Annotated in this window: 43 protein-coding genes (1 of these 43 running past the window's edge); 20 read left to right on the forward strand and 23 right to left on the reverse strand. The window is 41.9% G+C overall.

Annotation, left to right across the window (positions count from 1 at the left end):
- Positions 1 to 264: hypothetical protein (locus tag BM090_RS18290; protein WP_177199829.1), on the forward strand; the 264-nt coding region annotated here is incomplete at its 5' end.
- Between the two features lie 78 nt (positions 265 to 342).
- Here the strand turns inward: BM090_RS18290 and BM090_RS03975 are convergent.
- The 4 genes from BM090_RS03975 to BM090_RS03990 form a co-directional block, all read right to left on the reverse strand.
- Complete coding sequence (locus BM090_RS03975) at positions 343 to 774, reverse strand: hypothetical protein (protein ID WP_143083857.1); 432 nt, start codon at positions 772 to 774, stop codon at positions 343 to 345.
- Positions 775 to 832: 58 nt separating this feature from the next.
- Positions 833 to 1,030 carry a hypothetical protein gene (locus tag BM090_RS03980; protein WP_091507872.1) on the reverse strand — a complete coding sequence of 66 codons (198 nt, stop codon included), beginning with the start codon at positions 1,028 to 1,030 and terminating at the stop codon, positions 833 to 835.
- Positions 1,031 to 1,306: 276 nt separating this feature from the next.
- Positions 1,307 to 2,524, reverse strand: a complete 1,218-nt coding sequence (locus BM090_RS03985) for a tyrosine-type recombinase/integrase (RefSeq protein WP_091507875.1) — start codon at positions 2,522 to 2,524, stop codon at positions 1,307 to 1,309.
- A 267-nt stretch (positions 2,525 to 2,791) separates the two neighbouring features.
- Positions 2,792 to 2,998, reverse strand: coding sequence for a YkvA family protein (locus tag BM090_RS03990; RefSeq protein WP_091507878.1), 207 nt, complete (start codon positions 2,996 to 2,998; stop codon positions 2,792 to 2,794).
- Between the two features lie 291 nt (positions 2,999 to 3,289).
- Between BM090_RS03990 and BM090_RS03995 the strand changes: the two genes are divergently transcribed.
- Positions 3,290 to 3,802, forward strand: a complete 513-nt coding sequence (locus BM090_RS03995) for a GNAT family N-acetyltransferase (protein ID WP_091507880.1) — start codon at positions 3,290 to 3,292, stop codon at positions 3,800 to 3,802.
- A gap of 218 nt (positions 3,803 to 4,020) precedes the next feature.
- On the opposite strand, the gene BM090_RS04000 is transcribed toward BM090_RS03995, so the two are convergent.
- Complete coding sequence (locus BM090_RS04000; RefSeq protein WP_091507883.1) at positions 4,021 to 5,298, reverse strand: 3-deoxy-D-manno-octulosonic acid transferase; 1,278 nt, start codon at positions 5,296 to 5,298, stop codon at positions 4,021 to 4,023.
- A 158-nt stretch (positions 5,299 to 5,456) separates the two neighbouring features.
- Here BM090_RS04000 and accD point away from each other — a divergent pair, with 158 nt between their 5' ends.
- From accD to BM090_RS04015, 3 genes are all read left to right on the forward strand, one after another.
- Positions 5,457 to 6,299 (forward strand): acetyl-CoA carboxylase, carboxyltransferase subunit beta, encoded by an 843-nt coding sequence (gene accD, locus BM090_RS04005; protein WP_091507887.1) that lies wholly within the window; start codon positions 5,457 to 5,459, stop codon positions 6,297 to 6,299.
- A gap of 370 nt (positions 6,300 to 6,669) precedes the next feature.
- Positions 6,670 to 7,821: a TolB family protein gene (locus tag BM090_RS04010; protein WP_177199830.1), complete on the forward strand. Its 1,152-nt coding sequence runs from the start codon at positions 6,670 to 6,672 to the stop codon at positions 7,819 to 7,821.
- A 72-nt stretch (positions 7,822 to 7,893) separates the two neighbouring features.
- Entirely contained in the window at positions 7,894 to 10,920 is a 3,027-nt protein-coding gene (locus tag BM090_RS04015; protein ID WP_091507893.1) for a PAS domain S-box protein, read from the forward strand.
- A 46-nt stretch (positions 10,921 to 10,966) separates the two neighbouring features.
- Here the strand turns inward: BM090_RS04015 and BM090_RS04020 are convergent, their stop codons facing one another.
- The 9 genes from BM090_RS04020 to BM090_RS04060 form a co-directional block, all read right to left on the reverse strand.
- Positions 10,967 to 11,449 carry an Lrp/AsnC family transcriptional regulator gene (locus tag BM090_RS04020; protein WP_091507896.1) on the reverse strand — a complete coding sequence of 161 codons (483 nt, stop codon included), beginning with the start codon at positions 11,447 to 11,449 and terminating at the stop codon, positions 10,967 to 10,969.
- Between the two features lie 118 nt (positions 11,450 to 11,567).
- Positions 11,568 to 12,884 (reverse strand): argininosuccinate lyase, encoded by a 1,317-nt coding sequence (gene argH, locus BM090_RS04025; protein WP_091507900.1) that lies wholly within the window; start codon positions 12,882 to 12,884, stop codon positions 11,568 to 11,570.
- A gap of 6 nt (positions 12,885 to 12,890) precedes the next feature.
- Positions 12,891 to 13,970, reverse strand: a complete 1,080-nt coding sequence (locus BM090_RS04030) for a M20 family metallo-hydrolase (RefSeq protein ID WP_091507903.1) — start codon at positions 13,968 to 13,970, stop codon at positions 12,891 to 12,893.
- Positions 13,948 to 14,748: an acetylglutamate kinase gene (gene argB, locus BM090_RS04035; protein ID WP_091507906.1), complete on the reverse strand. Its 801-nt coding sequence runs from the start codon at positions 14,746 to 14,748 to the stop codon at positions 13,948 to 13,950. The genes BM090_RS04030 and argB overlap by 23 nt, the downstream gene beginning before the upstream one ends.
- Before the next feature lie 10 nt (positions 14,749 to 14,758).
- Positions 14,759 to 15,715: a Rossmann-fold NAD(P)-binding domain-containing protein gene (locus BM090_RS04040; RefSeq protein ID WP_091507910.1), complete on the reverse strand. Its 957-nt coding sequence runs from the start codon at positions 15,713 to 15,715 to the stop codon at positions 14,759 to 14,761.
- 27 nt (positions 15,716 to 15,742) lie between these two features.
- A complete protein-coding gene (locus BM090_RS04045; protein WP_091507914.1) occupies positions 15,743 to 16,882 on the reverse strand; it encodes an aspartate aminotransferase family protein in 1,140 nt (379 codons plus the stop codon).
- Between the two features lie 12 nt (positions 16,883 to 16,894).
- Positions 16,895 to 17,863: an N-acetyl-gamma-glutamyl-phosphate reductase gene (argC, locus tag BM090_RS04050; protein ID WP_091507918.1), complete on the reverse strand. Its 969-nt coding sequence runs from the start codon at positions 17,861 to 17,863 to the stop codon at positions 16,895 to 16,897.
- Positions 17,864 to 19,063 (reverse strand): argininosuccinate synthase, encoded by a 1,200-nt coding sequence (locus BM090_RS04055; protein WP_177199831.1) that lies wholly within the window; start codon positions 19,061 to 19,063, stop codon positions 17,864 to 17,866. It lies immediately after the preceding gene.
- A gap of 9 nt (positions 19,064 to 19,072) precedes the next feature.
- The gene (locus BM090_RS04060) at positions 19,073 to 19,705 is read right to left on the reverse strand and encodes a GNAT family N-acetyltransferase (RefSeq protein WP_091507925.1); all 633 of its coding nucleotides are present in this window, start codon (positions 19,703 to 19,705) and stop codon (positions 19,073 to 19,075) included.
- A gap of 193 nt (positions 19,706 to 19,898) precedes the next feature.
- Here BM090_RS04060 and BM090_RS04065 point away from each other — a divergent pair, with 193 nt between their 5' ends.
- Complete coding sequence (locus tag BM090_RS04065; protein WP_143083858.1) at positions 19,899 to 21,995, forward strand: hypothetical protein; 2,097 nt, start codon at positions 19,899 to 19,901, stop codon at positions 21,993 to 21,995.
- Between the two features lie 186 nt (positions 21,996 to 22,181).
- Entirely contained in the window at positions 22,182 to 22,793 is a 612-nt protein-coding gene (locus BM090_RS04070; RefSeq protein WP_091507932.1) for a DUF1684 domain-containing protein, read from the forward strand.
- Here the strand turns inward: BM090_RS04070 and BM090_RS04075 are convergent.
- On the reverse strand, positions 22,783 to 23,934 hold the full coding sequence (locus BM090_RS04075) for an o-succinylbenzoate synthase (protein WP_245756676.1): 1,152 nt from the start codon (positions 23,932 to 23,934) through the stop codon (positions 22,783 to 22,785). The two genes, BM090_RS04070 and BM090_RS04075, sit on opposite strands and share 11 nt — an antisense overlap.
- Before the next feature lie 194 nt (positions 23,935 to 24,128).
- Here BM090_RS04075 and BM090_RS04080 point away from each other — a divergent pair, with 194 nt between their 5' ends.
- Positions 24,129 to 26,534 carry a DUF5686 family protein gene (locus BM090_RS04080; RefSeq protein ID WP_091507935.1) on the forward strand — a complete coding sequence of 802 codons (2,406 nt, stop codon included), beginning with the start codon at positions 24,129 to 24,131 and terminating at the stop codon, positions 26,532 to 26,534.
- A 133-nt stretch (positions 26,535 to 26,667) separates the two neighbouring features.
- Complete coding sequence (locus tag BM090_RS04085) at positions 26,668 to 27,159, forward strand: PaaI family thioesterase (protein WP_091507938.1); 492 nt, start codon at positions 26,668 to 26,670, stop codon at positions 27,157 to 27,159.
- Positions 27,160 to 27,217: 58 nt separating this feature from the next.
- Here BM090_RS04085 and BM090_RS04090 read toward each other — a convergent pair whose 3' ends face one another.
- Positions 27,218 to 30,364 (reverse strand): CHAT domain-containing protein, encoded by a 3,147-nt coding sequence (locus BM090_RS04090; protein ID WP_143083859.1) that lies wholly within the window; start codon positions 30,362 to 30,364, stop codon positions 27,218 to 27,220.
- Between the two features lie 135 nt (positions 30,365 to 30,499).
- On the opposite strand from BM090_RS04090, the gene BM090_RS04095 reads away from it, so the two are divergent.
- Positions 30,500 to 32,083 carry an OmpP1/FadL family transporter gene (locus tag BM090_RS04095; protein ID WP_091507944.1) on the forward strand — a complete coding sequence of 528 codons (1,584 nt, stop codon included), beginning with the start codon at positions 30,500 to 30,502 and terminating at the stop codon, positions 32,081 to 32,083.
- Positions 32,084 to 32,181: 98 nt separating this feature from the next.
- Here the strand turns inward: BM090_RS04095 and BM090_RS04100 are convergent, their stop codons facing one another.
- A complete protein-coding gene (locus BM090_RS04100) occupies positions 32,182 to 32,784 on the reverse strand; it encodes a hypothetical protein (protein ID WP_091507947.1) in 603 nt (200 codons plus the stop codon).
- A 93-nt stretch (positions 32,785 to 32,877) separates the two neighbouring features.
- The gene (locus BM090_RS04105) at positions 32,878 to 33,381 is read right to left on the reverse strand and encodes a PH domain-containing protein (protein ID WP_091507950.1); all 504 of its coding nucleotides are present in this window, start codon (positions 33,379 to 33,381) and stop codon (positions 32,878 to 32,880) included.
- 273 nt (positions 33,382 to 33,654) lie between these two features.
- On the opposite strand from BM090_RS04105, the gene BM090_RS04110 reads away from it, so the two are divergent.
- From BM090_RS04110 to BM090_RS04135, 6 genes are all read left to right on the forward strand, one after another.
- Positions 33,655 to 34,551, forward strand: coding sequence for a helix-turn-helix domain-containing protein (locus BM090_RS04110; protein WP_091507953.1), 897 nt, complete (start codon positions 33,655 to 33,657; stop codon positions 34,549 to 34,551).
- A gap of 194 nt (positions 34,552 to 34,745) precedes the next feature.
- The gene (locus tag BM090_RS04115; RefSeq protein WP_177199832.1) at positions 34,746 to 35,729 is read left to right on the forward strand and encodes an efflux RND transporter periplasmic adaptor subunit; all 984 of its coding nucleotides are present in this window, start codon (positions 34,746 to 34,748) and stop codon (positions 35,727 to 35,729) included.
- A 90-nt stretch (positions 35,730 to 35,819) separates the two neighbouring features.
- A complete protein-coding gene (locus BM090_RS04120; RefSeq protein ID WP_221405336.1) occupies positions 35,820 to 38,948 on the forward strand; it encodes an efflux RND transporter permease subunit in 3,129 nt (1,042 codons plus the stop codon).
- Positions 38,949 to 38,990: 42 nt separating this feature from the next.
- The gene (locus BM090_RS04125; protein WP_177199833.1) at positions 38,991 to 40,298 is read left to right on the forward strand and encodes a TolC family protein; all 1,308 of its coding nucleotides are present in this window, start codon (positions 38,991 to 38,993) and stop codon (positions 40,296 to 40,298) included.
- Between the two features lie 266 nt (positions 40,299 to 40,564).
- Positions 40,565 to 40,738, forward strand: coding sequence for a hypothetical protein (locus tag BM090_RS18295; RefSeq protein WP_177199834.1), 174 nt, complete (start codon positions 40,565 to 40,567; stop codon positions 40,736 to 40,738).
- Positions 40,735 to 42,045: a TolC family protein gene (locus BM090_RS04135; RefSeq protein ID WP_091507966.1), complete on the forward strand. Its 1,311-nt coding sequence runs from the start codon at positions 40,735 to 40,737 to the stop codon at positions 42,043 to 42,045. Before BM090_RS18295 ends, BM090_RS04135 begins: the two co-directional genes overlap by 4 nt.
- Here BM090_RS04135 and BM090_RS04140 read toward each other — a convergent pair.
- Positions 42,038 to 43,306, reverse strand: a complete 1,269-nt coding sequence (locus tag BM090_RS04140) for a polysaccharide deacetylase family protein (RefSeq protein ID WP_177199835.1) — start codon at positions 43,304 to 43,306, stop codon at positions 42,038 to 42,040. The genes BM090_RS04135 and BM090_RS04140 overlap by 8 nt on opposite strands.
- A gap of 284 nt (positions 43,307 to 43,590) precedes the next feature.
- Here BM090_RS04140 and BM090_RS04145 point away from each other — a divergent pair, with 284 nt between their 5' ends.
- The 3 genes from BM090_RS04145 (at position 43,591) to BM090_RS04155 (ending at position 49,135) form a co-directional block, all read left to right on the forward strand.
- Complete coding sequence (locus tag BM090_RS04145) at positions 43,591 to 46,638, forward strand: tail fiber domain-containing protein (RefSeq protein WP_091507973.1); 3,048 nt, start codon at positions 43,591 to 43,593, stop codon at positions 46,636 to 46,638.
- A gap of 158 nt (positions 46,639 to 46,796) precedes the next feature.
- Entirely contained in the window at positions 46,797 to 48,203 is a 1,407-nt protein-coding gene (locus BM090_RS04150; RefSeq protein WP_091507976.1) for an FAD-binding oxidoreductase, read from the forward strand.
- Positions 48,204 to 48,370: 167 nt separating this feature from the next.
- Positions 48,371 to 49,135 (forward strand): hypothetical protein, encoded by a 765-nt coding sequence (locus BM090_RS04155; protein ID WP_091507981.1) that lies wholly within the window; start codon positions 48,371 to 48,373, stop codon positions 49,133 to 49,135.
- A 78-nt stretch (positions 49,136 to 49,213) separates the two neighbouring features.
- Here BM090_RS04155 and BM090_RS04160 read toward each other — a convergent pair whose 3' ends face one another.
- Entirely contained in the window at positions 49,214 to 51,997 is a 2,784-nt protein-coding gene (locus tag BM090_RS04160) for a TonB-dependent receptor (RefSeq protein WP_091507985.1), read from the reverse strand.
- Between the two features lie 813 nt (positions 51,998 to 52,810).
- On the opposite strand from BM090_RS04160, the gene BM090_RS04165 reads away from it, so the two are divergent.
- Positions 52,811 to 54,982, forward strand: coding sequence for a TonB-dependent receptor plug domain-containing protein (locus tag BM090_RS04165; protein ID WP_091507989.1), 2,172 nt, complete (start codon positions 52,811 to 52,813; stop codon positions 54,980 to 54,982).
- 67 nt (positions 54,983 to 55,049) lie between these two features.
- Here the strand turns inward: BM090_RS04165 and BM090_RS04170 are convergent, their stop codons facing one another.
- From BM090_RS04170 to pruA, 3 genes are all read right to left on the reverse strand, one after another.
- A complete protein-coding gene (locus BM090_RS04170; protein ID WP_091507994.1) occupies positions 55,050 to 55,754 on the reverse strand; it encodes an ABC transporter ATP-binding protein in 705 nt (234 codons plus the stop codon).
- 30 nt (positions 55,755 to 55,784) lie between these two features.
- Complete coding sequence (locus tag BM090_RS04175) at positions 55,785 to 57,278, reverse strand: DUF5687 family protein (protein ID WP_143083860.1); 1,494 nt, start codon at positions 57,276 to 57,278, stop codon at positions 55,785 to 55,787.
- A gap of 330 nt (positions 57,279 to 57,608) precedes the next feature.
- Positions 57,609 to 57,671 carry the end of an L-glutamate gamma-semialdehyde dehydrogenase gene (pruA, locus tag BM090_RS04180; RefSeq protein ID WP_091508001.1) on the reverse strand. 1,569 nt of this gene lie beyond the right edge of the window, so only the last 63 of its 1,632 coding nucleotides appear in the window; its start codon lies beyond the right edge, outside the window; its stop codon occupies positions 57,609 to 57,611.

Raw genomic sequence — 57,671 nt, forward strand, 5'->3', positions numbered from 1 at the left:
GATTATCATAACAATATCATTGGACGCAATTCGCTCTACTGGACAGGAGAGCATGGTTTGTATGAAAAGATGTACAAGGAATGGTTAGGCTTTCGAGCCACCACCAAGCCCGTTACTTTTCAGGCACGCATCGAACCCTATCATTTGGCAAGATTGCAGTTTGGCAAAGCTATACGGATTAGAGGTGTGCGTTACCTTATCGGGCAGGTACGAATTACTTTGCCCATCAAGAAGACAGCCGAAATAAAACTATATAAACTGTAAATCAATTGTTTATCTCTTACTTAAACTAATACTTTAAGTCCGCAATTGCGGATTTTTGCGGACAATTGCGGACTTTTTTTATTGGTCGGGAGAATGTAAGCGCAGTTGTGCAATATCTTCCTCGTCTTTTTTTCGTGCTGTAACTTCTTTGCTTTTAATCAGGTCGTCTTTAGACAAAATATGAATTTCTATCTCCCTTACTATCGTTGTAATTCGGTGGGGGTAACTGCTATAAAATCGTTCAAGACCCAAGACTTCAGGCAAAAAATCAATTTTGAAGTAATCAAACTCATGCGTAAAAAATGACTTTTTGGGATTGATTACTTTTTCTTTTCGGAATCGGGCTACATTTAATCCCAATGCCTCCAGTGCTTGCAGCAGTCTAAAATAATTTTCAAAGGTGGGATTATACCAAAAATCAAAATCATGTTTATCTGATGGTTGGCCATCGGGGAGCGTTGTTGGGCGATAATGCCCGTGAAAGGCCAATGCTGTACCTCCGACAATCATATATTCAACCTTATGTGTTTGCAAAATCTGACAAACGCGAAGAATATTCTCTACAAAATTACCTTGCATTTTTAATTGGATTCACGGCTGAAAGGTTGCGGCTGGGTATCGCCGTAGATGGTTGCGTAGGAACAACGGAGGCTTTCAATAAGTCTATAAAATTGATAACATCTGTGTCTTTGGCAGAAACGGAGCTAACTGGCTCAACCGAAGTAGAACGCTCTTTTAATTTGGAAAAGCTATTGTATCGTTCCATATACGCATTTTTTACGTGATTATTACGCAAAGGTACAGATTTCCGAACATACACAATAGCTCTTTTTTTCTTTCTTGGGCGTTGCCACCCGAAAAAGGGTGGCCGCTCCCTTGCAGACTCCGCTTACGCTTCGGCCTCTTCGCGGCTGCTTCGCATCTTTCAGGCAGCTAACGCATTAAAAAAATAAAAGGCCGCCCCCATATTGGGACGGCCTTTTGCTTTAAAGGAACAGATACTTAAATAATCGCACCGATGGCAACGACGACCAGTAGTGTTTTATAGAATATCTGTATCCATTTGAGAGGTATTCTTCTGCGGTTTTTCATAAATGTCTGGAGATAATTTATCCATTAATTGCAATTGCTTATCCAGTGCGGCTAAATCAAATTCGGCATAGTGTTTTCGCGAAGTAGTTTCGTTGTTGCCAAGTGCCGCAGCGACTACCTGCATTGAGCCGCCCCGAATATTCAGCAGCTCATACGCTTTAGTATGTCTGGCTTTGTGGAATGTGATATGCTTGTTGATGCCAGTTTGCATTAAGGCTTTTTTTAAAACTTGGTCAGCTACCTGAGGATATTTTGTCAAGCCCGAGAAATCATAATTATATTTAGCCCAAATACTTTCAGCTAAAGGCAATAATTCCGTGAAAATATTTTGGTTTGTTTTGCCTCGTTTCATAACGATATAACGTCTGCCATTAAATTCTTTAATATTCTGCTGTTTTACGGTCCTATTGTCATTATAGGTTAGTCCCGTCAGGCAAGCAAAGACAAACATATCCAAATACTTTTTTTCGGCTTTATTATAAGTGCCGTTATGTATTGCCATTACTTCCTCTGGTGTTAAATACGTGATAGGTAGTTTTTCTACAACAGGCTTAGCCACTCGTTTCAACGCATTTTTTGCGACGTAGCCTTCCTCAAGACTAAATCTAATGACCGACTTAAGGCCAGTGTAATAATTTAATGCTGTTGATGTTTTTGTAATCGACCGTAGCCATACTTTGAGGAGTTCTGTGCAGGTGTTGGCCGAAATGCTCAAAGTGGGATTTAAGTTGCTGACTTTTTTTAGGCTTTTTTCAGCGTACTTGACACTGTTGTAGCCAAATTCCGATTCAAGTCTATATTTTTCAAACAGGTCGAATATGGTTAATTCTTGCACCTGATTTATTTGCTTAGACTCAATGGTTTTGACTTCCCTGATTACTGTTTTTTTGCCTTTTTTTCGCTTGATATACTCGTTTTTTACATCGTTGGCAGTTATTCCCCTAACTCCATGAGCCATGCACAAATACGTGTAGATTTGATGTAGCGTTTGCTCTATCAAGGCTTTTTGCCCAGCAATAATTGGACTTGTGGCTAATGCTTCTTGCGTGCAGATAAGCCCCGCAGCAAAATCACCGCTTTTAGTATCTCCGACTCTGATATACACCCAGATAGGAGATTCTCCGTTTTTGTTCGTTTGGTTTAAACGATGCCAAAAATGAATTGTCATTTTTTAGGGATTCGATATACATACTATATTGTGTTATAATGATTAATTATTTAAAACGCAATAGTAAGTAATATTAGCAAGTAAAACAAAATAGACTGGTTATCAGTTAGTTATACAGTGATGCAATGTTTTGAATTACTGTCAATAGCTTGATTATCAACTGTTTAATTTTTCCTTGCTTTTTTTGCAGGCCACAAAGGTATAAATATAATTAAAAAGCACCAGCCTTGCGGACTGATGCTTGTATATTTTGTGGAATAAAAACGTTTATTTTTTGAGCCGTCGGCCAAACGGATTGGGCAGATTGAAGCCAAAATAATTGAGGCTCTCGATCAGAAAAAATGCGGCAGTGGCCTCGTCCAGATTGCCCACAAAGGGAATATTATCGGGGATTAGCTCAAAAATGCCCGCCGTAGGGTTGATGAGATACAACGTAGAAAGCAAACCCGCCACAAAAACAAAAATGGATTTCATAGAGAAAATATAAGTAATCAATTGGCACCTAATTTCTGTATAATTTCTTAAAACATCAATTATTTATTCCTAAAGTTGTTTAGCGTTATGGAGCAATATGGGTATAATAATTTGGGGGATATTTTAAATTGCCACTCAATTATGAGTTTGCTAAATATCAAAGCATCATTTTCAGATAGATTTTATCTTATCGGATCAAAACATATCACTCCATATCCCAACTAATAACAATAATCTTTCGTTTATTGCTCAGAGCAATTTTTACACAATAATTACACAACCCATCATCTTATGACACAAATAATATCTAACCTCGAATTTAAACAAGTCAGCAACCCCGAAGATTTGGCCGTAATACACCAACTCGCCGCCCAAACTTGGCCAGCCACTTACGCCAACATTATCAGCCAAGCGCAAATAGATTTTATGTTTGAGAAAATGTATGCGTTGCCTGCACTGGCCGCGCAACTGACCGAAGGGCATACATTTTGGATTGTGTGGCGCGATGGCCAAGCCGTTGGCTTTGTGTCATATATCCTCTCCAATGCGGCGGCGCAAGTCTGGAAAATACAGAAGTTGTATTGTTTGCCACAAAAACAAAAGTCAGGGCTTGGCCGTGCCACCATTGATTTTGTACGCGAACAAATCCGCCAGCAAGGCGCAAAAACCTTGATTTTGAACGTAAATCGCTACAATTCTGCACTACATTTTTACCAAAAATACGGCTTTGAAATTGCCCAAACCGTTGATATTCCGTACTACGATTATGTGCTAAACGATTATGTGATGCAGATTGCCGTGTAAATAACAATGTAGATGCCACACCTACGGCGTTAGATATTATTTAGATTTCTTTTTCTACAAAGAGGCCAAGCCTAAAGGCTTTTTTTATTGGCAAATGGCCTAAACCCGTTAGGGTTTAAACATTGATAGAAAATTGATATTCAGTTATTTAAAACGCCGTAGGCGTGACATCTGGGGCTTAAACCTTATGGTTTTAAAAATCTATAAGGTTTGGGGTATTACTTTTTTTCGGCCAAATAATCGTGATACCAATGCAACACTTTGGCTGTCGCACCAACTTTACTTTTTACATAATTCCGCGATTTTGCGGCGATAGCCTCGCGCGTAGTTGTGTCGGTAAGCAATGTTTTTAGCTTGGTTTCAAACGCCGCGGCATCGGCGGCCACAGGCGCAGCGATTCCTTCAGCCACAAGGTCGAGGGCTTCTTGGAATTTTGTATAATTTTTATTTCCAAAAAAAATCGGCATGCCAAAAGTGGCCGCTTCCAGTGTGTTATGTAAACCTTTGCCATACGCGCCACCAATCCACGCTATTTCCGCGTACTGATACAATGCCGAAAGCATTCCTACATTGTCAATAATAAGCATATCATATTCACTTACAACCACTTGATCCGACACTTGAGAATATCGTATGCTTTTGCCTTGATAGATTTGCTCCCAATTTTTCATATTTTGGGCTTCAATTTCGTGCGGTGCTACCATTACTTTCAGACGGATATTTTCGGCTTGCAACTTATTCAAAACGGGCAAAATAATGTCCATATCTTGCGGCCACGCGCTGCCCACAATCAACAATAATTCATTGTTTTTGAACAACTTAGCCATTTGTATTTCGGGGGCTGTATCTGGCAAAACTGCCACGCGGTCGAAGCGCGTATCTCCGCCGAGTTGCTGACGTGTAATGCCTATGCCTTCCAATAACTTAGCCGAACTTTCATTTTGTACAAAAATCATATTCAGGCGGCGCAAAATTTGCCGATGAAATTCGCCGTAAGGCTTAAAAAAAATCTGGTTTGGGCGAAAAATGGCAGAAAAAGACACGACAGGCACATTATTTTCTTCCATCACCTGAATGTAATGATGCCAGAACTCGTATTTGACAAAAAAAGCTACCGACGGTTCTACGGTCAGAAACCACTGTTCGGCGTTTTGACGCGTGTCGGCGGGCAAATAAAAAATATAGTCCGCCCCAGCGTAATTTTTGCGGATTTCGTAACCCGACGGCGAGAAAAACGTTAGCAAAATTTTATGTTCGGGAAAAGCAATCCGAAAAGCCTCTATCACAGGGCGGCCTTGCTCAAACTCACCCAACGAAGCACAATGAAACCACGCCAGCGGCTGGCCTTTGTGCGTATTGAGCAAATCTTGTAGGCGTGGCCGCCAATCTTTTCGCCCATTTACCCAGTGTTTGGCTTTGGTACTACGCCATGCGGCCAAGTGAACGGCAGCCGTGTAAAGAGAAATCCCCGCATCATAAAAAAATCGGCCTAACATATTTTGTATTGTGTTTTTAAAAAATAAAACGAAACCTCTGCAAATACCCAAAACAGTATGGCGGTGCGAAAATAAATGATAAAGTCGGAATCATAATTTAATATTAGCACTATATTTGCGACCTTAAAAATGCTTTACCAACACCAATCATTTGCAAAATGGCATGGTTTAACAGACAACAAAAGGGGATTGTAACGCCCACAGAACTAAAACGCGAAGCTCCAGACGGTCTTTGGTACAAGTGTCCCGAATGTAAAACGGTAACACTTTCCAGAGCACACCGCGACAATGCTTATACGTGTGTTTCTTGTAACTATCATACAAAAATTGGTTCTGCCGAATACTTTGAAATTGTATTTGATAACAATACGTTTACGGAGATGGACGAGAACATGATTTCTGCCGATCCTCTCAATTTCGTGGACACCAAGGCTTACCCAGACCGCACCAAAGCCACTATCAGCAAAACAGGCCTGAAAGATGCAGTTCGCACAGCGCACGGCAAAATAAATGGCTTGGACATCGTGGTAGCTTGTATGGATTTTGAATTTATCGGCGGCTCGATGGGCTCGGTGGTAGGCGAAAAAATCGCGCGTGCCATTGACTATGCCCTCAAAAACCGTGTTCCGTTCCTGATGGTTTCCAAATCTGGCGGTGCGCGTATGATGGAGGCAGGCTTTTCGCTGATGCAAATGGCCAAAACATCGGCCAAATTAGCATTGCTAGCCGAAGCCAAAGTACCTTACGTTTCGTTGCTAACCGACCCGACTACGGGTGGCGTAACAGCTTCGTTTGCGATGCTTGGCGACTTTAATATTTCTGAACCAAAAGCACTCATTGGCTTTGCTGGCCCTCGCGTTATTCGCGAAACGATTGGCAAGGACTTGCCAGCAGGTTTCCAAAGCGCAGAGTTTTTGCAGGAACATGGTTTCTTGGATTTTATCGTGGATAGAAAAAGCCTTAAACCAATGCTTACAGATTTATTGCATTTGATAAAATAGCATAAATTTGCCATAATCACTATTTAGCCCACACACCTAATGCGTGTTGTGGGCTTTATTTTTATAAACTTTATCATAAAAACTAACAAGGCATTCGCTTTGCTTAGTCTTGTATATTAAATGAATTATATGCAAATTTGTACACATTTTTCATACAAGCAACATGACTTATACGAGAATTATCAGAACTATATTTATAATCCTTTCCATTGGGTGGGGTTCTGATAATTATTGTTTTGGGCAAAAAAATGCAAAAACGGTACAATCAATACAAAAGCCATCTTCTGGTACAAAAAAAACAATCAAAACCAGTATAAGAAATACAACATTAGCCAAAAAGGCTCCCAATAAATTGGTCAAACCAAAAGTTTTGCACAGTTACCAAACTTATACAATCAAAAACAAAGGGCAAGGAAAAATACAACCACTCAAAATAATAAAAAAAACACCGCCTCCCCCACCGCCAGCACCCGAACCAACAACACCACACACCCCAGGAGAAGTGCAGCTTGATCCCTTAGAACAAACCCAAATTAACGTACCACCTACCGTACCGACAGCCAAAATCGACCCCAAAGCCCTGAAAGACGAGAGCATCTCTATTTTGCCAGATGCCATTGCAGGTGCTACCAGCGTAACAGGAAAGGGACTTATTAAGGTTTTTCATCACCTCAATACTTCTTATCACGAAACGCACCCCGTTTTTTCGCCCGACGGGCAAACATTATTTTTTGCACGTGGCCATTGCCCCGAAAATACTGGCGGCAACGACGACCCTCAAGACATTTATTTTTCCAAACAAAATCCTGATGGCTCTTGGGCTTTGCCTCAAAATATGGAGGAACTGAACAATAATGGGGCAAATGGTGTTGCTTGTATTTCGGCAGATAGCAAGCAAATGCTTCTGATACATTCGTATGGTGGAATGTATGGCTTTCATTCGGAAATTGCTTTTACCGAAAAAAAAGACGATGGTACATGGAAAAAGCCCAAACCTTTACGCATGATAAACTATTACAATTTAAGTAGTTATGCGGATTTTATTTGGACGCCAGACCAAAAAGCCATTATCATGGCCTTGCACCGCGACGACTCGGTAGGTGGCATGGACTTGTTTGTGAGCGAAAAAATGCCCAACGGAATGTGGGGGATTCCTAAAAATCTGGGGACGCGCGTCAATACGACAGAAGATGAGTTTGCACCCTATATGTCTGCCGATGGCCGAACACTCTACTTTTCGTCTGAAGGACACAAAGGCTATGGGCAATCTGATATTTTTAAGGTTACTCGGCTGTCGGATACGAGTTGGACACAATGGTCTGCCCCCGAAAACTTAGGCAGCCACATCAATACAGACAAATGGGAGGCTTATTTTACCGTTTCCACGAGTACTGGCAATATTTGTTTTGTTAGAGCGGAAGACCCCGCCAAACAACGAAACTCTGATCTTATTCAAATTTCATTTACCAACCAAGAACTCAATGAAGTCTTCAAAGAAGCCAATACAAATTTACCTAAGTAACACACAAACTAATTGAGACGTTTCTTATTACACACGTAAAAAAACAAAAACGCGCATTGCAAATCTTTAGCTATGTTTAAAAATCCATTTTCGTTAGATGGCCGTATCCGTCGAAAAGAATACGGTATTACGCTGCTATTCAGCATAATATCCGCCTGTATTCTTCACTTGATTTTATCAAAATACAGCCTACCTTTTGTAGAAATTATTCTTATGCTTCCGCTGGTTTGGCTCGCACTTACGCAAGGCTCAAAACGTTGCCATGATTTGGGGGTGAGTGGCTGGTTTCAATTTATTCCGTTTTACCCTTTTGTCATGCTTTATGTGGACGGGCAAAAACGTGAAAATGATTATGGCCTTTCTCCCAAATACGAAAACGTAGCCGAAGCCAACATTAAAGAAGAAACGCAAGCCCGCATTGAAATCATGACGGCATTTGCGGAAAATATCGGTACAGGTAACTTTGATGTGGAACTAACCAGTACCAATGACGACGACAAACTTACGTTGGCATTGGTGGGAATGCGCGACAAACTGCGTGATGTAAATATGCGCGACCAACAACGCCGCTATGTGAATGATGGCCTCGCCCAATTGGTAGAGATTATGCGTTCGGGAGAAGAATCCGAACAACTGTATCACCATGTATTATCGTTCATTATCAAATATTTAGATGCTAATCAAGGCGGTCTTTTCTTGCTCGAAACCGATAGTTCAGGCAAAGAATATCTGGAAATGGTGGCGTGCTATGCTTTCAACAAACGAAAACATTTGCACAAAAGATTAGAAAAAAATGAAGGCTTAGTGGGCCAGTGTATTATCGAAAAAGATATTATTTACATGACCAAAGTGCCGCAAAATTATGTGCAAATTCGTTCGGGACTCGGCGGCAGTACGCCAAGTTGTTTGCTTATCGTACCGCTCAAATACAACGACAAAATTTATGGCGCATTAGAAATTGCAGCTTTTAAGCCTTTTGAGCAATATCGTATTCATTTTGTGGAGCGTTTGGCCGAAAGTTTGGCCTCTACGGTGTCTGGTCGCAAAACCAATGAGCAAACGCTGAATTTATTAAATGATGCGCAAATGCAAGCCGAGCAAATGCGTGCGCAAGAAGAAGAAATGCGCCAAAATATGGAAGAGTTGCAGGCCACACAAGAAGAAATGGAACGCAAAGAACGCGAGCATTTGCAAGAAATAGAACGCCTTCAACAACTCCACGAAGACAACATGACGCAAGTACAGGCGCAAAATGACCGCATAGCCGAAAGCGAAAAACAACTCAAAAAAATGAGTGCGGAAATGCAAAGCCAGTTGGAGGCTATCGAAAATTCGATGCTTGTGGTGGAATTTGACATGAACCGTACATTCGTACGTGCCAATGACCAATTCCTAAAACTTTTTGGCTATACCCCAACCGAAATGCATGGTATGTACCACAAAAATTTACTCCCAGCACAGGGAACAGATTTTGGTGAATATGAAAAGCTTTGGGAAACGCTTTGGGAAGGCAAATCCGTACGCAATACCTTCCGCCGCAGGGCCAAAGACGGCAGCGACGTTTGGCTGGAAGGGGTTTACACGCCTATCAAAGACGAACAAGGCCGCATAATAAAAATATTGAAGTTGGCTGTAGATGTTACCAAAAATAAACAATTGGAGGCCGCCGAACGCGAACATATCGAAGAGTTGCGTGCGCATGAAGAAGAGTTACGCCAAAATATGGAGGAAATGAAAGCCATTCAGGAAAATCTGAACAAGAAAAACATTGAATCCCTGCAACTCATGGCCGAGCTTAATGCTCGTATTGAAATAGTAAGCAAAGCTGCTATCCTTTCGGAGTCAGATACTTACGGAAACATCACACTCGTCAACGAAAAAATGCTGCAAATAACAGGCTATACACGTGAAGAACTGATAGGCAAACCACACAGCATTTTGCGCCACCCCGAAACGCCCAAAGAAGTGTTTAAGGAAATGTGGGCAACCATCAAAGCAGGCAAAGTATTCCAAGGAATTTACCGTAATCGTCGCAAAGATGGCTCTACTTATTGGGTAGATGCCACTATCGCGCCTGTAATGGGCTTAGACGGCAAACCAGAGAAGTATATTAGCGTACGATTCGATATTACGCAAGCCAAAGAAGCCGAAATCGCTATGACGGAACTACTCAACGATGCGCAAGAACGTACGATCCAAATAATGAAAAGCGAAGCCGAACTCGAAGCACGTATAGCCGCCCTCAACGAAACGGCTATTCTTTCGGAAGCTGATATTTACGGCAATATTACATTTGTCAATAAAAAACTCTTAGAAATTACTGGCTATACAGAAGAAGAGCTAATCGGCAAACCGCACAACATTTTGCGCCACCCCGAAACACCAAAAGAAGTGTTTAAGGAAATGTGGGCGACCATCAAAGCAGGCAAAATATTTAGGGGAAAATATGCGAATCGCAAAAAAGACGGTTCGGCTTATTGGGTAGATGCTACCATCGCGCCAGTGCTTGACATGGGCGGCAATCCAGAAAAATACATTGGTATTCGCTTCGACATGACCGAGTCTGTAAAAGCAAACCAAGAAATACGACAGCTTTTTGAAGAGTCGCAGCAAAAAACGGAAGAATTGTTGGCCACCGAAGAAGAAATCCGCCAAAACATGGAGGAAATGAAAGCGATTCAGGAATCAGTAGCCAATAGCGAAGCAAAACTCAAAAGTGTGCTGGATTCAGCCAATTTCATTATCATGACCGTACAGCTCGACGGAATTATTAGCTACCTGAACCCTGTTGCGGAAAAAGCCTTAGGCTACAAGGCCAGCGAATTGGTAGGCAAACAAACCCCTGCCATCTTCCACGACCCAGCAGAAGTAATTCAAGCGGCCAAAGAAATGAGTAAAGAATTAGGTCGCGAAATAACTCCAATGGAACTGTTTGTTATCAAACCTTCACAAGGTCAGGTTTTTGAAAAAGATTGGACTTTTATAAGTAAAAACAAAAAGAAATTCCCTGTACATTTGAGCCTTTCGGGCATCAAAGATGGGAAAGGTAACTTTGTTGGTTTTGTAGGAATTGGGTCGCTACTTAAATCAAAAAAATAAAAGCGTAAAAAAGCGTTCGGATGTCAATATCTGAACGCTTTTTTATTTATAAAACTACTTTATAAGCCGTAGCACGTTTTACTTCTTTCATTACAAAATTACTGTGATATTGCCCTACATTCGGGATATTTGCAATCACATTTACAATAAAATCATTGTAATCAGAAATATTTTTGGCCACAATTTTGAGCATATAATCATACGTTCCCGAAATACTAATTACTTCCAATATTTCAGGGCGTGCCGCTACTGCTGCTTCAAAATTCATTAGCGAAGTTTTTGACTGCTCTTTCAGAACAATATTACAATAAACAGCCAATTCTAAACCCACCAATTCACGGTCTATAATGGCCACATAACTCTGAATTATTTTATTTTCTTCCATGTATTTAATACGCTCATACGTTGGCGTAAAAGATAGCTTAATGCGGGAAGCAATTTCTTTGACCGAAATCGTAGAATCTTCTTGCAAAATATTGATTATATCAACGTCTATTTGGTCGAGTTCAATGCCTTTTTTGTTCTTCATTTGGTGTATCAATTTTAGTTTGTATAAAAAACTAATGGGACAAAAATATACTAAAATTCCCCTCCAAAAGTTGAGAGGGGAATCTGGTTATTAGGTGTGCCCACAGACAAATATACACTTATTTTCGTACAATTTGCTCAAAAACCTGTGCAAAAGCCTTTCCAATAGCCTCATTTTGTAAGTTCCCGATGCTGCCCGCGTGTGTGTGATGCACGTTTCGGTCAGCTACAAACGTTTTATTTTCGATTTGTTTTCCAATTTTTTGGTAAGCGTCCCGAAACGGCAAACCTTTTAGCACTTCCGCATTGACGGCTTCCACGCTAAACAAATCGTTGTATTTATCATCAGCTAAAATATTGTCTTTCACACGGATATGTTCCAACATGAAAGCCGTAATTTGCAAACAACTTTGCAGTGTTTCGATGGCTGGGAACAAACATTCTTTCGTAAGTTGGCCGTCGCGGTGATAGCCCGAAGGCAAATTATTCGTAAGCAATGTTAGTTCGTTGGGCACGGCCTGAATGCGGTTACATTTGGCACGCACCAACTCAAAAACATCTGGATTTTTTTTGTGGGGCATAATGCTACTGCCCGTCGTCAGCTCGTCAGGAAATGAGATAAATCCAAAATTCTGATTCATATACAAACATACGTCGTAGGCAAATTTGGAAAGCGTAGCGGCAATATTAGCCAGAGCCTGCGCCACTATTTTTTCGGTTTTGCCGCGCGTCATTTGCGCATAAACTACGTTGTAATTCAAGCTATCAAAACCCAATAATTCGGTTGTAAATTCTCTGTCCAGTGGGAACGAAGAACCATAACCAGCACCCGAACCAAGCGGGTTTTTATTACACACTTTATAGGCTGCCAAAAGCGTTTCCAAATCGTCGGTAAGCGACTCGGCATAAGCCCCAAACCAAAGCCCAAAAGAAGACGGCATCGCAATTTGAAAATGCGTATAACCCGCCAATAATTTATCTTGATGCGCCTGACTTAATTCTAATAATTTAGCAAAAAGAACGCGTGTATCTTCGGCTATTTCCTGAATTTTGGCACGCAAAAAAAGTTTAATATCCAACAAAACTTGGTCGTTGCGAGAGCGGCCTGTATGTATTTTTTTTCCAGCATCACCAATCTTTTGGGTAAGCATAAATTCTACTTGCGAATGTACATCTTCTACCCCATCGGCAATGCTAAAATTTCCCGCACGAATTTGCGCCAAAATATGATTTAATTCTTGCTCAACTAATGTCCATTCTTCGGCAGAAAGAATATTGATTTTGTGTAACATTTGCGCGTGCGCCAACGAGCCAATTACATCGTATTCGGCCAACAAAATATCAAAATCTTTGTCATTTCCTACCGTAAATTTCTCCACGATTTGCTGATAATTATTCGACGAACCAGCCTCTTTTTGCCAAAGTTTTGTAATCATTTTTTTTTATAAAATAGAAGATAATAATTTGCAATAAATTTCGATTCCTTCGCGGATTTCATCCACAAAAATAAATTCGTCGCTGCTGTGCGAGCGCAACGAGTTGCCCGGCCCAAGTTTCACGGTCGGGAAGTTCATGAGTGCTTGGTCGGAGGTGGTCGGCGAGCCATAAATTTTTCTGCCCAAAGCCAAACCCGCCTTTACAAATGGGTGTTCGGGACTAATCGCCGACGAGTTGAGACGCAACGAACGCGCCGTTACTTCACTGCTAACATGCTGTTTTACAACCGCTAACACATCTGCATTGCGGTATTTATCATTGGTTCGGATGTCCACCGTAAACTCGCATTTATCCGAAATAACATTGTGTTGCGAACCCGCCTTAATGATAGTAACCGTCATTTTCACATCGCCCAAAATCTCTGATTTTTCGGGAAAATGATACGTTCTGAACCATTCAATATCGGCCAACGCCTTGTAAAGTGCATTGTTGTTGTTTTCGTGTGCCGCGTGCGAAGCCGTGCCATGCGAAACACAATCAAGTACCAAAAGTCCCTTCTCGGCAATAGCCAAGTGCATTTCGGTTGGCTCGCCCACGATGCCCAAATATATTTCACCCAACTCATTGGCTATAAGCTCAATACCGCCAGTTCCCGAAACTTCTTCTTCGGCAGTTGCCGCAAAAATTACGTTATAATTGAGCGAAGGCTTATCGTAATAATACAAAAAAGCGGCCATCAGACTAACCAATGCACCGCCCGCGTCATTGCTTCCCAAACCATATAATTTACCATCTTTTTCTATCGCCTCAAACGGATTCAGCGTGTAACCTTTGTTAGGTTTTACCGTATCGTGGTGCGAGTTGAGCAGAACGGAAGGCTTGGCCGCATCGAAATACAAATTTTTAGCCCAAACATTATTGCCTTTTCGCTCAAAAGCAATGCCCAATGAGGCGAGCGTATTTTGTAGCAAATCAGCGGTTTTGTCTTCTTGTCGGCTAAACGATTCTATTTCAATTAGTTGCTTGAGCGTACTGAGTGCCAAATCGGCTAATTGCGTGGTGCTATTTTGTAAGTGTAGTTCCATAATCGGGAGCGTTTTCGAGTATTTCTACAATGTCGTTATCGTTGCAAATCGTGACGGCCTGCACGCCTTTGGCTATGGCCGCAAATGCGTTTTCGAGCTTGGGAATCATGCCGTCGGCTACGATGCCATCGGCCAAAAGTTGCGTATATTTTTCGGGATTAATGCTGGTAATAAGCGAGTTATCGTCGTTTATATCCGCCAAAACGCCTTTTTTCTCAAAGCAATAAACCAAGCGTACAGGCTGCGTGGCAGCCAATGCCGTCGCTACCGTCGAGGCGATAGTGTCCGCGTTGGTATTGAGCAACTGGCCTTGCGCGTTGTGCGTAATTGAGCAAAACACGGGCGTAATTCCTGCCGAAAGTAATTGATTGATTAGCAACGTATTAATTTCTTTAACATCGCCTACCCAACCAAAATCAATTTCACCAACGGGGCGTTTTTGGGCTAAAATGCTGTTGCCGTCCGCGCCCGAAAGTCCGATAGCATTACAGCCGTTGGCCTGCAAAGTCGCTACTATTTTTTTATTAATAAGCCCCGCGTAAATCATCGCCGTTAGTTCCAGCGTTTCGGTGTCCGTAATGCGGCGGCCATTGACCATTTGTTGTACAATTCCGAGTTTATCGGCCAACTGATTTACTAATTTTCCGCCTCCATGTACTACTATTTTACGGCCTTTGGTACTGGCCACTTTCGCAAGGAAAGCAGCCAGTTTTTCGGGGTCGTTGATAACATTTCCGCCAATTTTAATGACGTAAATTTTCTCTAAGTCCTTAGACATAAATATTTTATCAAAAAAAGTTTGTTTCCAAAATCTCCTTCAACACAGCTTGCGCGGCGTAAAGTCGGTTATCGGCTTGTTGCAAAATCAGGGAGTTTTCGCCGTCGAGTAGCGAGTCACTCACTTCCAAATTGCGGCGCACTGGCAAGCAGTGCATCACTTTGGCGTTGTTGGTAATTTGCATTCTTTCGGGAGTGAGCAACCAATCACCCGACACGGCAGGCGTTTGGCCATAGTCCTCAAACGACGACCAATTTTTCACATACACGAAATCCGCACCTCGCAACGCCTCATCCTGATTGTGCGTAACTTTCACGCCTTGCGTAAATTCTGTACTCAATTCGTAGCCCTCAGGGTGCGTAACCACAAAATCAACGTCCGCATTGCGCATCCATTCCGTAAAAGAATTGGCCACCGACTGCGGCAACGGTTTAATATGATGTCCCCACGAAAGCACCACTTTGGGCTTACTTGGTTTATTCCAATTTTCGGTAATCGTAATAAGGTCGGCAAAGCTCTGCAACGGGTGGCGTGTAGCCGACTCCAGCGACACGACAGGCACGCGACAATATTTTATAAACTGGTTGATAACCTTTTCGTTATAATCGTCTTCGCGGCTGGTAAGCGACGGAAAACAGCGAATCCCAATCACATCGCAATACTGCCCCATAACAGCGGCTGCATCTTTGATATGTTCAACTTTTGCGCCATTCATCACCACATTATCATCAAACTCCCAAGTCCAACTTTCTTGGCCAACATTGAGCGCAATCACGTTCATTCCCAAATTGTTACCCGCTTTTTGGGTGCTTAGGCGCGTGCGCAAACTTTGATTGAGAAACACCAACCCCAAAGTTTTGCCTTTACCCAAATGTTGGAAACCCAACGGATTTTTTTTGAGAGCCAATGCGTCCTGAAGCATTTGCTCCACACTTTTTACATCGTGTACCGAAGTGAAATATTTCATTGATTTTGTTGAATATAATTAATTGAGTTAGTGTTCAAATTCTGTAATCATTACTTGTTTAAATGCCTCCACGAAAATATCTATTTCGGCAGTCGTAACATTGAGCGCGGGCAAAATTCTAAGCGTATTTTTGTTAGAAGCCGAACCCGTAAAAATAAAATGTTCTTTGAGCAAAGTATTACGCACATTCGCGCAAGGTGTATCCAATTCAATGCCCACCATTAGCCCCAAAGCACGAATTTCTTTAATGCCCTCAATGCCTTGCAATTGGCTTACCAAATAGTCGCCAATTTTCGCTGCATTTTCCACTAAATTTTCGGATTTTATGACTTCCAAAACGGCAATTGCAGCGGCCACAGCCAAATAATTTCCGCCAAAAGTAGTGCCTAACATGCTATGTTTTGCCTTAATTTCTGGGCTAATTAGCACGCCCGCCACAGGAAAACCATTGCCCATTCCTTTGGCCGTTGTGATAATATCGGGGCGAACATTGGCGAATTGATGTGCAAAAAATTTGCCCGAGCGTCCGTAGCCTGATTGTATTTCATCGCAAATCATTATTGCGCCAAATTGTTGGCACAATTGCTTTATTTTTTGCAAAAATGACTCGGTCGGAATATTAACGCCACCAACGCCTTGTATGCCTTCAATTATGACGGCTGCTATTTGCTCATCAAAGGCATTTTCTAAGGCTTTTTCATCGTTAAAAGGCAAGAAAATAATATTTTCTGTTTCGTTTACGGGTGCAACAATACTTTTGTCGTCGGTTGCTGCTACGGCCATCGAAGTACGACCATGAAACGATTTAGAAAACGAAATAATTTTCTTTTTTCCTGTGTGAAATGATGCTAATTTAATAGCATTTTCGTTTGCTTCTGCGCCCGAATTACACAAAAATAAATTATAATCATCGTAGCCACTTGCCTGCCCCAAAAGCGTAGCTAATTGCTGTTGCATCGGGATTTGAACGGAATTAGAATAAAAACCAATTTCGTTGAGTTGATTCGTAAGTTTTGCTACATAATGTGGATGACTATGACCAATAGAAATAACAGCGTGTCCGCCGTACAAATCCAAATATTTTTGGCCTTTTTCGTCCCACAAATAACTACCTTTTGCCTTTACTGGCGTGATGTTGAATAACGGATATACGTCAAACAGTTTCATTTATTTTCTGTTTTAATATACAATTGATTTTAGTTTCAAACCTGCTGTTTCTTCTATTCCAAACATCAAATTCATGTTCTGAATGGCTTGGCCAGAAGCACCTTTTAGCAAGTTGTCTATTGCCGTATGAATTACTAATTTATCGCCTTCTTTTTCCAACGAAATAACGCACTTATTCGTATTTACTACTTGTTTTAAATCGATGTTTTTATCCAAAACAAAAGTAAAAGCAGATTCGGCATAATATTCTTTGTACAAATGATAAATTTCTTTCAAATCATGCGTAATTGTAAGCATGGAACTTGTAAAAATTCCGCGTGCAAAATCGCCGCGCCAAGGCGTAAAATAAATATTTTTACCAAAATTTGGTTGCAAAGAAACCAGCGTTTTTTGCATTTCGTCCAAGTGCTGATGCGTCAGCGTTTTGTATGGCGAAATGTTGTTGAGTCGCCAGCTAAAATGCGAAGTTTCTTGCAATTTTTGGCCTGCGCCTGTGCTACCTGTAACGCCCGTAGTATAAACTTCGGAGAGCAAACCTTGTTGCGCCAAAGGCAAAAGACCAAGCTGAATGGCTGTGGCAAAACAACCTGGGTTAGCGATATTTTGCGACATTCTGATTACATCTCGCTGATATTCAACCAATCCGTACACAAACTCGCGGTCTCCGCATTGGCCGTCCAGACGAAAATCGTTGCCCATGTCTATCACAAACGTATTGGCATCGAGTGTATTTTCCGACAACCAAACGCGACTTTCGCCATGCGACAAACACAGAAACAACACATCTACTTTGGGCGTGTCGTCACAAAAACGCAATTGTGTTTCGCCGACCAAATCTCTGTGAATTTCGTACAAATATTTGCCTGCTTGACTCTTGCTATTGGCAAAAATCAATTCGGCAAAAGGGTGACCAAGCAAAAGGCGAATTGTTTCGCCTCCCGTGTAGCCTGCTGCCCCAATGATACCCGCTTTTATTTTCATTTATTCAGCAGAAAAAGTATTATTTACTTGATGGAAAATGGCAACATTATTCCCAAATATTTTTGAAAATCCTTTTACATCTTCACCGCTCCAAGTATTATTCATTTCGCCGTAACTTCCGAACTTAGCAGACATCAAATCATTCTCCGACTCAATGCCATTGAGAACAAAGCGATACGGCAATAAAGTTACAAATACTTTTCCGTTTACAGTTTCTTGTGTTTGGCCTAAAAAGGCTTCAATATTGCGCATTGCAGGTTCAAAAAATTGTCCTTCGTGCAACCAAGAACCGTAATAAGCAGACAATTGTTCTTTCAAAAACAGTTGCCATTTGCTAAGCGTATGTTTTTCGAGCAAATGATGCGCTTTAATTGTAATAATTGGAGCGGAAGCCTCAAAACCAACGCGTCCTTTAATGCCAATAATCGTATCACCTACGTGAATATCGCGACCAATTCCGAACGGTGCAGCTATTTCCTGCAAACGTTGAATAGCATTCACGGGGCTTGCAAATGTTTCTTCATTAATGCCCACTAATTCTCCTTTTTCAAAAATTAAAGTCAAATTTTCTGGAGCATTTTTAGTTAGTTGTGTCGGGAACGATTCTTCGGGCAAATAACCGTGTGAAGTAAGCGTTTCTTTTCCGCCCACAGACGTACCCCAAAGGCCTTTATTGATAGAATATTTTGCTTTTTCAAAATTCATTTCAACGCCATGTTCTTTGAGAAAATCTATTTCGGCCTCACGCGACAATTTCAGGTCACGAATTGGCGTAATTATCTCAATTTTTGGAGCTAAAATATTAAAAATCATATCAAAACGAACTTGGTCGTTTCCTGCGCCAGTGCTACCATGTGCAATGTATTCTGCACCCAATTTTTTGGCATAATTGGCAATAGAAGTAGCCTGATAAACGCGTTCTGCACTGACAGAAAGCGGATAAGTATTATTTTTGAGAATATTACCAAAAATCAAATATTTGATACAGTTTTGATAATAATTATCTGTTTCGTCCAGACAAACAAAAGATTTTGCACCAAGAGACAAGGCTTTTGCTTCGATTTCTTGGATTTCTTCGGTAGAAAAACCGCCCGTATTTACGGTTACGGCATGAACTTCTAAGTTTTTGACCTTAGACAAATAAATAGCACAAAAAGAGGTGTCCAAACCACCACTAAAAGCAAGAACTACTTTTTTCATTTTAATTGATTATACGAAGAATAAAATATTTTTTACTAATTGTTTTTTGATGCGGAGCAAACGCTCATACACTTTGCTTTTTTGCTTGAAATGCAAGGCGGTTTCGGCGGGTGTATAGTGGTCTTTAGGGTCGTAGAGCATGGCAGTACACAAGCAATTTTTGCGGTCTTTGCTGGTGAGAATATCATAATTCACGCAGCTTTTGCAGCTTGCCCAAAAGGTCTCGTCGGTGGTCAGCTCCGAGTAAGTAACGGGTTCGTAACCCAAATCGCTATTGATTTTCATGACGGCAAGCCCCGTAGTAAGGCCAAAAATTTTGGCGTTGGGGTATTTGCTGCGCGAAAGTTCAAATATTTTTTGCTTAATGCCTTTGGCTACGCCATGTTTGCGGTAGTCAGGAGACACGATAAGGCCAGAATTGGCCACAAACTCACCGTGTTGCCACGTTTCGATATAACAAAAGCCCGCCCATTTTTCGCCATCCAGAGCTATCACGGCTTCACCTTGTTCCAATTTTTTGGCGACATATTCAGGACTTCTCTTAGCAATACCCGTTCCACGCGCTTTGGCAGAAGCGGCCATTTCCTCGCAAATTTGCTCGGCATAAATGGTATGAGTGCTATTAGAAACAGTAATTATCATTGCTAAACTATATTATTGGTCGTTTTGTATCGCAAATGTAGATACTTTATCTATTAAAATAAAAACAAAAAGATAAAATATCTTTCATGTTAGCGAGATTACAGAAAAAATATGCTTGGTAATACTGCCATAACAAGAAATTGCAAAGGATTCCGTAATTTGCGGCCATTTGTAATACCAAAAGTTTTCAGACGTGCTAAAAAAATTTATACCTACTATATTGTTAGGGTGTGTAATTTCGACAAACTACGCCCAAACATTACAAGAAAAACAAACCAGTGCTTCTAATATCGCCATGACTATCAACAACTTGGGCATGATAGGCAACGCGTTCAAGGGAAGTTATTATACAGGCTCACCTTCGTGTCAGTTCCCTGCCAAATCGGGCGTAGAACATTTGTTTCAAGGCGGCCTTTGGGTTGGCGGCAAAAACAGCAACGGTGAAATTTCCGTTACGACAGGTGCATTTGAGTCGTCGGCGGGCTATTCGGCGGGTTCTCCCAACTTTGAAATGACAGCCCCTGTTGGTGCAACTTTGGGCGAACGCTCTTCATTATTCAATAGTCCTTTGTATAATCCAAATGCTATTTCGCACCAAGATTTTTATGCCGACTTTACGGACAGAAATTTGGTAGTACCGGGCACGTCCAAGCCCGTAACCCAAACAGCTACAGGAACTACTATTCCACACAAACCATTGGGTTTGGATGTGCATTTTGAGAGCTACAACTGGAACTTTGTTTTTGCCAACTTCTTTGTAATCTTAAACTACGAAATCACCAATAACAGCACACAAGATATTGATAGTGTGTATTTTGCAACATGGGCAGACGGCGTAATTCGTAACGTAAACCGTACGGCACCAGGCGGAACAGCCTTTTTCAACAAAGGCGGTAACGGCTACGTGGATTCTTTGTATTTGGGTTATGAATTTGATGCGGCAGGCGATGTGGGCTTTACAGAAAGTTTCTTTGCCCTCAAATATTTGGGCGCGTCCGATGTGGATGGCACCAACAAAGACCCTCGTTTTAGTCCAAATTTCAAAGTACATTATAATACATGGGAATTTGGCTCAGTTGGTTTGTATGCAGCACCTCAATCTGATTTGGAACGCTATGTAAAAATGACTGACGGCCTTAACTACCGCAGCGATTGGAATACCATCCAAACACAAATCAGCCAACCAAGCAACCGTTCTACGCTTATCACAGCTGGGCCTTTCAAAAAAATAAGAAGCGGCGAAAAAGTAACTGTTTCGTTTGCTGTAATTTGTGCTAAAAAAGTAGATGACGGGTTGCCAAACACAGCCAACACCGTAGCACAAAAAGCCAATCTTTTGAAAAATACAAGCTGGGCACAAACAGCCTACAACGGCGAAGACGTAAACGCTAACGGTATTTTGGACGAAGGCGAAGACGTGGACGAAAACGGCAAAATTACACGCTTTGTATTGCCATCACCTCCAAACATTCCGCCAACAAAAGTAATTGCTCGCGATAACGCTATTGATATTTATTGGACAAAATTTGCCGAAGAATCCGTTGATCCAATTTCGCGTAAAAAAGATTTTGAAGGATATAAAATCTACAAAAGCAAGCTCGGTTATGATGTACAAAGTACCATCGATGTGGCATCTAACTTAGAACTGGTGGCTACTTACGATAAACCAGGCGACAAAATTGGTTATGACAATGGTTTTGAGCCGATTACATTAGCCAAACCTGTAACATTTGGCGAAGATACAACAACGAAATATTACTATAAATATACACTAAACAATATCCAAAACGGCTGGCAATATGTAGTGGCGGTTACGGCCTTCGACCAAGGCGACGAAGTTAACAACCTTGACATTTTGGAAAGTGCGCCACTGGCCAACGTGTATCATGTGTTTGCAGGCAAACCAGCCAACGGCAACATCAAATCAACCGACCCATTTGTTTACCCGAATCCGTATTACGCGGGAGCTTCGTGGGAAGGCCCAAGTACACGCGCCGAAGACAAAAAACTGATGTTTGCCAACTTACCAAAGCGTGCGCGTGTGCGTATTTTCTCGTTGGCGGGTGATTTGATAGACTCTTTTGAGCATAACCAGTCGTACAAAGGCGAAGATGCTGGCTGGTATTCCACTTATTCAAGCGTTTCTAACACGGTATTTTCGGGTGGCGAACACGCTTGGGATTTGCTCTCGGCCAACAGCCAAATCATTGCCAGAGGCTTGTATTTGTACTCGGTAGAGGATTTGGACAACAACAAAGTATTTCAAGGCAAATTTGCCGTAATCAAATAAGTTTTGCCTAAAGGCAAAAACCAAAACGCGCCGTCGGGGAACTGATGGTGCGTTTTTTTGTTTATCTATTTGATTATCAATAAAAATTTATTAGATTTTTATTATTTTTGTAGAAAAATAATTCGATTAGGTCTTTTCTTATGAAAGCCAATCGTCGCAAACTAACCTTTTGATAAATAACATTGTATGAAAAAAATAATTGCCTTTGCTGTGTTTGCGGTGGTCGGGCTGATGGCTTTGCAACTGTACGTTAATTCGCGCAATGCCAACCCCGACAACTATAAATTATCTATTGCGCAGTATCGCCAACAAAAAGACGAGCATTTTCGGACAGACGAAAACTCTCCTTTTGGCTCAACGGGGCGTTTCAAATCCTTGCGCTATTATGACGCAGCCCCCAAATATAAAATTGAAACAACGCTAAAAGTGCTAAAAGATACCGCTACATTTTTGATGCGCATGAGCGACAAACAGCAAGAACGATTCCGCAAATATGGTTTTGCACTAATTAGCATAGACCACGTAAAAGACACTTTGTATTTTTACCAAAAACAAGGTAACACCGAAGAAAATATGCTATTTGTGCCGTTCACGGATGCCACCACAGGCCAAAGCACTTATGGCGCAGGTCGCTACTTGGACGTTCCCGTACAGCCGCAAGGACGTATCACGCTGGATTTTAATTTTGCATATAATCCCTATTGCGCTTATAACTACAATTATAGCTGCCCAATACCGCCGCGCGAAAACAGTTTGCGCATGGCCATAGAAGCGGGCGAAATGAAGTTTAAAAAATAGTACCCCAAGCCTCCGACGGCGCATAATGCAAAAATCCATCTTTGATTTGAAGCGGGGAATCGATGTTGTTATGATACAGTTGGCCAGTGCCTAAGCCTTGTGGCATGGCGGCAGTGTTGGGAAATTGGGCTGTAAACTGCGCAATGGCGTTAAGGCCTACATTAGATTCCAAAGCCGAAGTAATCCACCAACTAATATTATGATTAGCCGCCAACTCTATCCAGTCTTGGCAGGCCGCGAAGCCACCCAAAAGCGAGGGTTTGAGTATCAGATACGCAGGTTTGAGCACTTGCAACAGCGCGGCTCTTGCATCAAAATCCGTGCAGCGAATCAGCTCTTCGTCGAGGGCAATGGGAACGGGAGAAATACGACAAAGCTCGGCCATTGCTTGTGTTTGGCCTGCGGCAATGGGCTGTTCGATAGAATGAATTTGCAAATCGGCCAAAATCTGTAAAATTTCGGGGGCTTGGTGCGGCAAAAAAGCACCATTGGCATCTACGCGCAAGGTGAGTTGGTCGGCACTGAAACGCTGGCGCAACATCTGCAAAATCGCCAATTCTTCTTTCCAGCCAATTGCTCCAATCTTCATTTTCAGGCACTTATAACCCTGTTCGAGCTTTTGCTCTATTTGCGAAAGCATAAAATCGGGTTGCCCCATCCAAATAAGGCCGTTGATAGGAATCGCTTTTTTCCCTTTGTAAAAATCATTTTTGAAAATAAGCCGTCTGCCACCATTGAGGCGGTCGTAGAGGGCAGTTTCTATCCCAAAACGAATAGATGGAAATGTTTCGGGAACAAAATAGGTACAAAATATATTGATAATTTCGCTTGAATTGGACCAAACATTGTTCACATCAAACGGCGAAGTGGATATTTTATGACAAATATGCGCCAGATGCGTTTCAAAATCGGGGCGATCGTCCAGACTCAAACCCGAAAGCGCACCACATTCGCCCCAACCCGACAGGTTTGGGTGGCGATCGTCGTAAATACGAATAAAATACACGTCTCGTTCGCGCAACACACCTCTAGAAGTGCCCGCATCAAACTTAAATTGTAATGTGTGTTTTTGGTAGGTTGCTTTTAGTTGCATAGTATGAAATTCAATAGCTTGGTTAAAATCAGGGACTTCAATTTGCATCAAGACAAATTACCACTTATTACGGCAATATTTTTGCGTTTGAAATACCAAATAACGCACTATGTAATGAATTACACAATTTTTCACCTAATATAATTTAACAAATATTTGTTTAAAGAAATTGAATTTTTTTCATAACAATCCAAATTTAGGTTTTACTTTTGGCTCAGCGATAAATCATCAAAAAATCTAGCATGAAATTACGATATATTCAATTGTTTTTTGTATTAAATATATTCTGTATAGGAATTTCAAATAAAGTAGTAATTGCCCAAGAAAGTCGCTATCAAGTACGCGGGCAAGTGCGCGAAACATTCAATAACCATGCTCCTATTCCTTTTGCACATGTCATTGTAAACGGACAAATGCACTTTTTTGCAGACATTGAAGGCCAATATGACATTGCACTTTCCCAGCCTATCAAAACCTTAGACTTTGAGAGCCATTTGTTCAGGTCGGTGCGCGTAGCACCCCAAAACCCCAAGGCCGAAATAAATGTTACAATGAGCCGCTATTTGTTTTTTTATTTTGATGAAGAAACCAGCCCACAAGCTGAGCAATTGATCAATAAAGTATTAGCCGCCAAGCATACCAACAGCCCATTACTCCAAAAACCTTTTGATTATCAATCTTATACAAAACTTACTTTTAGTTCTGATAGCCTTGTAGCCGCCAAAAACAAAGCCAATAAATATTTAAAATGGTTTGGCGTGAGCCTACCCATGTCCGAAAAGACACATCATTTATTTGTAATGGAATCTTCCACAAAACGTACTTACCAAAACGATTTGCGCCAGCAAGAAACCGTGCGAAGTAGCAATGTTTCGGGCGTAGAAAGTCGTTCTGCCCTAACTATGATGTCGCAATGGCAACCTTTTTCAATCTACGAAGATTACATCAATATTGCGGGCGCAAACTACATCAGTCCGTTGGCAGGCAACCCGTTCAAGCGTTATATTTTTTCGGTAATAGACACGGCCTTAGTCGGAAAAGACACAGTTTACACACTCAAATTCAATCCGTTACACATTCGACAAGTAGCTGCTCTCAAAGGTTTTTTGTATATAAATACCAACGGCTACGCCGTGCAACTCGCCGAAGCCACGCCAGCCCGCGAAACAGACACGCGTTTTGCTGTGTACCAGACTTACGCCCAAACGGGCAAACATTGGTTTCCTGTCCAGACACAAACCAAACTCCTGACGCGTGCCAATGGTATTCCAATAGTTGGTACAAACAATACTTACATTTATAATCCTCGCTTCGGGCGCGGCTCTGGCAAAACGCCCAAAAGTGAAGTAGTGCTTGATTTTACGACAGGAATGCCCCAAGACACCGTGTTTTGGAACAGTGTGCGTCAAGAACCTTTTACCGAAAAAGACAACAATACGTTTGATTTTTATAAGCAAATGGGCAATTTCAAGGATTTTGACCGATTCTTGGGAATAGGCTCACGCATTGCACAAGGAGCTGTACCGCTGCGAAAAACCGATATTATTTTGCGTCGTTTTTTCAAAATCAATGAGTACGAAGGACTGCGGCTAGGCTTGGGATTGCAAACGAACCAACGCTTTTCCAAAATATTCCAAATGGGCGGCTATGGCGGTTTTGGCTTTAGGGATAAGCTTTGGAAATACAGTCTTTCAGGTCAAAGTATTTTGCACAAAGATTTGCAAATTGTAGTGGCGGCCACGCACACGCGCGAAATTACAGAACCAGGCAGCGTAACTTTTGCCTTTGATAAAACCATGTATCGTTCTGAAAATCAGCGATTACTTCGAGTGCCACGCATGGATTTATACACGGCCAACACGGTAGCCCTTCGCGGTCATTTGCGCAACTACACATGGTTGCAGTTTAGTTTCAAACGCCAAAACACAGAGCCGCAATACGTTTATTCTTACGAAAAAAACAACGTGAACAGTTTCATTACCAACGAAATACAAGCTGCATTGCGCTATTCGTTGGGCGAAAAATTCGTAAAACTTGAAAACGAACGCATTTCTTTAGGGACAAAATATCCCGAAATTTGGGTGCAATACACGCGCGGCCTTACGGCTCTGAACGGCGATTTTGCCTATCACAAATGGGACGCAAAGTTGCAGTACAAACGTAAGATTTTGGGGTTGGGAGAATTTGGTTTGCAGGCAGTGGCAGGCAAAGCCACAGGCGCACTCCCCTACTCGCTTTTGTATAATGCCAAAGGCAGTTACAGCGAAATTTCGACTATCGCCCACAACAGTTTCGAGACCATGAAATACAACGAGTTTTTGTCCGACCGCTACGTGGCCATGTTCTTTTCGCACAATTTCGGCAAAATGTCTATTCCGCATTTTCCATTTTATCCATCTATTTCGATTTCTCACAACATGGGTTATGGGGCTTTGGCGGATAACACGCAGCATGGCGGCCTGAAATTCAACACCATGAATAAAGGCTATATCGAATCGGGTATGTTCGTACACGATTTGTTTGTACTCAAGCTCAGCAGCTTGAAAACGGGCATTGGTGCGGGGGCTTTCTTGCGACACGGCTACTACAAACTACCCAACGCCTCCGACAATATTTTTTACAAATTCACGGTGTCGATTGGCGTTTAATTAAAATCAATTTATCGTTTCCTCGCGCGGCTTTATCCTGAAAGATAAGGCCGTTTTACTTTTATTAATCAATTCTTTGGGTTAGATTTGCCTATCTATAAATAGGTAGAAATTTTTAACAAATTAACCAACAATGGAAAACAAAAGAACACGTACTTTCAGTTGGGAAAACCCACTGGACGGCGCAAGCAAAGCCCGCAACATGTCAGGATTGGAATATTTGGAAGCCATGCGCGACGGACACATCGCACCGCCTCCGATTATGCACACGTTGGATTTCAATGGATTTCGGGTAGAAAAAGGCTCGGTGAGCTTTACAATGAACCCAGAAGAGTTCCAGTACAATCCCATCGGAACGGTACACGGTGGCGTTATTTCTACGATTTTGGATTCGGCAATGGGCTGTACGGTGCAATCCGTTTTGCCGAAAGGTTCGGGCTACACGACACTGGAACTAAAAGTTAATTTCTTGAAAGCCGTAACCACCAAAAGCGGCAAGATGACTGCCATAGGCAAACTCATACACGCAGGCAAAAGCACGGCTTTGGTGGAGGCTTCGCTCACCGACGAAAACGGCAACGTATATGCGCATAGCGTATCTACGTGCCTGATCATGCAGTTTTAATTTTTTCAAAAGTGGGTCGTTTGTATGATTAAAATAAGACAAACGACCCACTTCAACATTACAATCCAATCAAAATAAACGAAGACCAATGGTAAGGAGAATTATACGGAGATGTGCGAATCAACTTTAATTTGGCTTGCTGCAAAGCCTCCGCATAACGAATCGGCTTGTTTAATTTGGACTGCGTAATGATGTATTCGTAGAAATAAGTCATCAACAAACGAGTTGGTTCGTCGGCCACGCGCCACAACGAAACCGATAAATTAGAAGCTCCTGCGTACAAAAAACTTCGGCTTAATCCCACAAGGCCTTCTCCTTGTATCAGCTTCCCAAGCCCTGATTCACAAGCAGATAAAACGACTAAATCCGCGTTAAGTCTCAAACCATAAATTTCAGAAGCATATAATTTTCCATCGTTATCAGAAAGCGAATCGCGCAAGAGCAGTAAACCCGAAAAATCAGGATTTTTATCGCTAATAATTCCGTGAGTAGCAAAATGTAAATACTTATACCTGAATAAATTTTGAGATTTTACGGCTACTTCAGAGGCTTGAGTACGCAAATAAATTTTATTTCTTAGTTTATTACTGGCAAAAAGGCTATCTAGTTTTTTTACCTCAAGTTCTGTTGCAGGAAGTGGTTCCACATCCATCAAATTTTGTACATTACGGCCACCTCGAAGTGTTTGAGTAGGGTGCCATTGGTCTAGTTTTTGGCCAAAAACAGGAGCAAATGCCGCTAATGAAGCATCCGAATTAGCTGTACTCGGATTTCTTTTTTCTGACCAAAGCGTCGCAGAATATTGATAAGCAATTGTATATTTATTCAACAAATATATCAGCTCCTTATCTTTTGATTTAATCAGTGCATCAAAAGGCAAATACAATAATGCTCCATCAGGAATAATAACGATATTATTTACATTATTATTTTCATTTAGAATATCTTGTATAGGCTTCCATATTTCATTATATATTTTTTTACTTGTAGGAATAAAATCTTCATCCGATTTTACCATAATAGCTTGTCTAATATTTCTAATTTTAGTTTCCAAACTATCTGCCAATGGCAACTTTATTAGTTTTGAATCATTGTTGCTAATTATAAATGCATAAGTAGCTGAATCACTCACTACATAAGAAATAATAACATCATTTAGCTGTGTTTTAGTTTGTAAATCATTCAAATAAATAGGTTGTTGACCTTTACTCAACTCAAAATATTTAGGGTATTTTACCATTGTTTGAGCTAGCCAATTTTCGTATTCTTTATATTTTTGTAGGTAATATATTTTTAAAGAATCTATAAAAATATTATCCTTATTTTTGGCTTCAAAAAAATCCTTTTGCAATGATTTTAGTTCGTGTATTAGCGACTTTTCCTTTCTTTGTAAAGAATCTGGAAGTCCCGCTGCTTCTCTTAACTTACTTTCACTTATTGTTTGTAAAAGCACCTGCATTTTGTTTCTTTCTGCGAAAAAGAAGGCTTTATTTAAGTAGTTTTTATCGTTTAGTTTAGTATATCGTTTATAAGAAAGTCTCACGCCTGCACTATGAATATCATGTACAAGAGAAACGTATGCCAATCTGTCTGCATCGTCATAGAAGTCTTTATTCATAGACAAAGCCACTGAATCACAAAGACTTATTATTTTGATTGCTTGTTCTTCTTTCTCATTTTTTTCGCAAATAAGTGCTTCCAAATAACTTTTTCTTAAATTAAACACACTACTTCCGTGTGTATTTAAATATGTACTCGGTTCTATTTTACGAAAATATTCAGTGGCTTTATCTACTTTATTTTGAATAAGATATACTTCCGTTTTTGACAACAAAAAATAATTTTTATCAAAAATATGTAGTGGATAAACATTTTTGGAGCAATGTACTAACCCTTTATCAAAGAAAAACATCGCCGAATCTAATATTTTATTAGACAAATAAAGCTGGCCTATATTAAAATATATTTTTGCTGTTGATTCTTGATCTTGATATTTTTGGCTTACCTCTAAGGCACTCATACTATATTTTAGGGATAATTTATACTTTCCTCTAAAATGATAGGTATTGGCTATATTATTATAAACAAGTATAAGATTATCTACGTTTTCTTCTGGTGAATTTGCACACAAATCCAATGCTTTTTTCTTATAAAAGAACGCCTGTTCATGCGCATCAATGGCATCATATGAACTGCCAATATTGCTATATAATCCAACAAGAAAATCTACATTATTATTATGTTTTTCGGCGATTGAAGATGATAACAAGTAATAATCTATAGACTTTTGATATAAAGCTAAATAATAATATATAATACCTATTGATCTATAAATTTGCGCTAAATCAGGATCATCAATAGATTGCTTCTTCATTAATTCTACCGCTTTTTGGTAATAAAATAGTGCCTCTTTATGCGAATTTATTTTTATATAAAGAGCTCCTAAATCTTTATATACTCCAGATAATTTTGCAGTTTCATTTGCTTGGTGCTTAAAGATATATTGAGCCTGTTTTTCTTTATACAAAATAGCATTTTCATAATCAATGACATATTCATATGCTTCTGATATTTTCTCATAAGCCTTAACATAAAAATCTGCATTATCCTCTTTAGTATTGCTTATAAACTCAAGAGACTTATTGTGAAATTTAATAGACTCTTTGTGGTTATTTAGGTATTTATAACAAATACCCAAAGCCTTGCACACCTTTGCTTTTAGCATATATTCTTCTGGTATTTCTTCCAAATAAATATATGATTGAGTTAAATATTTTAGCGAAAAGACATAATTATTTCTTTTCCAATAAATATTCGCTATATCCTTGGCTATATTTGCCAAAGAAACACCGCGATAAATATGTAAACTATCTGCCCGATAAAGGGCATTTTCCCAAACAATAAGAGCCTTATCTTCTTTTTTATCATTAAAAAGAATCAAGCCTTTTTGATACTGTTTTGCGAAATAATCATCATCTGGGAGCGTAATCTTAGCTGCATTAGTGTCTATATCAAGCAGCAACAAAAAAGTACACAGAAAAAGAGTATATTTATATATCATACAATAATACAAAATAACAAACAAGTAATGCTTTAAAATATAAAGCACACTTATTTTAAAGTTAGAGAAACACACACAATATAAAACACTATAAACAAGAAACTTAGCTATAAAATACCAAGAAATCATAGCTTCTTTTCCCAAAAATACGAGAAATAAAATATGCTACTTAATCATTGATATAATTTTTGGCCTAATAATTGTAATTAGCTTTTTGGTAAACAAATATAATCGTAATTTGTACTTACATCTCACTAGACACAAAAGCATATCAATGTTATGAAAAAATATTCTTTTTTTAGCCTTTTAGGAAGTTTGAGTTTGCTCACTAGCTTCGATGTGGCAGCCCAAACCAGCAACATAGACCCCAACGCCTATGGTTATTATCAAGACGCGCTTCGCTTTTCGCAAACCAAATTTGGTGGTAGTGCACGCACGCTCGGCGTGGCGGGTGCCGTCTCGGCCTTAGGTGCTGATATGGGTGCCACCGCAGCCAACCCCGCAGGGCTTGGGCTTTACAAAAAATCAGAATTTGCGGGAAGTTTGGGTGTAGGTTTTGCAGGTTCAGAAACCAACTACAACAACCTGACTTTGCGCGACAACAAAGCCGCTGCCAATATTCCACAGTTGGGCATCGTATTTGCCAATCCCGTACGAGCCAGCGACCAACAACAAAGTGGTTGGCGTGGTGGTGCTTTTGCCATTACGCTTACGCGCATGAATAACTTCCAAAATCGCTACAGCTACGACGGTAACAGTCCGCTACAACAACAAAACGGCCAGTATGTCAACAATTCTGTCATGGACTATTACAATGACTTGATGGGAAAATATTCGGCCAGTGTTTTAAATATTGATGCCGAAAACCGCAACTACGAACAAGATTTGCTCAACTCGGCCTACGACAGTTACATTGCAGATGTAGATACGGGCACTAACGAACTTTACCCGATTGTGCCGCGTGGCGATTTGCACCAGTTCGGCACAGTAACCACCACAGGCAACCAAAACCAATGGGATTTTGCTTACGGTGGCAATTTTGACGACCGCCTATACATTGGCGGAGCAATCGGCGTGGCAACGTTGAGCTATCAGCGCGAAAGTGTTTACAACGAAACCATTACGAAAGTGGCCAACAACTCCTACAATGCTTTTAATGGTTTTACTTTTCAGGTAACTGACAAACTAAAAGTTTCGGGAACAGGTATTAATTTCAAAGCTGGGCTTATTTTCCGCCCAACGGATTTTGTACGCATTGGAGCCAGCATCCAAAGTCCAACTTTTTATGCCCTCAACGAAACTAGCCACACAGACATGAGTGCCAACTTCAACGGCCTACAATACGGCAGCACCACGCTGTACAACGAGTCGGCCAAAGGCACAGAATTTAAGTACGATTATAGTCTCCGTACACCCATGAAAGCCACTGGTGGAATTGCATTTATTCTGGGAAAAGCGGGTTTTGTCTCATTCGATGCCGAATACATCAATTACAGCAATGCCAATTTGAGCGTGCGTAACAATACAGGTAGCAACATGGCCGCCGACAACCGTACCATCAACAACCTTTACAAATCCGTACTTAATCTGCGTGGCGGCCTAGAATTGCGCTACAATGTTTGTCGTTTCCGTGCGGGAGCAGCCTATTATCCAGATCCTTATACTAATAGCACTTCTAATCTCAAACGCGACCAACTTTTCATTACAGGCGGTTTTGGGGTGCGTATGCCAAACTATTATGTGGATATGGCTGTCATAACCAACAAATTTGAAAATAGTTTTCAGGCACACAAATACATGGATGCCATCAGCGTAAAAAACAATTATACCAACGTCGTTTTTACGGTCGGAACGTTCTTCTAAGATTTTATTGCAGACTAAATGATTTGCATTTGTTGATTACATAAAAACGGTAAAAAGCCTGTCGGTGCGTACTGACGGGCTTTTTTATTGGGTAATTTTTAAATATCTATCTGCAAATCGTCTATCGTTTTGATGGCAGCGCGTTGGGCGGCTTGCAGCTTGGCGCGTGTGTCGAGGTAGGCATTCCAATCGGCAAAAAGCGCAGGTAATTGCGAGGTGGCATTGTTTTCTGAAATAATAAGCCACTGATAACGAATGTTTTGCTGTTGTTCGGATAGTTGATTTTGTAAAGAATAACAAGTTTGCAAACTTATTTTTACGGGTTCGGCTACGCTGCTAATCGCGGGTTGTTCGGTCTGATAAATAGCCGTGTTCCAATACGGAAGCGCGTAAACCCAGTTGTTTTGTGGTTGATTGCGGATGTTTTCAAACAAAATATGGGCTTCGGCAGCCGACAGCGTTTGTATTTTCCAATGCATCGTATCGGGCGCGGGAAGACTGGCCAAAACTTGTTGGTTGTGTTTGATTTCGGAGCGAATCGCCAGCAATGCTTCGGCGGCTTGTTTGTTGGCCAAGCGATTGCGGCGCATATCGTTGAGCATCAGGCCGAGCAGAATGGCCACGACCAACACCAACAACTGCAATGCCATCCGAACGGGCACATTGGAGCGTTTCGGACGCTTAGTAGGTTTGATACGCATGAGAAGTTACAAAATTTGGTTTTACGTTTCTATAAAGTAATTGGGCTGCAAAATTAGAAAATGTAGCCTTACTATACGTTTTGCCACGCCAAATTATTGCGCTAATTGTTGTTTGAGTGCGTCGGCGAGTTGTAAGTTATCGGGCGTAATCATGATTTTTTTGTCTTTTCGGGTCGTAATCAAAATGCGGTTTTTGTTTTGTGTGGCGTACATCAGAAACGTGCCGATAAGTCCCGAAGAAAAATAACCAAAGTACCCAAAAAAGCCGCCTACACCAAACACCCGAATCGCCAAAAGTTTCGTTTGGTCAGGAATAACAGAAACCTCTTTAATGTCGGCCAACGCAATGGTTTTTGGGTTTAAAACGCCTTTTACCGTGAGCGTTTTTTTATCTAAAATATAGCCTTGCGGCGCGTAGAGCCACGTAACAAAAAACACGAAAATCAAAAAGAAGGTAATACCCAAAAGTGCCAATGCTTCCGAAACGGATTTGTTAACGAAAAACCAACCAACCATTATGATGCTACTACCCAATACGACAAATACAACACCTGTCAGCCACTTGGCCAACGTGTCCATTGATGCCTTGTAAAACATTGAAAATGAATTTATTTTTTTATGTGAAGTAAAACTCGAAAGCAAGAAATATTGCCTTCGTCTTTTGGCTTAAATTTAATCTAAATTCTTTTATTGAAAATATTTATCTCCAAAAAGAAACAGGCGTTAAGTGCAAGAATACATACTCTTAAGTTTATTGTTCGGTACAAATACCAAAAAATACGTTTGAACAAATTTTTTTTGAAAAGCAATAGCATATTATTGTGATTGCCAAACAACATAAGGTACGTTTTCACACTTTAGACTACTACAATGAAAAACAACACTAAGTATGCGTATTTAACACAAAATCAAATTGTTATGCCCGATGAGGTTTTTTTTGCGGGGCTTAATGTTTCCGAAAATATGATTTTTGAGGATATAGAAACTTTTGGAGGGCATCATTTTCGTTCGGATTTTTTCTCGGTTATTTTAGTAACAGAAGGTCAAATTAATGCAACTATTAATTTGCAACCTTATAGTAATAAGGCCAATGATTTAATTGTTGTGCCGCCGAATGGTATCAAACAATTGGTTTCTTGTTCGCCAGATGCCAAAGTAATGGCGGTTAGTTTTACGGTTTCCTTTCTGATAGAAGCGGGAATGCCTGCGCATACGCATTCGGTGTTAGATTTTTTTATCACCAAAAGTAATCCTGTTTGGCAGTTGGAAGAAGAGGATTTGAGGACTATCAGAGACATGATGCAGGATTTGTACAAGCGTTGCAAGCTGGCTAACGTGCGGATGTGGGGCAAAGAGCAGCTTTTTCATACGTTTTTTTTGTTTTTGTATGAGTTGGGGATTCTCAGCCACAAATATTCTTCGATTGGGATAGTCCAATACACGCGCAAAGAAGATTTGATTATTCGCTTTACGGAATTGGTAACATTGCATTGTATGCGCGAACGCAGCGTGCAGTATTATGCTGACCAGCTTCATGTTACGGCCAAATATTTGACGGAAACGGTGAAAGAAATTAGCGGCCAAAACGCAGGCGAAGTGATAGACGACATTGTAATTATGGAAGCTAAATTGCTGTTAGATAATCCGTTGTACAGTATCGGGCAAGTGGCCAGCCTCATGAATTTTAGCGACCAATCATTTTTTGGGAAATATTTTAAACGCCATACGGGCATTTCGCCCAAAAAATACAGAACAGCCATTTATTAAGCGTTCGCACCACGTTCCAAACCGACTTTTAGACCAAAAACCCCGAAATCAAAGCCTTTTATGGGGTTTCCTTTGTCAAGACCTTTGTTCCCGCGATGCGGCCACTCAAAAGCCGCCAAAATCAGTCAAAAAAAACAAAGTTTAAATCAAGTTGTATGAACAAAGGTCGGTTGTCAATCGTCTCTATGCTTGTTATGGTCTTAATAAGCAGTTGCCAAAAAGAAAGCCCCAAACATGTGGCCGCGCCTGTGAAGGTGAGCCTGTTAGAGATTAAAAATACCAAGCAGCAAAGAACACTTTCTTATTCGGGAACAATAGAAGCGGAAAATACCGCCAATATTGGCTTTGCCGTGCCCGGTGTTATTAACCGAATCGCTGCACAAGAAGGACAAAAAGTAAGTAAAGGCGAGTTGCTGGCCAGTGTGGACGATTTGGAATACCAAAACGCCTTGGCCATCGCAAACGCAGGCTTAGAGCAGGCCGAAGACATGTATAAGCGTTTGGATGATTTATACAAAAAAGGCAGCCTTCCCGAAAAAGATTACATTGATATAAAAACCAAAGTAACACAAGCCAAAGCCAATCAGAAAATCAGTGCCAAACACATCCGCGACAGCCGTTTGGTTGCCCCGATGAGTGGCACGATTACGGCCAAAATGATAGAGTTGGGTGCAATGGCCGCCCCTGGAGTTCCTGCTTTTTCTATCGTCAAGACAGACAAAGTATATGCGCGTATTGCCGTACCCGAAAGCGAAATAGGTTTGTTGCAAAAAGGCATGAAAGCCAGTGTTTACATCCCGACGATTAAAGAAACATTGAGCGGCACGATTGCCATTATTAACCCGTTGGCCGACGACATGTCCAAAACCTACACCATCAAAGTAATATTGGATAACCCGAAAGGCCGTGTGTTGCCCGGTATGCTGACCAACGTTTCGTTAGAGAATCATCAGCAAGAAGAAATTATCGCCGTTCCCGTGAAGGCCATCGTACGCGATGCGGACAATATTTCGTATGTGTACACGAGCAATTCCCAGAAAAAAGCCACACGTAAGCGTGTAGAAGTGGTGGGAATGTTGGGCAATAATGACGCGATAGTTTCGGGACTTCAGGGCGGCGAACAAGTCGTAGTAGCAGGGCAGACGCGCCTGAAAGACGGTACAAGTTTAGCCTTCTAATTGCCAAGCCAGCAGTAAGGGAAATGATTGTTTGTAAGTGTGCCTTTTGGGGTTTACACGAGATAGCTCATACATAAAAAAATACAACAGATGAAACATAAAATGAATCTCATCGAGGCGGCCATGAAGTATAAGCAAGTAACCTTGATGGTGGTGTTGCTGTTACTGGTGCTGGGAGTCAATGCGTTGGTGAATATGCCGCGTTCCGAAAATCCGAAAATAGATATGCCCGTTGCGATGGTATATGCTTTTTTTCCAGGGGCGGACGAAGTGCAAATGGAACAACAGGTTACCAACAAAATAGAGCAGTATTTATTTTCTTTTGAGGAAGTAGATAAAGAAAAAACAACGTCGCAGACCAAAGACGGACAGGTATTTATTACGGTGCATTTGCATACGGAAATCAAAGACAGAAAGAAGTTTTGGAGCACGTTGCAGCACGGTTTGAATAGTGCCATGGCGCAAGTGCTGCCACAAGGTGTGATTGGGCCGATTGTGAATAGCAATTTCGGCGATGTGACGGCGCAAATCATTACGGTATCTTCCGACCAACGTAGCTATGCCGAAATCGAAGATTACCTTGACAAAATCGAAGACGGCCTCAAAATTATTCCTGAAGTATCAAAAATCAATCGTTCGGGCGGTCAGCGTCAGCAATTGTATGTAACCGTGGACGATGCCAAAATGATGCAATACGGTTTTGATTTATCGACGGTGGTCAGAACCTTGCAGTCTCAGAACATTACGGGTTATTCGGGTGAAATGACCATCGCTTCTAACACGATTCCGATTTTCACCAACAGCCAATACAAAACGCAAGCCGACATTGCCAACCAAATTGTTTATACCAATCCGCAAGGCACGGTGGTACGCCTGCGCGACATCGCGACCATCGAACGCCGCTACGAAGAACCTTCGTCTTTTATTCGGATAGGAGAAGATAAAGTAATGATGTTGGCTATCGAGATGCAACCTGGCAACAATATCGTGCAGTTTGGCCATACGGTAGAACAAAAATTAGACGACATCAAAAGCGCGTTCCCGCAAGATGTGAAAGTGAATATTATCGTTAATCAGCCCGAAGTGGTGGGCGAAAGTATCGTTCACTTCATGAAAGAATTTGGCATTGCCATTGGTGCGGTAATTTTAGTCGTGATTTTGTTATTGCCGTTTCGGGTGGCGATTGTGGCTTCTGTGGCCGCGCCAATTTCAATCCTGATTACGTTCGGGCTTATCAACCTGATGGGCGTTGAGTTGCACCAAGTAACCTTGGCCGCGCTGATTATCGTGTTGGGCATGGTGGTAGATAACGCCATTGTGGTCGTGGACAATTATATTGAGAAATTAGATGAAGGCATCACGCCTTGGACGGCCTCTTGGCAAGCGGCGCAACAATTGTCTTTGCCGATTTTCACGGCCACTTTAGCCATTATCTTTGCTTTTGCTCCTTTGGCTTTTTTCATGGAAGGCATTGGCAAAGATTTTATTGCAGCCTTACCGACTACCGTAGCCGTGGCACTTTTTGTCTCGATGCTTATCGCCTTGTTTGTAACACCTCTAACGTGTTACATCTATATCAAAAAAGGCCTCAAACATCAGGTAGGAGACCGCCAGCCCCGCAAAAGTATGCTTGATTATTTGCAACATGCTTTTAATGTGGGCATTGAGGCGGCTTTCCGCTGGCCAAAGCTGACGGTATTCGCGGCTGTGATTTCGGTGGTAATGGCCATCTTTTTGGCAGGAAAAGTTTCGCAAGAATTTTTCCCAATTAGCGAAAGCAAACAATTTAATGCCGAAATCTGGATGCCGAACGGCACTTCCTTAGAAGAAACCGAAAAGGTGGTAAAACGCGTAGAAGCCGAACTCAAGAAAGACAAACGCGTACTGGATATTGCCAGTTTTGTGGGAACAAGTTCGCCCCGCTTCAACATCACTTACGCGCCCGAAATGCCTCGCCGCAACTTTGCCCAAATCTTCATTACGACAGAAAGTGCCGATGCCACCAACGACATCGTACAAGAATATTTGCCGCGTTTTGAGGGCTTTGTACCAGACGGTTATGTGCGTTTGCGTCAGCTCAGTATGCAGGAAGGTTCGCCGATTGCCATTCGCGTAATTGGCGAAGATTTGGCCAACCAGAAAAAAGTAGCCGCACAAGTAGCCGAAATTTTGGCACAAGCCGACGGCACAAACTGGGTACGTTCGGACTACGAAGATGATTATGTGGGCTTGAGTATCAATATCAAAGAAGATGTGGCGGCTCGTTTGGGCGTTCCGCATCAGGCCATTACCCAGACGTTGGGCGCGGGGCTAAAAGGCTTTGCCGTGTCGCAACTCTGGGAAGGTGATAAACCCGTTGATATTTTCATCAGACTGGACTCAACAAGCAGACGCGACATCAATGACCTTCAGAATTTGCACCTGACCAGCCTCTACGGTAAAAAAGTAGCCTTGAAAGAGGTTGCCGAAATCAAACCCTCGTGGCATACGGGCGTAATCGCGCACCGCAACGGCTTGCGTACGCTTACCGTGTTGTCCGAAGCGCAGTTAGGCATCAAAGCCTCTGATATTCTCAAACAAGTAGATGCCAAAATACAAGCCATTCCATTGCCCGACGATACGCGCATTGTCTATGGTGGCGATGCCGAATCTTCACAGGAAAATGCGCCAGGCATGGGCAAAGCCTTGCTTACAAGTTTGATTCTGATTCTGGTTACGCTTTTGTTCCAATTCAAGAAAGTGGGCAAAACGCTTATCATTCTGGCCACTTTCCCGCTCAGTTTGTTGGGTGCGTTTTTGGGATTGTATGTAACCAACAACCCAATGGGCTTTACGGCTTTCATGGGCATCATTAGCTTGATTGGGATTGTGGTGCGCAACGGAATTATTTTGGTGGACTACGCCGACGAGTTGGTACACGACCACCAATACAGCATCAAAGCTGCCGCTTTGGCTACCGCCAAACGACGGATGCGCCCTATCTTTTTGACTTCTGCCGCCGCCGCTGTGGGCGTTGTGCCGATGATTGTGGGCAAATCGCCGCTATGGGCTCCGCTGGGTAGTGTGTTGGCTCTTGGGCTTATCGTTTCGATGGTGCTTACGCTTTTCGTAATTCCTGTTTTGTATTTCTTATTCATAAAGCCAGAACCCGAAACAGAGGCGCAGGTAGCTGATGCAGACGTTGCCATTCAGTACAAACCCTCGCATCACGAAGGATAATTGATATCAAAACGCTAAATGGAGTTTTTCCCAAGAAAAGAAATGATGAAAAATTTAAAATATAAGATGTTAGGCCTTGTGTTGCTTTGGACTGTGCTGGCTGGCCAAGCAAAGGCGCAAGAGGCTGCCAAACGCTATTCGCTGCAAGAATGTAAGCAAATGGCTTTGGAGAATAACAAAAAAATCAAAAGTGCCAAGTTGGAAGAAGACGCGGCTTTGATGGCGCAAAAATCTGCCGAACTTAACGCGTACCCGACTTTAGACGGCTCTGTGTTGGGGCTGCATCTGGGCAAACCGCTCGGCGGCGCAATGGGCGGCCTTATTCCCAAAAATATGGTGGATGGTTCACTTACAGCCACACAACCCATTTATGTGGGCGGAAAAATTCGCTACGGAAAAGAAGCTACTGCCAAAGCCGTAGCCATTCGCCAAGAACAAAAAGCCATGACCGAAGCCGACGTGTTGTTGGAGGTAGAAAAAGCCTATTGGCAAGTGATACAAGTCCAAGAAAAATTGGTCATGGCCAATAAGTTTAAGGAGATGTTGCAGGCTTTGCGCACCGACCTCAAAAATGCCTACGACGCAGGCATGATTTACAAAAATGACTTGTTGCGCGTGGAAGTTAGCCTCAACGAAGCCGAGCTTGGCATTACGCAGGCGCAAGACGGTTTGGTAATGTCCAAACTCAATTTGGCGCAAATCATGGGGCAAGCAGGTGAAACTTCTTTTGCTTTGGCCGATTCGGTCGCAGGAAATTTTACCGCTACCGCCCAACTCGTAGAAGCCGCCGCCAACAACCGCCCAGAACTGCGTTTGCTCCAAAAAAGTATTGAAATTGAGGAGATTCAGAACAAAATCTTGCAAGCAGACCGCCTCCCAACTTTCGGCGTAAGCCTGAGCGGTTCGGCTGCTGTGGGCAAAGGTGTGAATATCCAAGACGGCAGCAATTTTATGAAAACCTATTACGGCGTGGCCAGTTTGTCGATTCCTATTTTTGATTGGGGAAAGCGTGCCAGCAAAGTAAAAGAGCAGTCCTACAAGGTAACTATCCAAAAACATCAGCTCGAACAAACCCGCGAACTCATCAATTTGGAAGTACAAAATGCCTATTTGCAAATGCGTCAGTCGGTCAAAAAAATTGAGTTGTCGAGCATTTCGCTTCAGCAAGCCGAAGAAAATTTGAAGCTCACCCAAAACCGTTTCAAAGCGGGCACGGTGGTGGGCAAAGACGTACAAGAAGCCCAAGCCATTTGGCAACAGGCTTACAGCAAGCTCATTGATGCCAAAATCGACTTTAAAATCAATGAAGTTTCGTACAAGAAATCTATTGGAGAGCTTCGGCCTCAATAGTGTTTAGATTACCTGATGATATACATTATTTTTTATTTTAAGTGTGTTTGTAGTGTTAGCAAAAAGTGCCGAGAGTTTCTCTTGGTGCTTTTTTGTTGAAAGGGGATTGAGTAGCTGGCCAATAACGCTTTCCATCAAAACCTTTCAAAGCCATTCATCGGGAATATAGGCATAAGTCTTCGGATAAATAGCTCCTTACTTTTACCTTCGAACGAATAATTTTTATATTCGCACGAGTTATTTTTATGTTAGAACGGATAATTTTTATGTTAACACGAGATGAAGAACCGATGAGGAGCAATGATTTTATTAAAAGAGGGGATACATCTCTTCTTGCCATGAATAAAGAAGCAAAGCCACATGATCGTAAGAACTTTTTGGGTAATGGCGGCGTTAATAGCTTTGTTTTTCTATCTATCAACAATTTAGCTATCGAATGAAATATTTACCCAAAATACTTGTGTCGGCGGCATTGGCTTTAGCGACAACGCACGCGGCACAAGCCCAAGACAGTTTGCAACTTCCTGACGCTGTGGCCGAAGCCATCGAGAAAAATTATGGCGTAGTGTTGGCCACCAACGAAGCGAAAGTTTCGGCTATCAACAACAATTGGGGAAATGCGGGTCTTTGGCCAACGATCGGGTTTTCGGGCGCATACAATTATTCCAACACCAATCTTAATCAGGAACTTACCAACGGCACAACCATCAAGCGCAACGGCGTAAATAACCAGTCGCTTACAGGCTCGGTGGCGTTGGCTTGGACGGTTTTTGATGGAATGAAAATGTTTGCCACCAAAGACCGCCTCACGGAGCTGGAAAAAACAGGCCAAACGCAATTGCGCAAACAGATGTTGCAAACCACTTATACCGTGATGATTGCTTATTACAATGCCGTGCGTTATCAGCAACAAATCGCCAATACACAAGAATTTATCGCTTTGCTGACCGAACGCGAAAAAATCGCAAATCGAGCTTTTCAAATAGGCAGCTCGGCCAAAACCGATCTGTTGCAGTCTCGTCTGGATTTGCAAACCCAACAAATAGCCCTCACGCAACAACAAACCGCCCTGCAGAAAGCCAAAGCCGAACTAAACCGTTTGCTTACGCGTAGGCCCGATGCACCAATGGCCGTTCGTAATCGTTTTGATGTGGGGGCTGCGCCAGATTTTGCGGCATTAGAATCCAAAATGTTGAGCCAAAATGCCGACTGGCTCATTACGCAACACGCCATCGCGACGGCCACTTTTACCCAAAAAGAGATAGATTCCCAAAAATGGCCGACACTACAAGTATTGTCGGGTTATAACCTGTCCAATTCGCGCAGCGATGCGGGTTTTACCCTCGTAAACCAAAATTATGGGCCTTATGCGGGCTTGAGTTTGCGCATTCCGATTCTGAGCGGCAACACGATTCGCAACCAAAAACAAGTGGCCGCCGTGCAGCAAAAAAGCCGTAGCATAGAAGCAGAAAGCCTCAAAAATGATTTGCAAAATTATTTTTATACGGCACGCTTGGACTACCAAAACGCCCAACAAATCATGTCGCAACGCGCTGGAAACATGGAACTTGCCAAAGAAAATGCAGATATTGCGCTGCAACAATTCAAACAAAAGCAAATAGACATCATCTCGCTGCGCCAAGTGCAACTCAACTATCAAGAAGCCTTTACCTTATGGCTCGATGCGCAATATCAGCTCAAAGCCGCCGAAGCGTATTTGCGCCTGTTGGCTGCTGATTTTAACTAACAGCCGCCGCGACCATGTCTTTATAAAACTTAACCCAGCCGCGCCATACGCCGTATTCGCTCAGGCTTTCGTTATGAAAAAGCGAGCAAAACATTCCGCCCACAGCTTTTACTTCTTGGATAATAGCTTTGGTTTGGGTCAGTGCTTCGGCTGGGCTAAGTTGCATATATTGCTGCATGGTTACGTCCATGACGGCAAACGGATAGATTTTTAGCGGTGTAATACGTTCGTTTTCAATGTCATACCACAAAAAAGGCGTACATAGACTTGCCCTAAATCCAATTTGCGAACTATACCCCATCGTAAAATCGGCTTGTATGCCTTCGGCCATAAGTTGGCGGTAGGTTTCGGGAATCTGCAAGCGCAAATAATGCTGCCTAGAATGTATAATAGTTTGATTAACAATTTCCTCTAAACGTTTTTTTTCTTCTTTCAGCACATTTGTTCTTTCGCTGGAAAAATAAGACGGGTGAATCCCTGAAATATGCTGATGCGCAATGCGCCGTATAAGTTCCTGAAAATCTTTATTTAAGTAATTGATGTTTTTATCAAACTTAGAATAATTGGCCAACAGCCAGAAAAAAATTGGCTTGGGCGAATACGATTCGTGTATTTGTTCGATAAGTTCATAAGTATCGAAGGGGTCATTCCCGTCCCAAAGCAGCGTTTGCCAGCGTTGTAAGTTATTGTTCTGCCGCTTGTTGAGCAGGTCCGAAGCAGAAGCCAATAGGGTACGGCGCGTACCTTTTAATCTAAAAGCATAGGCACTGTCTATGTCGAAAGTAGGCAAAAACCAGTATTGTTGTTCTGTGAAAGAGGCGTGCGGGAAAATGCCACACACTATCTTTTTGAGCTGGTTCGCCCAGATATTAACCATTGGTTTTTGCAAAAAGTGATGCTTAAAAGCCGTGCTGTCTTCGGCGCGGTAGCGGCCATGCTCATCGGGTTTGTGTGGCCAATATTCTTCGTAGCGAGTCGCCAAAAAAAAGCAAGCCGCCGCCACATCAAATGGCAGTTCTGCATTTTTTTGTTCGACTTCAAAAAGCGTCAGACAGTTCTCGTAAGTACCAATAGAAATATCCAATTGCTGTACGCCTTTTTGCCAAAGTAAAGGCGTAGCTCGCAAGTATGGAAAAGGGGTATTACTGCGGTGTTTTTCGCCGCCATACTGAAGTTTAATATCCGTGTCATTGATAAATAAAACTTTATCAGTGGTGAAACGTAACGGATGTGTGTAGCCAAGTATCTGTCTGAATATCAAGTCAAAAGTATACTGTACACGGGCTGTGTGTTGTTGTACCCAGATGAGCATAGAGAAGTCTTAGATATTTTTTGGGTTAGTGTATGTAAACAATTAAGGCTAAGGTAAGTAAAAAGTTTAATCAAGAAAGATTTTACCTTTTTTATTTTTAGAATATAAATAATTAAACTTTTTGTTTACCTTTTGTGGGCATTCATTATTCATGTAAGAATTTTATTAAAAAATATGACTAATACACAAACACTCCCTCCTATTTCAAAGTTTTTATCATAGCTATCCGCATAATGAAATTACGTCTATCTTCTCATTGGTCAAGGTATTACTTTTTATTATTGGGCTTTGGTGGTTTGTTTAGTATCAAAGCCTCAGCCCAAAACTCCGTTGGGATTGGTACTAGCAATCCAAATGCAAATGCCGTTTTAGAACTTAAACCATTGGGCAAACAAGGCTTTATAATGCCTCGTCTTAATGCCTCTGATACACTTAGCTGGACACTTAGTCCCAAAGAAAAAGGATTAGTCTTTTTCGATACAACTTCCACACGATTTTTTGTGTATGATGGTGCTTATTGGAAAGCCGTCGGCAGTGGTGCGGCGGCCACGGGTAGCGGCTGGGAATTGAATAGTGGGGTATTGTACCCGCAGGATTTGGCCAATGTGGTAAGTGTTGGCTCAAGTACAACAGATAATGACACAAGGCTTTATGCCCGTAATGATGATGGTTTAGGCATTGCTTTATACGGCGATTCGCGGGCTACATTGCCAGGCACAACCGACCGAATTGGTGTGCGTGGCAATGCTCAAACAGATGATTTGACTTTCAGTAATGTATATGGTGCCAAGTTTACCGCCAGATCTACGAATAGCAGCCCAACAGTAGTGGGTGCGTACATGAGTGCGCGAGGCTCCACTGGGAGTGCGAGTTATGGTGGATTTTCTGAAATAGAATCTTCCAATTCTTTGGTCAATTATGGCTTCCGTACCAATGTACAAAGCTCAAGCCTTTTTAGCTCAAACTATGGTATGTATGCGAATATTTCGGGCGATGGCACAAACTATGGCATTTATTCGGCTGTTTCGGGTACGGGTGCTAATTATGCTGGTGCATTTGTGGGCGGTGGTGTTGGTATTGGTACGAGTACACCACGCAGACTTTTGCACGTGGCTGGCGGCGTACAAATAGACACCTTGGCAGGCGTTGGCGTGCGAATGGTGGTAGCGGATGCCGATGGTAGTTTGTTTACACAAGAAATCCCTTCGGGTGGCGGTGGCTCTGCTTGGAGCTTGGACGGGAATACGGGCATAGACCAAGATACTAATTTTATTGGGACAATAGATAAAAAACGCCTGAATTTCAGAACCAATAATGCGCCTCGCCTAACGATTGATCCCAATGATGGCGCAGTTTCTATTCTACAAAATGGCGCAGATGCTACAGATTTAAGTACCCAATCACCAAGTGCGGAACTGCGTTTGGAGGGTTCGTATTGGAACAGCGACGCAGGTGCAGAACAAAAAGATGTGTTTAGAATTCAAAATATTCCTGATGCTGACGAGGATAATTCGGGTTGGTTACAATTTCGGTCAAATAATAATCAGCACTTAATGAGCTTGCATAAAAATGGCGGAATGCTGATTGGGCATGATTTGGCCGCTAATTTTCCGCCGTTCAATGGTTTGGCTGTAGAAGGCTATGTGGGCATAGGAACCACAACTCCAAGTCATCATTTGGAAATTTATAGTACTTATAATCCTACTGTAAAAGTTTTTAATGCAGATGCATGGCAAGCAGCAAGCCTTACAGCAAGTGGCTACGAAAGCATTTTAGAGTTTAAGAATAAGCTTATTTTGATGTCTAATTCCAGTGCAAGTGATGTTGGTAATGGCTCTGGTAATGGGGTGATGCGTGTTAGTAATAATGGAATAGTGATTGCCCCAGATGAATCTTCCGTTTCTGCTTCGGCATGGCTTCATGTTAATTCTGATGGAGAAGGTATAACGACACGCATAGAAAACACCAGTACTTCGGGTTCGCCTATTGCCTTAGACGTAGATGCTAGCGCAGAGGGAAGTAGTGGTATTGCTGCGCGGTTTTGGGGTGGATATAAAGGCATTGAGGCTTCGGCTCAAAATGAAGACGGAACAGGTGGCTGGTTTAAAGGTGGAGCTACAGGTGTAAGAGGTTATGCCGATGGCAATGGCTCTGAAAGCGGCAATACAGGGCTTATTGGCATGGCCGAAAATAATACAAATGGCAATATTGGGGCGAGCGGCTGGGCTTACGGCAACAGTGGTACGATCATTGGCTTGAAAGGCATCGGCAACGGAAATCCTTACAACTCTTATGGTGTATGGGCAGGCACAAGTGCAGACGGTGGTATTGCGGGTAGCTTTATTGCCGATGGCTCAGCTGACGTAATCGGTGTGTATGGCAAGGCCCCCAGCGATGCCAATAACTGGGCTGGTAAATTTGATGGAAAAGTACACGTAACCAATGGGTTGTTGGTGGGTACTGAAGATGGTTCAGACGCTTTTAGTGTGAATGGTAAATTAAAAATAAATCCTTATGACGGGGACATGAATTTTAATGAGCAAACGAGTAGCATCATTTTCCCTACTTTGCTTACCGATACCGAAGAGCCAATGATTTATATGTACAATACTGGTGATATTGGCAACAACAAAGGCCGTTACTTATTTTCTTATTCTCAGGATAACAAGAAAACAGGTTTGGCGTATGATGCAAGTTCCTTGCGTAGCGTATTCCGATTTGTGGATAATTCTACCGAAACACTTTATAATGTGCTGAATGTTAGCTTGCATAATCACAATGTAGGGATAAATGTAGATGACCCGTCTCATGCCTTACACGTATCTGGAGACGGCAAAATAGAAGGCGATTTTTATGTAACTGGCAATGCAGAGGCTTATAGTTTTATCTCCAGTTCCGACCGCCGTTACAAAAAAGATATTCGTAAGCTTTCGGGTGCGCTGACCACCATCAAGCAACTGCGCGGCGTGAATTATTTGTGGCGCAAAGACGAGTTTAAAGACAAAAAGTTCGATGACCGTCTGCAAGTGGGTTTCATTGCGCAGGAAGTGGAAGCCATTGTACCAGAGCTTGTTCATACCGATTCGAAAGGTTTTAAAGCCGTGAATTACGCGCAATTTACCCCGATTCTGGTGGAAGCACTCAAAGAACAACAAGCTCTCATCGAGTCGCAAGCCCAACAAATACAGCAACTCAAAGCCGATTTGGGTATTTTGCGCAGCCTGCAAGAAGACGTGGCACACCTCAAAGCCGAATGGGCGGGCAGCACAGCCAAGAAATAATATTCAATCATAACATCACTATACAAATGAGCCTTTGCCGCGTGCAAGGGCTTTTTTGATAATAGATTGAATGTTTTTCAGCGAATTATTTGGCGATTATCTTTCGGAAATATGTTAATTTTGCCATTCTAAAAGGTATTTTCATAACCAATCGCACTATGAGTTTAACTGCAACCAAGCCCTCTTTGGCCGAAATGGTAGAGGCATTAGGCCAAATTGTTGGGAAAGAATTTGTTTTTGTAGATAACGAAACGCTCGAAAACTATTCGCACGACGAAACCGAAGACCTACATTTTTTGCCAGACGTGGTCATCAAACCCGCTAACACTGAGCAAGTAAGCCAAGTAATGCGCTATTGCAACGAGCACTTGATTCCCGTAACGGCACGCGGCGCAGGTACTGGCCTGAGTGGTGCGGCATTGCCTGTGCGCAAAGGCGTGTTGATGTCGATGGAGCGTTTTAACAAAATCCTGAACATAGACGAAAGAAACCATCAGGCAACCGTAGAACCTGGCGTAGTAACCGAATTTTTGCAAGAAGCCGTTAAAGAAAAAGGCTTGTTCTATCCCGTGGACCCAGCCAGCAAAGGCAGTTGCTTTATTGGCGGCAATGTGTCGCAGTCGTCGGGCGGCCCAAGAGCCGTAAAATATGGCACTACGCGCGATTATATCCTGAATTTGGAAGTAGTGTTACCGTCGGGAGACGTGATTTGGACGGGTGCAAACGTGCTGAAATATTCTACGGGCTACAACCTGACGCAACTCATGGTGGGCAGCGAAGGAACATTAGGGATTATCACCAAAATCGTCGTGAAGTTGCGCACTTACCCAAAAAATAACTTGGTGTTGCTGGTGCCTTTTGCTTCGGCGGAACAGGCTTGCGAGGCGGTTTCTGCGATTTTTATGGCGGGGCTTGTGCCTTCGTGTCTGGAATTTATGGAACGCGATGCCATAGACTGGGCGATTGATTATACAGGTTCGTCGGTGGTCGTGCCTGCGCATATTCAGGCGCATTTGCTCATTGAGCTGGACGGCAACGAAATGGATTTGCTTTACCAAGATGCCGAACGTTTGTACGGTGTGCTGGAGCAATACGAAGTAGGCGATATTTTGCTGGGTGAGTCGGCACAACAAAAAGAAGAACTTTGGTTGTTGCGTCGCAAAGCTCCGTATGCAGTGCGTCATAATTCTGTTTATAAAGAAGAAGATACGGTAGTTCCGCGTGCGCATTTGCCGCAACTGCTGAAGGGCGTAAAAGACATCGGCAACCGTTACGGCTTCAAATCAGTGTGTTATGGCCACGCAGGGGACGGAAACTTGCACGTAAATATTATCAAGGCGGGACTTTCGGAGGAAGATTGGCATTCGCAATTACCGAAAGCAATTACCGAAATTTTTGAATTGTGTGTGAGCTTAGGCGGTACGATTTCGGGCGAGCATGGCATCGGATTTGTTCAAAAACCGTATATCGGCATCGCGGTCAGTGATTTGCAACTGGAAATTATGCGCGGTATTAAGCGCGTTTTTGACCCCAACAATATATTGAATCCTGATAAGATTTTCTAATTAATGAAAACGATACATCATACGCAATAGGTTTGTTATCAATAAAACCTAACATGATACTGTTTTTGTGATAATAAAAAGTTGGAAAGCACACCAAGAACTTTGTATCTTGGTGTGCTTTTTATGTTATATACAGCCCCATTTACACACTTAACCTATAACACAGTATGAAAACCATCTTTGGTATTGTGCTTGCTGGCTTGCTCCTTGGCATTGTTTTTACAGGTATAACGCTACTATCCGAAATTTTTGGTCTGAGCCGTATTTCTGATTATTTCAGCACTTACTCAGGTAGTATGTCGTATAAGTATTATAAAATCACGTTTCGGCCAATCGCTAAGCAATCGGTGGAAGATATTAGCTTTCCAAACCTGAAATATGGTTATGAATTGGATGATAACAAGTTACTAAAAGTCAATGTTTTACAGTCAGAAATTCCATATCAAAACATTGAGTACATCTTTTATAATACCAAAAATATAAGCGCAACTTTCAGCCCAGACAGTATTTATTTGGCTTGGGTGGGCATACGCGGCAATTATTTTTCTTTCCCATTTCGGGACAAATACGGTTTTCAGATTACACAAGTGTCGGCTTATGTCGGTGCGGACGAAGAAGTTTCTATTTACCCGACACTAGAAGCCAATTGGGCAAATGGCTTGAAGCTATACGCTTGGGTTTCGATTTTTTTGGAAACACTGTTTTTGATGGCATTGGTTAGCCTCCTGAACATGGACGAACCCAATCGTTACGCCCGATTTTTCCCTATTTTGTTTATTGTGTTGTTTGGGGCGGCTGGTTTGTATGTAGATTATGTGGACTACGAGGCAATGGGTTGGCCTATTTTTCGCCCAATCTTAATTTTGCTGCTGATTGGCTGGTATTTGTACACTTTATTTTTTCCAGAGGAGGAATTAGAAAAAACAGCGTAACATTCTCCAAACATAAAAAAGCCCTTCACAATCATGCGAAGGGCTTTTTATTGAAAAATAGTCTTATGGAAGACTTAATTAGAATTTATAGCTGAAAGCCAATGAAATGCTGCTTCCCATGCGTGTTTCAAACAATACGTTGTCTTTGTCGCGGTTCAGTTTGCCGTTTTTGTCGTTGTCTTGGTACAACAACAGACGTTGCGCCAACAAGTCGCCACAGTTTACTTTGATTTCCATTTTGTTGGTAAATGATTTGCTAAACTGCATATCTACAACAGTGCGCGGATTTTCCCACAAAGAAGCATAATCGGCATTACCTACGTTATTGATGCGGCGGCCTACACGGTTCACACTCAAGTTCACGTCAAACAAATGTTCTTCGTCGGAGTAGTTAATGCCAGCGTTGATGATGTATGAAGATTGGCCTTGCATTGGGCGGCTGCTTTCGCCCATTTGCGTTTTTAGATTACCTAAATCCACCGACGATTTGATGAGCGATAAGTTGCCGAATACGGTTAGGCGTTCAAATATTTTAACGGTTGGGTCTATGCGAACCAAGTTTTGGCGTACATCAAATTCTAGACCGTAGTTTACAGCCGTCGGAACATTGACAAAGCTACTCAAACGGAAGCTGCCCGCAGGTGTAAGTGTTTTTTCGATAGGGTTGTCAAAATGCTTGTAGAACACCGAAGCCGATAGCACTTGACCAGCACCAGGGTAATATTCGTAACGCAAATCAACGTTGTTCACTTTCGTGCGTTTGATGTCTGGGTTACCTGCAATCATCATTACATCATTGAAATCATAGAATTGGAATGGGGCAAGTTCTCTAAACTCAGGGCGTGAAACCGTTTGGGAAACCGATGCACGCAAGTTGCTTTTTTGCGTTAGAGAATACACTACGTTAAGCGATGGCAGCACGTCAGTAATTGTGTTATCCAAATTTACTGATGGTGCTAAATCGGGGTTACTGTCGCCAGTTTTGTACGACACAAATGTTTGGTTGTAGCTTTCCATACGCACGCCACCAATGAAACGGAACTTGCCTACTGTGGCATCGCTCATCAAGAAAGCAGCTTTAAGCGTAGAAGTTGCGTCATAATGGTCGGCCAATGTAGTAGATTCGCTAATCGTGATGCCTTTGTTTTGTACGTTTTTATTGGCAAAAATAGAATCTATTGCATAGCCCAAATATTTTTCAGAATACGCATCGCCTTGGATGTAACCCAATTGGCGAGCATCAAATTTACGTGTACGAGCTTGGCGATACACACCCGCTTTTACGTTAATGTTTTGGTAAACAGGCATACTAAAGTCCACGGCTTGGCTCCACGAAGACTCGTTGAGTTTAGAATAAAAACGACCGCCGAAGTCAGCTTGTGCGCTATTGCTCAAACTCATTTTAAGGGCTTCTGTTGGATTGTCGATTGCGCGTTGGTACGTGATGCGGCGCAAATCGGGTACGTTACGACGGCTGTCGTTATAGCCTACGTTCCAATTGGCTTTTATTTTGGTAGCAGGGAAATAATGTTCGCCTGTAAGTTGGTTGCTCAACAATTGATTTTGTGTGTACCAGAACATCGTACTTTCCTGATAGTTGCCATTTTCGTAGCTATTGCCTTTACGCATGGTCGTTTGGTCGGAAGTATTGATGTTATAAAGATTTTTGAGGCTAATCTTGTTGTTGTCATCTACTTTATAAGACAAGTTCCAAAGTACACCCGCCAAGATAGTACGTGTATATTGGTCGTTGGTATAATCTACGAGTTGGTCGGTGTTGGCGTAATCTCTGCGTTTGATTTGGCGATAGCGGTAGTTGTCGTAATACGATATTGAAGCCATGCTTCCGAACTTTCCAATTTGATGTCCTGCCGAAAACTGAAACGAACTACCAGGGCGCATGGCCGAATATTTAGTAGGTTTCCAAGTGTTTTGAAATTTTTGTGCCAATGCGTTAATATCATCGTTTTTCCAATTGTCCACCAATTTTCTAAACTCTGCCGTAGAAGGCATTCCTTTTGGCATGGCGCGTGTGTTATCGTCGAGGCCGAGCCAATCGGTTTTGCCGCGTTGGCTACCATAAAAAGGCTTAAAAGTCGTTTGACTGTGGAAGTTTGCACCCACAGAAACCGAATAAAAATTTTCGTCAGGAATATCTTTTGTTTTTACCTGAATCGCGCCACCTGCAAAATCAGCTGGCAAATCTGGTGTAGCCGTCTTGGCAATTACTACGCTTTCGATAAGGTTGGCAGGAAAAATATCAAACGCGAAGGCTTTGCGGTCTGGTTCTGTGCTCAAAAGCGGTGCGCCATTGAGGTACGCCGAGTTGTAGCGTTCGTTTAGGCCGCGAATAATCGCGAATTTGTTATCTTGGATACTTGCTCCACTCACGCGGCGCAACACATCGCTGGTGCTACGGTCTGGCGTTTTGCGAATAAGTTCTGCCGACACACCGTCAGAGATAACTGCACTTTTGCGGCGTTCTAATACTAAAGCGTCGTGCGATTCGCGTTTGAAAGTAGCCACGATTTCTACTTCCTGTAAACTGTTAGAGGCTTCCTCCAACACTACATTGAGCGTTGTGGTTTTACCTTCATCTACTTTCACCCCTTCTATTTTTTGGGTGTTGTACGAAATAAAACTCACTTGCAGCGCGTAAGTGCCCGCCGCGACATTAATACTATAATGTCCGTCAAGGTCAGTGGCTGCGCCAGTAGTCGTACCTGCAATCACCACGTTTACGCCGATAAGCGGCTCGCCCGTAGTTTTGTCAATTACTTTCCCCGCGATTTTGCCGTTACCAGCCAAAACCGCAACACTCATCACAACTTGAATCAAAAGCAATAGTAATAGCTTTTTCATAAAATAGTTTTTTAGTTTTTCTCTGAAATACAGAGGGTTACAGGTGAAACTTAGTCGTTCGAAATTTGATGCGAAAGTAGTCGGAGCAAAACAACCGTGAGTTATGCACTTATTAAGGGTGCGTTATATTTAAAAAAGCCACTTTTAATTGAAAATCAGAGTTTTGTATCGTGTAACAAATGTTATTATTAACAAATACTTTACAATTCCTGAACCAGTCGATAAAACAATGGAATAGTACTAAAGTATCTCTATTATACTAAAAATCAATTTATTAGCAAAGTTGTGCTGTGCAGCCTTCTATCAAAGTAAGGCTTATTGAAATATTTCAATAGCCAAACAGTTTGGAACGGCAGCCAAACATTTAAAAAAGCCTATTGATTAAAAAAAGGAGCGTTTGCGATTAATATTCTCAACAGAAACAAAAGGGCAAAAAAGGTCATTACTTCATTTGCAAACGTTTGCGGCACGCATTTAAAACTATGTTAAATGCAACGAAACACCCGTCTTATTCTTGGTTTTTGGAGAAGGATTTAGAGAAAAACAACATTATAACACTGCTTATCTGTTGTAATGTTATGATTTTCAATCTTTTTACTTAGCAGTTGAATAATGCTATTACTATGTAATGTTTTTGTTTTTATTACAAGTAATCATTTGGTTTTTATTGGACTAATTGCCAAAGAATCTATTGAAATATTTTACTTTTCTCTGTTAAATAAAAAATATATTTTATACAAAGATTATTTTTCAGAATTAAAAACGGAATTATTCAATTAGTATGATTTTTTGCACCAAATCTATATCAATGTTATGAGAAACAAACTACTAATTACTTGCGCCTTAGGTGTTTTGGGTTATTTGAATCCACGCACCGTTTATGCGCAACAAACGGCAGCATCTGACACAGCCGATCTTTATAATTTATCCTTAGAAGATTTGATGAAAATAGAAGTGGTTACTGCTTCCAAATCTTCCGAACAACTCAATGACGCGCCAGCCGTCATTAGCGTAGTAAGCGAACAAGAAATAAAAGGCTATGGTGCCATGCATTTGTCCGAAATACTTGACCGCGTAACAGGCGTGTATTTTATGGGTACGTTTGCCCTCATTAATAATATGGCTTCTATTCGTGGCGACGTAACGAGCCACTGGAACAACCACGTGCTTATTTTATTAGATGGCCGCCCCGTGCGCGATAGTTACGCGGGGGGGAACTATGCCACATTATATATGTCTTTCCCTGTCGAACAAATTGACCACCTCGAAATTGTGCGCGGCCCAGGTTCGGTACTCTACGGTTCAGGGGCATATATGGGTGTGATTAATGTTATTACCAAAACACTAGAAAAACAAAAAAATACTGCTTATGCACGTACTGGTTCGTTTGGTACCAATCAGGCAGGACTTACTTTAGGTGCAAAAATTAAAAATGTAGAACTAACGGCAGGTTTGGTAACGGGCAGCTCAAATGGCTGGGAAAACACCGTGCGCGACGCTTCGGCCATGATTCGCAACAAAGCCAACACCGCCGACTCGCTTATTTTGCCAGCTCGTACGCTGAATATGCAGAAAAATTATTTGGGTGCGGATATTCATGCTAAATATAAAGGGTTAAAAGTCAATACTTTTATTTCCCACCAACACACGGCAGGTATGATAAACAATGGCTCTTGGTTAGTGCCTTCGGGAGCTGCGGCAGGCGCAAAACCATTGCCAACCTGGTACAATCACTTCACTGTTGCGGCAGATGCGGGCTATCAAACCAATATTTCCGAAAAATGGCAAACCAGTATTAATGCAACTTATAATCATAATATGTTTGCCATTCACCGCGAAAACAACGCGGATGATGATCTCTATACCATCAATGACGACGTTCTTTTGGAATGGACCAATTACCTGAATCTGCACAAAAAGCTTAATTTGGTATTTGGAGGCGTGGTAAACAACATGAATGGTTACCAAAATCAACCGCCTAAAAATGCAGATGGAACTACTTACACAAGCCTGACTATCAAGGAAAATAGTAATCCATTTAAATCTATTCCCCGATACAATACCACTTGGTACAGTGGCTATGTACAAGCGGCTTACACTCCTTTCGAGTTTATGAAGTTGGTGGCAGGTGCGCAGGCCAACAAAGTGCCAGATGTGGCTTTGGATATTTCGCCGCGCTTGGGACTAATCCTTAATTCTTCGTATGGTTTGGGCGCAAAATTGTTGTATGGCGAAGCGTTTCGTGCGCCAATGCCTGGTTTGGAAAAAGCCATTTATATTCCAGGGGTAGTAATCGGTACAGCAACACTCAAACCTGAACGCGTAAGTACAGCCGAAGCCCAAGTTTCGTATCGATACAAATCATATGAGTTGGCAGCCACGTATTTTAGCAGTGAGCAAACTGATTTGATTGGCCGTACATTGGCTTCAGACCCTAACAATACAGTACCCAATACACCTCAAATGATAAATACGGGTAAACTTAGTTCATCAGGTTTTGAATTAGAAGCTAAAGCCCTTATTTCTAAGGAATTGAGTATTAATGGGTCTTTTGCCTCTCAAACGTCCAAAACAGATAAAGGCCATAAAGATTATTACGGCACGCCTCTGAATATGGTAAAATTAGGGATCAATTATAATGCAACGGCGCAAGGTTGGAGCATTGGTATCTGGAATAGCTATTTTGATAAAGGAGGAAACATCAAGGCAAAATATTCTTCGGACAATACACCTGCCAATTTTGAGGGAACCGCAGCCGATGCTAATCCAAAAGTGAAAGCATTTAACTATTTGACAGCCAATGTGATATTAAATCTTAATAAGCTAGTGGGCTTTAGGAGTGCACAAGAAATTAGCGTAGAGCTTTACGGAACAAATTTGCTGGATAGTAAAATCTATTATGCAGAGTACAGCCGCCGTGAACTCAACTCCATACAAGGTAGAGCAGGCCGCGCCCTTAACGGCACGGTACGCGTAACATTCTAATAATTGTAGTTTTTCGTAGTAATAGTAAAAATCCCTGCCATCAACTTGATAGCAGGGATTTTTTTAATTATATCACCGAAAAATACGTTTCGAGCTCTTGCAAGACGGTTTCCGTATTCGGCATATCGCGCACGATGTGGCCTTTTTCTACCACTACGATGCGGTCGCACATTTCCGTTACGTGGTTGAGTTCGTGGCTGGAAATCAGCATCAGCGTATTACGTTCTTCGCGCAAATCCTTGAACAATTTTTTCAGACGTGCCTGCGAGCTGGGGTCAAGATTGGCAAAAGGTTCGTCCAAAATAAGCACAGGCAGCTGTGGCAACATGGCCGCCGCAATGCCTACTTTTTTCTGGTTGCCTTTCGATAAATCGCGAATAAACTTGCCTTTTTGTCCCAAAATTTCGCCATTAAATAAGGTTTCAAAGGGCTGCAAACGCGCTTCAATGGTCTTTTTGTCGAGGCCGTAAAGCTGTCCGCAAAACGCGAAATATTCTTCGGGCGACAAATAATCTATCAAAAAACCTTCGTCCAGATACGAGGAAGTATAATCTTTCCACGTTTCCGAATCGGCTACGTTCAGGCCTTGAGAAAGCACCTGCCCTTGCGTGGGACGTATCAGGTTGAGCAACAAACGGAAAAGCGTGGTTTTGCCTGCGCCATTATTGCCGACCAAGCCAATACATTCATTTTGCGAAAAAACAAGATTTTCTACGGAAAGAACCGTGTTGCCGTTATACGACTTTACTATATTGTTGAATTGGATTTCCATGATTTTCAGCTTTTTAAAAATAAAAAAATGTTATTGTTGGCGGAAGCCTTCGGCCATTTCGTAATGATTGGCTTTGAGGCGATTGGCTATGAGTTTGAGCCAAAGCGGGTGCGCTGCAAAGCCCAACAAGCCCGTAACCGCCAACGCGATATGGCTGGCATATTGATAGTCCGACAAAAATGCAAAGGGCGCAGCAATAAGCGTCGGTAACAAAAACATCGGGATAGACAAAAGCCATTGCGCCGCGCCCATGCCTTGCATATTCGTGGCATTGCCCTGCGAGAGTTGAATCCGTTTTTTATTGAAAGTAGAAGCAAACATCACTACAAACGCATTGATTCCCACATTATAACAAAACATAGCCAAAATACTGACAACCATTTTTTGCCCAAAATAAGCCATCGGCGAAGACAACACCAGCGTAAGCACGGCCATGATGACAAACAAATAATACTTGGCCTTCAGAAAATCTAGTATCGAAAATTTGGCCGTCAGAAGTCTGTCCCAGTAGCTACTTTCCCACGCAAACAAATATTGACCATAGTTAATTATAAAACCGCCCGTCGTAAAAATAGCGGCAAATAAATACATATGGTCGTTTTTGATGCTCGGATTCATTACAAAAAAGATACCGTAATAACTAAAAAACAAAGCTGTAAAAAAAGTAGTACGCGTGCGTTTATTTCGCCATATCAATTTGATTTCCAGAGAAATAAATCGACCAATTTCGCCCCACTGCTCCACAAAATTCAGGCGCGTATCGGCTTGCGAATTGCTGGTTTGCTTGGCAGCTGGCAACTCGTCTAAGTAGAGTTTGGGTTTTAGTTTATGATGCGTGAACAAGTACGCACCCACCGCCAAAACTGTCCAAAACAAAATAGCCAACAGCGAATAATCGACGGTCGGGTCGAAGAGCTTGGCCGAAACCGCCGTGATAGAAAAAACATCGTAGTAGTTGAGTGCCACCAAAAAACCAACAAGGCCAGCCATCAACAGCAAAAATTTCTGAGGAGAATTAGCAAACAATTCTTTCAGGTTCACGACCGCCATAATGGTGAGCATATCCACGCACACATACACCCAAAACCACGCAAACAACGGAAAACCTGTATGTCCCTGAAACCACAGCTTTAGCACAAACGGCAAAACCATCAGCAAAAACGGCGCGAGGTTATAAAACGAACCCAGCAGCATCAGCAAACTAAGGTGAATCAGACTATTACGACTTACTTTGAGGTGCAAATAAGGTTGCAGGCGTAGCAGTGGCGAGGTTTGCATGGCATAACGCATCACCAGCGAAATGCCAAAATACGACAACAAATACAAGTTTGCCGTATAAAGTTCGTAGGTGTCGGGAGCGAGCTTGTGCATAATTTTGTCGGCCATCAGCCCCAAAAAGAGCATAATTCCGCCAAAATATAACGCCAAAAAACCCACCAAAATTTGGGAAGCCAAATTCCTACTCCACGTAAGCGACCGCCTCTCGGACAGATAATACTGTTTGAGTAATTGTAGGATAATCATAAAAAGGAAAGGATAAGTTGTTGTGTTATGATAAAAGATTGAACCAAAAAAAACAGCTAATTGATATTTTAGCTTTAAAGATTATACAATAGACTAAAAATCAGTGATTTATACAAAAAAATACTACATTTTATAATCAGCTGGGTTACAAAAAACTGACAGACCGAAAGTAGCGGCTTGGCGCATATTCCCATAACAAAATAGTGTAAATGGTTGGCGGCTTGTATGAATGGAAAACAATTGGCCCAAATATTACACCCGCCAAACAAAAAGCAGGCTTTCGTGAAACCACAAAAGCCTGCTTACTGAAATATATCTAACTAATTAAACCTATTCTTCTGCTAAGAACGGATAGCGATAATCCGTCGGAGGGTTAAAGGTTTCCTTGATGGC

Origin of the sequence: Flexibacter flexilis DSM 6793 (genome assembly GCF_900112255.1) — a bacterium.
Lineage (GTDB): Bacteria > Bacteroidota > Bacteroidia > Cytophagales > Flexibacteraceae > Flexibacter > Flexibacter flexilis.

Coding starts and splice junctions, on each gene's coding strand:
- BM090_RS03975 (WP_143083857.1), bottom strand. CDS start 774: ATGATTGTCGGAGGTACAGCATTGGCCTTTCACGGGCATTATCGCCCA.
- BM090_RS03980 (WP_091507872.1), bottom strand. CDS start 1,030: ATGGAACGATACAATAGCTTTTCCAAATTAAAAGAGCGTTCTACTTCG.
- BM090_RS03985 (WP_091507875.1), bottom strand. CDS start 2,524: ATGACAATTCATTTTTGGCATCGTTTAAACCAAACGAACAAAAACGGA.
- BM090_RS03990 (WP_091507878.1), bottom strand. CDS start 2,998: ATGAAATCCATTTTTGTTTTTGTGGCGGGTTTGCTTTCTACGTTGTAT.
- BM090_RS03995 (WP_091507880.1), top strand. CDS start 3,290: ATGACACAAATAATATCTAACCTCGAATTTAAACAAGTCAGCAACCCC.
- BM090_RS04000 (WP_091507883.1), bottom strand. CDS start 5,298: ATGTTAGGCCGATTTTTTTATGATGCGGGGATTTCTCTTTACACGGCT.
- accD (WP_091507887.1), top strand. CDS start 5,457: ATGGCATGGTTTAACAGACAACAAAAGGGGATTGTAACGCCCACAGAA.
- BM090_RS04015 (WP_091507893.1), top strand. CDS start 7,894: ATGTTTAAAAATCCATTTTCGTTAGATGGCCGTATCCGTCGAAAAGAA.
- BM090_RS04020 (WP_091507896.1), bottom strand. CDS start 11,449: ATGAAGAACAAAAAAGGCATTGAACTCGACCAAATAGACGTTGATATA.
- argH (WP_091507900.1), bottom strand. CDS start 12,884: ATGATTACAAAACTTTGGCAAAAAGAGGCTGGTTCGTCGAATAATTAT.
- BM090_RS04030 (WP_091507903.1), bottom strand. CDS start 13,970: ATGGAACTACACTTACAAAATAGCACCACGCAATTAGCCGATTTGGCA.
- argB (WP_091507906.1), bottom strand. CDS start 14,748: ATGTCTAAGGACTTAGAGAAAATTTACGTCATTAAAATTGGCGGAAAT.
- BM090_RS04040 (WP_091507910.1), bottom strand. CDS start 15,715: ATGAAATATTTCACTTCGGTACACGATGTAAAAAGTGTGGAGCAAATG.
- BM090_RS04045 (WP_091507914.1), bottom strand. CDS start 16,882: ATGAAACTGTTTGACGTATATCCGTTATTCAACATCACGCCAGTAAAG.
- argC (WP_091507918.1), bottom strand. CDS start 17,863: ATGAAAATAAAAGCGGGTATCATTGGGGCAGCAGGCTACACGGGAGGC.
- BM090_RS04055 (WP_177199831.1), bottom strand. CDS start 19,063: ATGAAAAAAGTAGTTCTTGCTTTTAGTGGTGGTTTGGACACCTCTTTT.
- BM090_RS04060 (WP_091507925.1), bottom strand. CDS start 19,705: ATGATAATTACTGTTTCTAATAGCACTCATACCATTTATGCCGAGCAA.
- BM090_RS04070 (WP_091507932.1), top strand. CDS start 22,182: ATGAAAAAAATAATTGCCTTTGCTGTGTTTGCGGTGGTCGGGCTGATG.
- BM090_RS04075 (WP_245756676.1), bottom strand. CDS start 23,934: ATGCAAATTGAAGTCCCTGATTTTAACCAAGCTATTGAATTTCATACT.
- BM090_RS04080 (WP_091507935.1), top strand. CDS start 24,129: ATGAAATTACGATATATTCAATTGTTTTTTGTATTAAATATATTCTGT.
- BM090_RS04085 (WP_091507938.1), top strand. CDS start 26,668: ATGGAAAACAAAAGAACACGTACTTTCAGTTGGGAAAACCCACTGGAC.
- BM090_RS04095 (WP_091507944.1), top strand. CDS start 30,500: ATGAAAAAATATTCTTTTTTTAGCCTTTTAGGAAGTTTGAGTTTGCTC.
- BM090_RS04100 (WP_091507947.1), bottom strand. CDS start 32,784: ATGCGTATCAAACCTACTAAGCGTCCGAAACGCTCCAATGTGCCCGTT.
- BM090_RS04105 (WP_091507950.1), bottom strand. CDS start 33,381: ATGTTTTACAAGGCATCAATGGACACGTTGGCCAAGTGGCTGACAGGT.
- BM090_RS04110 (WP_091507953.1), top strand. CDS start 33,655: ATGAAAAACAACACTAAGTATGCGTATTTAACACAAAATCAAATTGTT.
- BM090_RS04115 (WP_177199832.1), top strand. CDS start 34,746: ATGGTCTTAATAAGCAGTTGCCAAAAAGAAAGCCCCAAACATGTGGCC.
- BM090_RS04120 (WP_221405336.1), top strand. CDS start 35,820: ATGAAACATAAAATGAATCTCATCGAGGCGGCCATGAAGTATAAGCAA.
- BM090_RS04125 (WP_177199833.1), top strand. CDS start 38,991: ATGATGAAAAATTTAAAATATAAGATGTTAGGCCTTGTGTTGCTTTGG.
- BM090_RS18295 (WP_177199834.1), top strand. CDS start 40,565: ATGTTAACACGAGATGAAGAACCGATGAGGAGCAATGATTTTATTAAA.
- BM090_RS04135 (WP_091507966.1), top strand. CDS start 40,735: ATGAAATATTTACCCAAAATACTTGTGTCGGCGGCATTGGCTTTAGCG.
- BM090_RS04145 (WP_091507973.1), top strand. CDS start 43,591: ATGAAATTACGTCTATCTTCTCATTGGTCAAGGTATTACTTTTTATTA.
- BM090_RS04150 (WP_091507976.1), top strand. CDS start 46,797: ATGAGTTTAACTGCAACCAAGCCCTCTTTGGCCGAAATGGTAGAGGCA.
- BM090_RS04155 (WP_091507981.1), top strand. CDS start 48,371: ATGAAAACCATCTTTGGTATTGTGCTTGCTGGCTTGCTCCTTGGCATT.
- BM090_RS04160 (WP_091507985.1), bottom strand. CDS start 51,997: ATGAAAAAGCTATTACTATTGCTTTTGATTCAAGTTGTGATGAGTGTT.
- BM090_RS04165 (WP_091507989.1), top strand. CDS start 52,811: ATGAGAAACAAACTACTAATTACTTGCGCCTTAGGTGTTTTGGGTTAT.
- BM090_RS04170 (WP_091507994.1), bottom strand. CDS start 55,754: ATGGAAATCCAATTCAACAATATAGTAAAGTCGTATAACGGCAACACG.
- BM090_RS04175 (WP_143083860.1), bottom strand. CDS start 57,278: ATGATTATCCTACAATTACTCAAACAGTATTATCTGTCCGAGAGGCGG.